Source organism: Streptomyces sp. NPDC039424 (assembly GCF_055639495.1).
This window is the reverse complement of sequence record NZ_JBVKAI010000004.1, coordinates 168,645-224,184: the sequence shown is the minus strand read 5'-3', so window position 1 is coordinate 224,184 and position 55,540 is coordinate 168,645. Positions and strand designations below refer to the sequence as shown.

The 55,540-nt window shown below is 71.2% G+C and carries 54 protein-coding genes and 3 tRNA genes (2 of these 57 only partly in view); 25 read left to right on the top strand and 32 right to left on the bottom strand.

What is annotated here, in order from left to right:
• Positions 1-545, top strand: partial view of a GH1 family beta-glucosidase gene (locus ACZ7L0_RS12380; protein WP_471242387.1) — the 3' portion only. It extends 883 nt beyond the left edge of the window; only the last 545 of its 1,428 coding nucleotides appear in the window; its start codon lies beyond the left edge, outside the window; its stop codon occupies positions 543-545.
• 61 nt (positions 546-606) lie between these two features.
• Here the strand turns inward: ACZ7L0_RS12380 and ACZ7L0_RS12375 are convergent, their stop codons facing one another.
• From ACZ7L0_RS12375 to ACZ7L0_RS12365, 3 genes are all read right to left on the bottom strand, one after another.
• Positions 607-2,073 (bottom strand): glycoside hydrolase family 18 protein, encoded by a 1,467-nt coding sequence (locus ACZ7L0_RS12375; RefSeq protein WP_471242386.1) that lies wholly within the window; start codon positions 2,071-2,073, stop codon positions 607-609.
• A 110-nt stretch (positions 2,074-2,183) separates the two neighbouring features.
• The gene (locus tag ACZ7L0_RS12370) at positions 2,184-3,599 is read right to left on the bottom strand and encodes a sensor histidine kinase (RefSeq protein WP_471242385.1); all 1,416 of its coding nucleotides are present in this window, start codon (positions 3,597-3,599) and stop codon (positions 2,184-2,186) included.
• On the bottom strand, positions 3,596-4,303 hold the full coding sequence (locus ACZ7L0_RS12365; RefSeq protein ID WP_471242384.1) for a response regulator transcription factor: 708 nt from the start codon (positions 4,301-4,303) through the stop codon (positions 3,596-3,598). The genes ACZ7L0_RS12370 and ACZ7L0_RS12365 overlap by 4 nt, the downstream gene beginning before the upstream one ends.
• A gap of 108 nt (positions 4,304-4,411) precedes the next feature.
• On the opposite strand from ACZ7L0_RS12365, the gene ACZ7L0_RS12360 reads away from it, so the two are divergent.
• Positions 4,412-4,936: a hypothetical protein gene (locus ACZ7L0_RS12360; protein ID WP_471242383.1), complete on the top strand. Its 525-nt coding sequence runs from the start codon at positions 4,412-4,414 to the stop codon at positions 4,934-4,936.
• Between the two features lie 97 nt (positions 4,937-5,033).
• Here ACZ7L0_RS12360 and ACZ7L0_RS12355 read toward each other — a convergent pair whose 3' ends face one another.
• Both ACZ7L0_RS12355 and ACZ7L0_RS12350 read right to left on the bottom strand, forming a co-directional pair.
• Positions 5,034-5,903, bottom strand: coding sequence for a spermidine synthase (locus ACZ7L0_RS12355; RefSeq protein ID WP_471242382.1), 870 nt, complete (start codon positions 5,901-5,903; stop codon positions 5,034-5,036).
• Positions 5,904-5,940: 37 nt separating this feature from the next.
• Positions 5,941-6,345 carry a hypothetical protein gene (locus ACZ7L0_RS12350; protein WP_471242381.1) on the bottom strand — a complete coding sequence of 135 codons (405 nt, stop codon included), beginning with the start codon at positions 6,343-6,345 and terminating at the stop codon, positions 5,941-5,943.
• 240 nt (positions 6,346-6,585) lie between these two features.
• On the opposite strand from ACZ7L0_RS12350, the gene ACZ7L0_RS12345 reads away from it, so the two are divergent.
• Complete coding sequence (locus ACZ7L0_RS12345) at positions 6,586-8,034, top strand: hypothetical protein (RefSeq protein ID WP_471242380.1); 1,449 nt, start codon at positions 6,586-6,588, stop codon at positions 8,032-8,034.
• Positions 8,035-8,110: 76 nt separating this feature from the next.
• Here the strand turns inward: ACZ7L0_RS12345 and ACZ7L0_RS12340 are convergent, their stop codons facing one another.
• A complete protein-coding gene (locus ACZ7L0_RS12340; RefSeq protein WP_471242379.1) occupies positions 8,111-8,707 on the bottom strand; it encodes a histidine phosphatase family protein in 597 nt (198 codons plus the stop codon).
• A 188-nt stretch (positions 8,708-8,895) separates the two neighbouring features.
• Here ACZ7L0_RS12340 and ACZ7L0_RS12335 point away from each other — a divergent pair, with 188 nt between their 5' ends.
• The 7 genes from ACZ7L0_RS12335 to ACZ7L0_RS12305 all read left to right on the top strand — a co-directional run bounded on the left by ACZ7L0_RS12335 (position 8,896) and on the right by ACZ7L0_RS12305 (position 15,238).
• A complete protein-coding gene (locus ACZ7L0_RS12335) occupies positions 8,896-9,852 on the top strand; it encodes a phosphatase PAP2 family protein (RefSeq protein WP_471242378.1) in 957 nt (318 codons plus the stop codon).
• Positions 9,749-10,933, top strand: a complete 1,185-nt coding sequence (locus ACZ7L0_RS12330) for a hypothetical protein (RefSeq protein WP_471242377.1) — start codon at positions 9,749-9,751, stop codon at positions 10,931-10,933. The genes ACZ7L0_RS12335 and ACZ7L0_RS12330 overlap by 104 nt, the downstream gene beginning before the upstream one ends.
• Positions 10,924-12,528, top strand: coding sequence for a hypothetical protein (locus ACZ7L0_RS12325; RefSeq protein ID WP_471242376.1), 1,605 nt, complete (start codon positions 10,924-10,926; stop codon positions 12,526-12,528). The genes ACZ7L0_RS12330 and ACZ7L0_RS12325 overlap by 10 nt, the downstream gene beginning before the upstream one ends.
• The gene (locus ACZ7L0_RS12320; RefSeq protein ID WP_471242375.1) at positions 12,525-13,865 is read left to right on the top strand and encodes an AAA domain-containing protein; all 1,341 of its coding nucleotides are present in this window, start codon (positions 12,525-12,527) and stop codon (positions 13,863-13,865) included. Before ACZ7L0_RS12325 ends, ACZ7L0_RS12320 begins: the two co-directional genes overlap by 4 nt.
• A 98-nt stretch (positions 13,866-13,963) precedes the next feature.
• On the top strand, positions 13,964-14,335 hold the full coding sequence (locus tag ACZ7L0_RS12315) for a hypothetical protein (protein WP_471242374.1): 372 nt from the start codon (positions 13,964-13,966) through the stop codon (positions 14,333-14,335).
• A 284-nt stretch (positions 14,336-14,619) separates the two neighbouring features.
• Positions 14,620-15,171: a hypothetical protein gene (locus ACZ7L0_RS12310; protein WP_471242373.1), complete on the top strand. Its 552-nt coding sequence runs from the start codon at positions 14,620-14,622 to the stop codon at positions 15,169-15,171.
• A tRNA-Lys gene (locus tag ACZ7L0_RS12305) sits at positions 15,162-15,238 on the top strand. Before ACZ7L0_RS12310 ends, ACZ7L0_RS12305 begins: the two co-directional genes overlap by 10 nt.
• Before the next feature lie 58 nt (positions 15,239-15,296).
• Here the strand turns inward: ACZ7L0_RS12305 and ACZ7L0_RS12300 are convergent.
• Positions 15,297-16,619, bottom strand: a complete 1,323-nt coding sequence (locus tag ACZ7L0_RS12300; RefSeq protein WP_471242372.1) for a M6 family metalloprotease domain-containing protein — start codon at positions 16,617-16,619, stop codon at positions 15,297-15,299.
• Positions 16,620-16,935: 316 nt separating this feature from the next.
• On the opposite strand from ACZ7L0_RS12300, the gene ACZ7L0_RS12295 reads away from it, so the two are divergent.
• On the top strand, positions 16,936-18,810 hold the full coding sequence (locus tag ACZ7L0_RS12295; RefSeq protein WP_471242371.1) for a putative bifunctional diguanylate cyclase/phosphodiesterase: 1,875 nt from the start codon (positions 16,936-16,938) through the stop codon (positions 18,808-18,810).
• On the opposite strand, the gene ACZ7L0_RS12290 is transcribed toward ACZ7L0_RS12295, so the two are convergent.
• Together ACZ7L0_RS12290 and ACZ7L0_RS12285 are read right to left on the bottom strand one after the other, a co-directional pair.
• Positions 18,789-19,877: an LLM class flavin-dependent oxidoreductase gene (locus ACZ7L0_RS12290; RefSeq protein ID WP_471242370.1), complete on the bottom strand. Its 1,089-nt coding sequence runs from the start codon at positions 19,875-19,877 to the stop codon at positions 18,789-18,791. The genes ACZ7L0_RS12295 and ACZ7L0_RS12290 overlap by 22 nt on opposite strands.
• 183 nt (positions 19,878-20,060) lie before the next feature.
• On the bottom strand, positions 20,061-20,792 hold the full coding sequence (locus ACZ7L0_RS12285; RefSeq protein ID WP_471242369.1) for a maleate cis-trans isomerase family protein: 732 nt from the start codon (positions 20,790-20,792) through the stop codon (positions 20,061-20,063).
• Between the two features lie 121 nt (positions 20,793-20,913).
• On the opposite strand from ACZ7L0_RS12285, the gene ehuB reads away from it, so the two are divergent.
• The 6 genes from ehuB to ACZ7L0_RS12255 all read left to right on the top strand — a co-directional run bounded on the left by ehuB (position 20,914) and on the right by ACZ7L0_RS12255 (position 25,116).
• Positions 20,914-21,831, top strand: a complete 918-nt coding sequence (gene ehuB / locus ACZ7L0_RS12280) for an ectoine/hydroxyectoine ABC transporter substrate-binding protein EhuB (RefSeq protein WP_471242368.1) — start codon at positions 20,914-20,916, stop codon at positions 21,829-21,831.
• On the top strand, positions 21,828-22,556 hold the full coding sequence (ehuC, locus tag ACZ7L0_RS12275; RefSeq protein ID WP_471242367.1) for an ectoine/hydroxyectoine ABC transporter permease subunit EhuC: 729 nt from the start codon (positions 21,828-21,830) through the stop codon (positions 22,554-22,556). The genes ehuB and ehuC overlap by 4 nt, the downstream gene beginning before the upstream one ends.
• Positions 22,553-23,203: an ectoine/hydroxyectoine ABC transporter permease subunit EhuD gene (ehuD, locus tag ACZ7L0_RS12270; RefSeq protein WP_471242366.1), complete on the top strand. Its 651-nt coding sequence runs from the start codon at positions 22,553-22,555 to the stop codon at positions 23,201-23,203. The genes ehuC and ehuD overlap by 4 nt, the downstream gene beginning before the upstream one ends.
• A 10-nt stretch (positions 23,204-23,213) precedes the next feature.
• Positions 23,214-23,990, top strand: coding sequence for an ectoine/hydroxyectoine ABC transporter ATP-binding protein EhuA (gene ehuA / locus ACZ7L0_RS12265; RefSeq protein WP_471242365.1), 777 nt, complete (start codon positions 23,214-23,216; stop codon positions 23,988-23,990).
• Positions 23,991-24,196: 206 nt separating this feature from the next.
• Positions 24,197-24,955, top strand: a complete 759-nt coding sequence (locus ACZ7L0_RS12260) for an IclR family transcriptional regulator (RefSeq protein ID WP_471242364.1) — start codon at positions 24,197-24,199, stop codon at positions 24,953-24,955.
• 87 nt (positions 24,956-25,042) lie between these two features.
• Positions 25,043-25,116: transfer RNA gene (locus ACZ7L0_RS12255), tRNA-Lys, on the top strand.
• A gap of 42 nt (positions 25,117-25,158) precedes the next feature.
• Here the strand turns inward: ACZ7L0_RS12255 and ACZ7L0_RS12250 are convergent.
• The 5 genes from ACZ7L0_RS12250 to ACZ7L0_RS12230 form a co-directional block, all read right to left on the bottom strand.
• Positions 25,159-26,844 (bottom strand): AMP-binding protein, encoded by a 1,686-nt coding sequence (locus tag ACZ7L0_RS12250; protein ID WP_471242363.1) that lies wholly within the window; start codon positions 26,842-26,844, stop codon positions 25,159-25,161.
• Between the two features lie 26 nt (positions 26,845-26,870).
• On the bottom strand, positions 26,871-27,320 hold the full coding sequence (locus ACZ7L0_RS12245) for a DUF3592 domain-containing protein (RefSeq protein WP_471242744.1): 450 nt from the start codon (positions 27,318-27,320) through the stop codon (positions 26,871-26,873).
• 108 nt (positions 27,321-27,428) lie between these two features.
• Entirely contained in the window at positions 27,429-28,034 is a 606-nt protein-coding gene (locus ACZ7L0_RS12240) for a lytic polysaccharide monooxygenase auxiliary activity family 9 protein (RefSeq protein WP_471242362.1), read from the bottom strand.
• Between the two features lie 95 nt (positions 28,035-28,129).
• The gene (locus tag ACZ7L0_RS12235) at positions 28,130-29,248 is read right to left on the bottom strand and encodes an SPFH domain-containing protein (RefSeq protein ID WP_471242361.1); all 1,119 of its coding nucleotides are present in this window, start codon (positions 29,246-29,248) and stop codon (positions 28,130-28,132) included.
• Positions 29,249-29,310: 62 nt separating this feature from the next.
• A complete protein-coding gene (locus ACZ7L0_RS12230; RefSeq protein WP_471242360.1) occupies positions 29,311-30,666 on the bottom strand; it encodes a peptidoglycan-binding protein in 1,356 nt (451 codons plus the stop codon).
• Positions 30,667-30,867: 201 nt separating this feature from the next.
• Here ACZ7L0_RS12230 and ACZ7L0_RS12225 point away from each other — a divergent pair.
• The 4 genes from ACZ7L0_RS12225 to glxA all read left to right on the top strand — a co-directional run bounded on the left by ACZ7L0_RS12225 (position 30,868) and on the right by glxA (position 35,931).
• Positions 30,868-30,941, top strand: a tRNA-Lys gene (locus ACZ7L0_RS12225).
• A 167-nt stretch (positions 30,942-31,108) separates the two neighbouring features.
• Entirely contained in the window at positions 31,109-31,798 is a 690-nt protein-coding gene (locus ACZ7L0_RS12220; protein WP_471242359.1) for a FadR/GntR family transcriptional regulator, read from the top strand.
• 213 nt (positions 31,799-32,011) lie between these two features.
• Positions 32,012-33,997, top strand: coding sequence for a glycosyltransferase family 2 protein (locus ACZ7L0_RS12215; protein ID WP_471242358.1), 1,986 nt, complete (start codon positions 32,012-32,014; stop codon positions 33,995-33,997).
• A complete protein-coding gene (gene glxA / locus ACZ7L0_RS12210) occupies positions 33,994-35,931 on the top strand; it encodes a radical copper oxidase GlxA (protein WP_471242357.1) in 1,938 nt (645 codons plus the stop codon). Before ACZ7L0_RS12215 ends, glxA begins: the two co-directional genes overlap by 4 nt.
• Before the next feature lie 51 nt (positions 35,932-35,982).
• Here glxA and ACZ7L0_RS12205 read toward each other — a convergent pair whose 3' ends face one another.
• From ACZ7L0_RS12205 to ACZ7L0_RS12180, 6 genes are all read right to left on the bottom strand, one after another.
• The gene (locus ACZ7L0_RS12205; protein WP_471242356.1) at positions 35,983-37,014 is read right to left on the bottom strand and encodes a glycoside hydrolase family 6 protein; all 1,032 of its coding nucleotides are present in this window, start codon (positions 37,012-37,014) and stop codon (positions 35,983-35,985) included.
• 105 nt (positions 37,015-37,119) lie between these two features.
• A complete protein-coding gene (locus ACZ7L0_RS12200) occupies positions 37,120-37,785 on the bottom strand; it encodes a class F sortase (protein ID WP_471242355.1) in 666 nt (221 codons plus the stop codon).
• Positions 37,786-37,797: 12 nt separating this feature from the next.
• Positions 37,798-38,331 (bottom strand): hypothetical protein, encoded by a 534-nt coding sequence (locus ACZ7L0_RS12195; RefSeq protein ID WP_471242354.1) that lies wholly within the window; start codon positions 38,329-38,331, stop codon positions 37,798-37,800.
• Between the two features lie 104 nt (positions 38,332-38,435).
• Positions 38,436-39,215, bottom strand: a complete 780-nt coding sequence (locus ACZ7L0_RS12190) for an HAD-IIA family hydrolase (RefSeq protein WP_471242353.1) — start codon at positions 39,213-39,215, stop codon at positions 38,436-38,438.
• A gap of 118 nt (positions 39,216-39,333) precedes the next feature.
• Positions 39,334-40,038 (bottom strand): hypothetical protein, encoded by a 705-nt coding sequence (locus ACZ7L0_RS12185; protein WP_471242352.1) that lies wholly within the window; start codon positions 40,036-40,038, stop codon positions 39,334-39,336.
• A gap of 412 nt (positions 40,039-40,450) precedes the next feature.
• Positions 40,451-41,569, bottom strand: a complete 1,119-nt coding sequence (locus ACZ7L0_RS12180) for an ROK family transcriptional regulator (RefSeq protein WP_471242743.1) — start codon at positions 41,567-41,569, stop codon at positions 40,451-40,453.
• Between the two features lie 48 nt (positions 41,570-41,617).
• On the opposite strand from ACZ7L0_RS12180, the gene ACZ7L0_RS12175 reads away from it, so the two are divergent.
• The 3 genes from ACZ7L0_RS12175 (at position 41,618) to ACZ7L0_RS12165 (ending at position 44,127) form a co-directional block, all read left to right on the top strand.
• Positions 41,618-42,685: a Gfo/Idh/MocA family protein gene (locus tag ACZ7L0_RS12175; protein ID WP_471242351.1), complete on the top strand. Its 1,068-nt coding sequence runs from the start codon at positions 41,618-41,620 to the stop codon at positions 42,683-42,685.
• The gene (locus ACZ7L0_RS12170) at positions 42,682-43,188 is read left to right on the top strand and encodes a heme-degrading domain-containing protein (protein ID WP_471242350.1); all 507 of its coding nucleotides are present in this window, start codon (positions 42,682-42,684) and stop codon (positions 43,186-43,188) included. The genes ACZ7L0_RS12175 and ACZ7L0_RS12170 overlap by 4 nt, the downstream gene beginning before the upstream one ends.
• Positions 43,189-43,260: 72 nt before the next feature.
• Entirely contained in the window at positions 43,261-44,127 is an 867-nt protein-coding gene (locus tag ACZ7L0_RS12165; RefSeq protein WP_471242349.1) for an LLM class F420-dependent oxidoreductase, read from the top strand.
• A 57-nt stretch (positions 44,128-44,184) separates the two neighbouring features.
• On the opposite strand, the gene ACZ7L0_RS12160 is transcribed toward ACZ7L0_RS12165, so the two are convergent.
• The 12 genes from ACZ7L0_RS12160 to ACZ7L0_RS12105 all read right to left on the bottom strand — a co-directional run bounded on the left by ACZ7L0_RS12160 (position 44,185) and on the right by ACZ7L0_RS12105 (position 55,269).
• A complete protein-coding gene (locus ACZ7L0_RS12160) occupies positions 44,185-45,042 on the bottom strand; it encodes a fumarylacetoacetate hydrolase family protein (RefSeq protein ID WP_471242348.1) in 858 nt (285 codons plus the stop codon).
• Between the two features lie 128 nt (positions 45,043-45,170).
• On the bottom strand, positions 45,171-45,905 hold the full coding sequence (locus ACZ7L0_RS12155) for a YidC/Oxa1 family membrane protein insertase (RefSeq protein WP_471242347.1): 735 nt from the start codon (positions 45,903-45,905) through the stop codon (positions 45,171-45,173).
• A gap of 89 nt (positions 45,906-45,994) precedes the next feature.
• Positions 45,995-46,312, bottom strand: coding sequence for a DUF6412 domain-containing protein (locus tag ACZ7L0_RS12150; protein ID WP_471242346.1), 318 nt, complete (start codon positions 46,310-46,312; stop codon positions 45,995-45,997).
• A 297-nt stretch (positions 46,313-46,609) separates the two neighbouring features.
• Positions 46,610-47,014, bottom strand: coding sequence for a contact-dependent growth inhibition system immunity protein (locus tag ACZ7L0_RS12145; protein ID WP_471242345.1), 405 nt, complete (start codon positions 47,012-47,014; stop codon positions 46,610-46,612).
• 10 nt (positions 47,015-47,024) lie between these two features.
• Positions 47,025-47,555 (bottom strand): hypothetical protein, encoded by a 531-nt coding sequence (locus tag ACZ7L0_RS12140; RefSeq protein WP_471242344.1) that lies wholly within the window; start codon positions 47,553-47,555, stop codon positions 47,025-47,027.
• Positions 47,556-47,579: 24 nt separating this feature from the next.
• On the bottom strand, positions 47,580-48,374 hold the full coding sequence (locus tag ACZ7L0_RS12135; protein ID WP_471242343.1) for a colicin immunity domain-containing protein: 795 nt from the start codon (positions 48,372-48,374) through the stop codon (positions 47,580-47,582).
• 29 nt (positions 48,375-48,403) lie between these two features.
• Positions 48,404-48,799 (bottom strand): hypothetical protein, encoded by a 396-nt coding sequence (locus ACZ7L0_RS12130; protein WP_471242342.1) that lies wholly within the window; start codon positions 48,797-48,799, stop codon positions 48,404-48,406.
• The gene (locus ACZ7L0_RS12125) at positions 48,774-49,040 is read right to left on the bottom strand and encodes a DNA-binding protein (RefSeq protein WP_471242341.1); all 267 of its coding nucleotides are present in this window, start codon (positions 49,038-49,040) and stop codon (positions 48,774-48,776) included. The genes ACZ7L0_RS12130 and ACZ7L0_RS12125 overlap by 26 nt, the downstream gene beginning before the upstream one ends.
• A gap of 29 nt (positions 49,041-49,069) precedes the next feature.
• Positions 49,070-49,477 carry a contact-dependent growth inhibition system immunity protein gene (locus tag ACZ7L0_RS12120; RefSeq protein WP_471242340.1) on the bottom strand — a complete coding sequence of 136 codons (408 nt, stop codon included), beginning with the start codon at positions 49,475-49,477 and terminating at the stop codon, positions 49,070-49,072.
• 76 nt (positions 49,478-49,553) lie between these two features.
• Complete coding sequence (locus tag ACZ7L0_RS12115; protein WP_471242339.1) at positions 49,554-53,939, bottom strand: polymorphic toxin type 28 domain-containing protein; 4,386 nt, start codon at positions 53,937-53,939, stop codon at positions 49,554-49,556.
• A gap of 11 nt (positions 53,940-53,950) precedes the next feature.
• Positions 53,951-54,262, bottom strand: a complete 312-nt coding sequence (locus ACZ7L0_RS12110) for a hypothetical protein (protein WP_471242338.1) — start codon at positions 54,260-54,262, stop codon at positions 53,951-53,953.
• 146 nt (positions 54,263-54,408) lie between these two features.
• Positions 54,409-55,269 (bottom strand): class E sortase, encoded by an 861-nt coding sequence (locus ACZ7L0_RS12105; RefSeq protein ID WP_471242337.1) that lies wholly within the window; start codon positions 55,267-55,269, stop codon positions 54,409-54,411.
• Between the two features lie 216 nt (positions 55,270-55,485).
• Here ACZ7L0_RS12105 and ACZ7L0_RS12100 point away from each other — a divergent pair, with 216 nt between their 5' ends.
• A protein-coding gene (locus ACZ7L0_RS12100; RefSeq protein ID WP_471242336.1) for a glycoside hydrolase crosses the window boundary here: on the top strand, positions 55,486-55,540 show its beginning. 1,421 nt of this gene lie beyond the right edge of the window; only the first 55 of its 1,476 coding nucleotides appear in the window; its start codon is at positions 55,486-55,488; its stop codon lies off the right edge, out of view.

Here is a 55,540-nt window from a genome sequence, read left to right as displayed (position 1 = left end):
TGGGCCTGAACTACTACACCCCGGCACTCGTCTCGTCGGCCGGTTCCGAGGTGCGCGGACCGCGCGCGGACGGGCACGGGGCGAGCGACCACTCCCCCTGGCCCGGGGCGGACGACGTGGCCTTCCACCAGACCCCCGGCGACCGTACGGAGATGGGCTGGACGATCGACCCGACGGGCCTGCACGACCTGATCATGCGCTACACGCGGGAGGCACCGGGGCTGCCGCTGTACATCACCGAGAACGGCGCGGCGTACGACGACAAGGTGAACGACGACGGCCGCGTCCACGACCCCGAGCGCATCGCCTATCTGCACGGCCATCTCTCGGCGGTGCGCCGGGCCATCACGGACGGCGCGGACGTGCGCGGCTACTACCTGTGGTCCCTGATGGACAACTTCGAGTGGGCGTACGGCTACGGCAAGCGGTTCGGCGCGGTGTACGTCGACTACGCAACGCTCGCCCGGACACCGAAGTCGAGCGCGCTGTGGTACGCCCGGGCGGCCCGCACGGGGGCGCTGCCGCCGGTGGAGACGGCGCTCTGACGGCCCGAGGCGCGGCACTTGGAGGGGGGTGCCGCGCCCCGTCGTGGGTGTGTGCCGCCGGTCAGTCGAACGCGCGGAAGGCCTTCGAGAACGCGAAGCCGTCCTGGACGATCGAGCTGCAGGTGGCGTCGGCGGAGGGCTTGGCGCCGCCCGCGCACTGCTTGTCGCGGGTCGCGGACCACATCGACAGCCAGCCGAGGCCCTTGGACTTGGCGAAGTTCACCAGCTGGGTGGCGTCGTCGACCTTGAAGACCTCGGCGGAGACGTCGTTGACGCCGATCATCGGGGTGACGGCGATCGTCTTCCAGGCGGCGGAGTCGGAGAGGCCGAGGACGCTCTTCACCTGTGCCTGCGTCGCGGTGGCCGCCTGTTCGGCGTAGGTGCCCATGTCGCCGTTGTACGCGGGGCCGTAGTCCATCGCCATGATGTTGACGGCGCTGATCCTCACGCCGTGGGACTTGGCGTCGGACAGGAGGTTCACCCCGTCCTGGGTGAGGCCCTCGGGCATCACCGGGAGCGTGTAGGAGACGTCCAGGCCGGGGTGCTGGGCCTGGAGCTTGGCGATGGCCTGGGCGCGGCGGGTGTTCGCGGCCGTGTTGGGCAGGGCGCCGCCCTCCACGTCGAAGTCGACCTTGGTGAGCTTGTAGGCGTCCACGGCCTTGCCGTACGCCGTCGCCAGCGCGTCCGCCGACGAGCAGGTGGTGGCCAGTTCGGAGCCGGAGGCGCCGCCGAAGGAGACGCGGACGTCGCCTCCCTTGGCGCGCAGGGCGCCGATCTGGGCGGCCACACCGTCGCTCGCCAGATCCGTCACCCCGCCCCACTTGGGCGTGCAGCCGCCGCCGTCCGTGACGAAGGCGAGGTTGTAGTTCTTCACGCCGGTCGCGTCGGCACTGGCGACCAGGTCGAAGGCCGGGTAGAGGGAGGTGTCGACGTACGGGGCGAACCCGGCGGAGGTGGTCGTGCCGCTGCCGGGGGTCTGGGACGGGGAGGCGGTGGCGGTGGGCGTGGGCGTGGCGCTCTTGGTCGGGGTCGCCGTGGGAGTCGGCTTCGCCGTCGGGGTGGGCGCCTCAGTGGGCCGGCCGCTCGGCTCGGGGGTCGCGCTGCCGTCGGCGGAACAGGCCGCCTTGTCGATGCGACAGCCCGTCGGGGCACCCGTGCCGTCGGCCACGAAGCCGACCGTGACCGACTTGCCGGGTGCCAGGCCGTCGGTGTCCCACTTGGCGGGCTTCACCGTGATGTGCCGGCCGCTCACCTCGGATTCGCCGTTCCAGAGGGAGCTGAGCTTCGTGCCCGCCGGGAGGTCGAACTCCAGGGTCCAGTCCTTCTCCGTCTGACCGGTGTTGTTGGTGACGACGTACTGCGCGGTGTAGCCCGTCGACCAGTCGCTGGTCTTCGTGTACGCGGCGCCGACGCCGGCCGCCTGCGCGGTGCCGGTGAGCAGGACGGCTCCGCCGCCGACCACGGCCGCGGCGACGAGACCGCCTATCGCCTTGTTCCTGCCACTGATCCTGCGCCGGTGCGTGCTCATCGCGTGCCTGCCTTCGCTGTCCACGGGGAGTGAGGTGCGGCAGCACGCTAGCGATCCGGAATCGGGCAAAAGGCCTGATACGGATCGGTGTTGAGGATCTTAGGGTGCGCTTAAGGAAGGGATCGGGGACGGTTAAAGGTAGAGACCAATTTGCCGGGGCGGCGACGGCGCACCGCGCCCCGGTGCCCCCTGCGGACCGGCTCCCGCCCGTCCACCTGGATCCAGATCCGCACCTCCGTGCCGCCCAGCACCGAGGAGCCGATCCGTACGTCCCCGCCGGTCGACTCGGCGAGCCGGCGCACGATGTCCAGGCCGAGGCCGGTGGAGCCGTCTGTTCCGGAGCCCCGGCCACGGGCCATGGCCGCCTCGGGGTCGGATATGCCGGGGCCCGCGTCGGAGACCAGGACGATCACCGCGTCCTCGCCGTTGTGCACGTCGACCGCGAAGGCCGTGCCCTCGGCGGTGTGCCGGAAGACGTTGCCGAGCAGCGCGTCGAGCGCGGCGGCCAGGTCGGGGCGGGCCACGGGTATGCGCACGGGCCGGTCGACCCCCGCCACCCGCCACTTGCGGCCCTCGTCCTCGGCGAGCGCGGACCAGAACTCCATCCGCTGCCGGACGACTTCGGCCGCGTCGCACCCGGCGCCCGGTCCGGCGGCCGCGGTCTGCGGCTTGGCCTCGCGGGCGGTGCGGATGATGGTGTCGACCTCGCGTTCGAGCTGGGCGACGGCGGTCCGGGTCTGCTCGGCGGCGGGTCCCTCACCGAGCGAGGCCGCGTTCAGCCGGAGCACGGTCAGCGGGGTGCGCAGCCGGTGGGAGAGGTCGGCGGCCAGCTCGCGCTCGTTCGCCAGGAGCTGGACGACCTGGTCGGCCATGGAGTTGAACGCGACCGCCGCCAGCCGGAGTTCGTTCGGCCCCTCCTCCGGCACCCGTGCGCCCAGCTTGCCCTCCCCCAGTTCGTGCGCGCCCTCGACCAGCCGTCGCGCGGGCCGCACCATCCGCACCCCGAGCCGGTCGGCGACCGCGACCGAGCCGACGACCAGCGCGGCGCCGACGGCGGCCAGCACCGCCCAGGCCGTGCCGACGCCGTTGCTGACCTCGGCCTCCGGGACGTACACCTCGACGACCGCGATGGCGCCGGAGCTCAGCGCCACAGGCTGGAGCAGGGTGGAGCCGCCGGGGACCTCGGTGGTGGAGGCGCGGCCGAGTTTCCGCACGGTCGCGATGTCCCGGTCGGCCGCGCGCCGCCGGCCGATGTCGACGGCGGCCCCGCCCGCCCCCGCCTCGTCGGACGCCGGTATGTGCACCGCCATGTCGGTGTCCGAGCCGGCCGAGGCCACCACGCGCTCCAGCTTGTCGCGGTCGGTGGTGATGGACAGGGCGGGCGCGATCGCCGCGGCCTCCCGCTCGGCGTTGGAGAAGGCGCGGTCGCGGGCCATCTCCTTGACGACCAGCCCGAGCGGCACCGCGAAGGCGACCACGACCATCGTGGTGACCGCGAGGCAGACCTTGACCAGCGCCCACCTCATCGCACCGGCTCCGCTTCCCCGGGCGGTTCCAGCTTCACGCCGACCCCGCGCAGGGTGTGCAGATAGCGCGGCCGGGCCGCCGTCTCCCCCAACTTCCGCCGCAGCCAGGACAGATGGACGTCGATGGTCTGGTCGTCGCCGTACGACTGCTGCCACACCTCGGCCAGCAGCTCCTTGCGGGGGACGACGACCCCGGGCCGGCCGGCCAGGAAGGCGAGCAGGTCGAACTCGCGGCGGGTGAGGTCGAGGCGCGCCCCGTCCAACTCGGCCTGCCGGCGCAGCGGGTCGACGCTCAGGCCGCCCACCCGCAGGACGCTGGACGGTGGAGCTTCCCCGGTGGCGGCCCGGGAGCGTCTGAGGACGGCGGCGATGCGCGCGGAGAGGTGCTCGACGGAGAACGGCTTGGTCAGGTAGTCGTCCGCCCCTGCGTTGAGCAGTCGGACGACCTCCGTCTCGTCGTCCCGCGCGGTGGCGATGATCACGGGCACGTCCGTGATGCCGCGCAGCATCTTCAGCGCCTCGGACCCGTCCAGGTCGGGCAGGCCGAGGTCCAGGATGACCACGTCGAAGCGGAGATGGGCGACCTCGCGCAGCGCCTCCAGCGCCGTACCGACGCTGCGCACGGTGTGCGAGGCGTCGGTGAGGTGCCGGATGAGCGCGGAGCGTACGAACTGGTCGTCCTCGACCACGAGCACACTTGCCATGCGCCGCACCGTACGCCATGCGGGAGGGCCGGGTGCGGGCCTGTGGACAACTCCGAGCATGTACCGACCAAGTGCAACTCCTGGGACCGGTGAGGCAGTATGGCCGCGATGCGCAGAGGACTCGTACACGTACTGGCGTGGTCGCTCGCCACGGGCGCGGCGGTCACGCTGTCGTGGTGGGGCGTGCACACGGTGATGGCGGGCACGGCCTACGACCCGCCGCGCGCCCTGCCGATCACGGCTGCGGACGCGACCGAACAGGGCTCCAAGCCGCTGGCGTCGTCGACCTCCCGGCCCCCGTCCCCGTCCCTCTCCCCGTCCAGGACACCACGGAACACCTCGTCGGCGTCCGGCACTCCGACTCCCTCGCGGACCCCGGCGACCACGCGGCCCCCGTCGCGGACCGCGTCCGGACAGGTCAAGAGCTACGACACCGACGGCGGGCGGGTGGTCTTCGACATCAGGAAGGCGGACGCGACGCTCGTATCGGCGACCCCGGGCGCGGGCTGGTCGATGCAGGTGTGGAAGACGGAGTCGTGGATCCGGGTGGAGTTCGGCTCGGGCGCGGATCGGGTCTCGGTGTTCTGCACGTGGCACGACGGGCCGCCGCGCGTGGAGGTGGGCACGTACTGAGACGGCCATCGAGCGGCGGAAAGTGAAAGACGACCAGATATGGACAGACGCCATCCGCCCCTGCTGTCGCGGTGGTTGGTTTTCTGAACCCGGCAGGTCAGCGGAAGACCGACGGTGGCGGAGCCGGTGAGGCCACCGCTGCCGCGTCCGTGACCGGGACGGCTCCTCCGGTGAAGGCGAGCAGCGCCTTGCCGTGCTCGACCCGGGCGGGGTGCGGGTCGGAGGCGGCCCGGCGGGTCAGCTCGGCGACCGGGAGCGGGCGGGCGGCGGCGACCAGGACGGCGTTGCCGAACCGCTTGCCGCGCAGCACGGCCGGGTCGGCGAGCAGCGCCAGCTCGGGGAAACGGGCGGCGGCGGTGGCGATCTGGCCGCGCAGATGGGCGAGTGGGGGGCCGTCGGCGAGGTTGGCGGCGAAGACACCGTCGGCGCCGAGGGCCCGGCGGACCTCGTCGAGGAACTCGGTGGAGGTGAGGTGGGCGGGGGTGCGGGCGCCGCTGAACACATCGGCGATGACCAGGTCGGCCCAGCCGTCCGGCACCTTGGCCAGGCCCTCGCGGGCGTCCAGTGACCGCACCCGGATCCGGGCGGCGGGGTCCAACGGCAGCTCGCGCCGTACCAGTTCGACGAGCTTCGCGTCCCGCTCGACGACCTGCTGGGTGGAGCGGGGACGGGTGGCGGCCACATAGCGGGCCAGGGTGAGCGCCCCGCCCCCGAGGTGCACGGCGTGCACCGGCCGGCCGGGCGGTGCGACGAGGTCGATGACGTGCCCGAGCCGCCGCTGGTACTCGAAGGAGAGGTACGCCGGGTCGTCGAGGTCGACGTGCGACTGCGGGGCCCCGTCGATCAGCAGGGTCCAGGCCCGGTGGCGGTCCCGGTCGGGTATCAGCTCGGCGAGGCCGCCGTCGACGTCCGCGACGACGGCTTCGGCGCCCGCTTGTCTGCGCCGGGGGTTCCTGGACTTGCCCATGGGGCCATTTTCGCAGGGCCCCGGGGGGTGGTGCCGCTCAGCTGCAGCCGTCGGCCGCCCTGATCAGCCGTGCCGCCTCTCCCAGGGCGCGTCTGAGGACGGCGGGATCCGTCGCGGGATCCGCCTCCCCGGGCGGCACCAGCCAGTCCGAGCCCTCGACCGGCGGCTCGGGGTTCAGGCTCAGGCCGCGCCCGATGGTCTGCGTACAGGTGCTCCCGGGGACGTCCCATGCGGCGGCGGTCCCCGGCGGCACCAGGAAGCCGAGCGTGTCGCACCCGTCGTCGTGCAGCACGGGCCCCACGGCGTCCCCGTCCGCACGCCGGCGCAGGATGTCGACCGCCTCCAGGCCCTGCCGCGTCGGCACGGTCACCACATCGCAGGCCGTCGCCGACGGCGCACAAGGATCGTTGCTCCGGCTGGTCTCCATCCCGGCCTCCACCACGCAGCCCTCATTGCAGTCCACAGGGTCCAACGCGAAACGGCGTCAACGGCTACGGCACAAGTCAGCCGCAAAGGATGGCACTTCATGGCAGATCCTGTATGAGATATCCGGTTTGTAGCCAAACACAGCGTGGCGAGTCCGGCACAACCGGTACGTTCTTGCCCGCCGGAACCGGGGCGTCACGCGACAACTCGTACCCGACCCGGCATGGTTCGACGGTTCGCACGAGAGGACCCGGCCATGGCGTCGTCAATGGTGACCTCGTCGCAGCCCGACCGGCCAGCACGGCCGAACCTCGCCTTCCGGCAGCTGCGCGGCCGGCGCTCACCGGCCGAGTTCGCCGCGCTGGTACGGCGGGCCGCCCGTGAGATCGGTGAGCGGGTGAGCTGTGACGCGCGCTACGTCGGCCGGGTCGAGGCGGGTGAGATCCGCTGCCCGAACTACGCGTACGAACGGGTGTTCCTGCACATGTTCCCCGGCCGCACGCTCGCCGACCTGGGCTTCGCGCCCCGCTCGTCCGTCCGCGGACGCGGGGCGCGCCCGGCGGGGGAGGCACCTCCCCCGCGCCCCACCCGTGCGACGTATGTCACGGGTGAGACGCGGGGGGCCTCGGAGCCGTATGACACGCAGGACCCGTACGACACGCACGAGTACCACGAGGAGAGCGACGTGCTGCGTCGCGCATTCATGACGGGCGGAGGCGCCACCGTGGCCGCCGCCACGCTGGGCCCCCTGGGGCTCACCATCGACGCCGCGGCGGCGGACCGGCCGGTGCGCCGCGCCGGGTCCTCGGAGGCCGCCGCCCTGGAGGAGGCCGTCCGCCGGATCCGGCTGCTCGACGACCGGCACGGCGCGGACGGCCTCTACCGGCGCGCGGCGGCCCCACTGCGCGCCGCGTACGAGCTGCTGGACGCCGGCGCGACCCGGCAGACGACCGCCGACCGGCTGCACTCCGGCGCCGGTGAACTCGCCATCTCGGTGGGCTGGCTGGCGCACGACTCCGGCCGCTTCGACGACGCGCGCTCGCACTACGCGGAGGCGCTGGCGACCGCCAGGATGACCGGGGACCCGGCCCTGGAGGCGCACGCCTTCTGCAACACGGCCTTCCTCGCGCGGGACGCCGGACGGCCGCGGGAGGCGGTACGGGCGGCGCAGGCCGCACAGCGGGTCGGACGGTCGCTGGGGTCCGACCGCCTGATGTCGCTGCTGGCGCTGCGCGAGGCGGGCGGCTGGGCGGGGCTCGCCGACCGCACCGGCTGCGAACAGGCGCTCGTACGGGCGCAGGCCCTGTACGAACGGGGCCGCTCGGACGCCGACCCCGAGTGGATGAGCTTCTACGGAGAGGCCGAACTGGAGGGGCTGGAGGCGCAGTGCTGGTCGACGCTGGGTGACTGGACGCGGGCGGCACGGCACGCGCGGCGGGCCGCGCAGCTCCAGGATCCCCACTTCACGCGGAACATCGCGCTGTACACGGCGGAGCTCGCGGACGACCTCGCGCGCGGGGGGCGGCCGGACGAGGCGGCGGTGGCCGGGTGCCGGGTGCTGGAACTGCTGGACCAGGTCCAGTCCTCCCGGATCCAGACGATACTGGCGGGCACCGCGCGGGTACTGCTTCCGCACCGGCGGGCCTCGGGGGTGGCGGAGTTCCTGGAGCGGCACGCCTCCCTGCCGCGTTCGGTACGTACGTAGCCCTTCGGTACGTACGTACCTGTTCGGCGTGTACGTGACTGTTCGGTGCGTAAGGGACGTGCGGCCGGGCGCGGCGCTATCCGGCCAGGTGCCCCAGATCGTTCCAGCTCTCGATCGCCGGTTCCCCGTAAGCCCAGCCCAGCACGGACAGTGAGGTCGGGTTGAGGCGGATCCGGGCGGCGAAGTCCAGGGGCAGGCCCAGCCACCTCGCGCCGATGGACCGCAGGATGTGCCCGTGGGCGAAGACCAGGACGTCACGGTCGGCGGAACGGGCCCAGGACACCACCTCGTCCGCGCGGGCCGTCACCTCGGCGAGGGTCTCCCCCTCGGGGACGCCGTCCCGCCAGATCAGCCAGCCGGGGCGAACGGCCTGGATCTCCTCGGGGGTCATGCCCTCGTAGGCGCCGTAGTCCCACTCCAGCAGCGCGTCCCAGGAGGCCGCCCGCTCGCCGAACCCGGCGAGTTCGCACGTGTCACGCGCGCGTGCCAGCGGGCTGGTGCGCACCTCGGCCTCGGGAAGGCCCTCGAAGGGCGCGCGGTGCAGCCGCTCGCCGAGCAGTTTGGCGCCGCGCCGGCCCTCCTCCAGGAGGGGCACGTCGGTCCTGCCGGTGTGCTTGCCGGACAGCGACCAGGCCGTCTGTCCGTGCCGGGCCAGCAGGATGCGCGGTGCCATGGGGAACCCTTCCGGGAGAAACCTGAGGTGGAGCCCCTCCATCATCGCGCACGCCATGCCCGCGCAACCCGGTGGGCGATCTCAGCGTCTCTCAGGGCTGAAGCGGCGCTCAAGGGCGAAGCGGTAAGCCGTAAAGTGGCACGGCCGGCCCAGCAGGTGCCGTGGACGAGAAGGGGGAGGGCGATCGGATGCCGCAGACCGAGACACCGGGCACCGAGGTGTCCCCACGGACAACCCGGCTGCGCTGGTGGACCGAACTGCCGCTGATCGTGCTGGTGTACGCCTGCTACTCGGCCGGCCGCCTGCTCGCGCGGGGGAACGTCTCCAGCGCCGTCGACCACGGCCTGACGATCCTGCGCGTCGAGAAGGCCCTGCACCTCAACGCCGAGAATCCGCTCAACCGCCTGTTCACACGCGAGGCGTGGCTCGGCGTACCGGCCGACTTCTGGTACGCGTCGCTGCACTACCTCGTCACGCCCGCGATCCTCGTCTGGCTGTTCCGGTCCCGCAGCCGGTACTACCGAGCGGCCCGCACCTGGCTGATGACGTCCACCTTCATAGGTCTGATCGGCTTCACCCTGCTGCCCACCTGCCCGCCCCGCCTCCTCTCGGCGGGCCACGGCTTCGTGGACACGATGGCCCGGTACAGCTCGTACGGCTGGTGGGGCGGTGAGGCCAGCGCCCCACGGGGCATGGGCGGGATGACCAACCAGTACGCGGCGATGCCGAGCCTGCACGTGGGCTGGGCGCTGTGGTGCGGAGTGATGCTGTGGCGGTACGGCGGCACCCGCCTCGCCAAGGCCGCCGGCGTCGCCTACCCGCTGCTGACCGCGATCGTCGTCATGGGCACCGCCAACCACTACTTCCTGGACGCGGCGGCGGGCGTGGCCGTGATGGGCGTCGGGCTGCTGCTGGCGCCCTACGTGACGCGCGGCGTGGACCGGCTGCGGGCCCGGCTGGTGCCGGGCGCCTCGGTGGTCACGGCGGGCTCCGAGGGCACAGGCGCCCCGATTGTCAGTGGCGGATGCCAGACTTCCCCGGGTGAGCGAATTCCACGGCAGCGCGAGTCGCGGCTCGAACCCGGAGCCGAGCCGGACGCCGCCCCCACCGACGCGGGGGACGGCGCTGCGGCACCGGCTCGCTGAGCTGCGCGGCCCCGAGGTACCGGCCAAGGCACTGGACGCGCGCGCCCTCGCGGCACTCGCCGCGAACCCGGGGTGCAGACGGCGCGCGATCCTGGACGGCGCGGGCGTCGACAAGGCGGCCCTGGCGAGCGCGCTGGGGGCGCCGTCCGCGTTCGGGCAGTCGCAGTTCGCCCTGACCCGGGGCAACGCGTTCGAGGCACGGGTGAAGGCCGACGGCGGCGCGGAGCTGCTGCGCCTGGTGCACGCCCGGCTGGACCCGGGCGCCGAACCGCCGCGGGAGGCCCACGTCCCCGACCTGTCCGCGGCCGGCCCCTCGGGGCGTACGGCGCGTACGGCGCTGGCGCTGCGCGAGGCCGCCGAGGCGGGCGGCTGGACGCTGCTCGACCATCCGATGCTGGCGCTGGAGGTGGCCGGCTCCCCGGCGTTCCTGGAACCGGACGCGGTGGTGGTGCACCCGGACGGCAGCTGGACGGTCGTGGAGATCAAGTCCTTCCCGATGCTGGACGGTTCGGCGGACCCCGCGAAGGTGGGCGCGGCGGCCCGGCAGGCCGCGGTGTACGTGCTCGCCCTGGAGGACGTCGCGGGACGCCTCGACCCCGCCCCGCGCGTGCGGCACCGGATCCTGCTGGTCTGCCCGAAGGACTTCTCCAACCTGGCCACCGCCTCCGCCGTCGACGTCCGCAAGCAGCGTGCGGTCACCGCCCGCCAGTTGGCGCGGCTCACCCGTATCGAGGACATCGCCGGCAGCCTCCCCGAGGGCACCTGCTTCGCCCCCGGTCTGCCCGCCGAGGAGCTGACCGCGGCGGTCCAGTCGGTCCCGGCGACCTACGCGCCCGAGTGCCTGGCCGCCTGCGAGCTGGCCTTCCACTGCCGGGAACGCTCCCGTACGGCCGGCGCGGTGACCACGCTGGGCCGTCCGGTCCGCGCCGAACTGGGCGGGCTGACGACAGTGGAGGAGGTCCTGGCGGCGGCCCGCGGCGACCTCGGCGACCCGGACGATCCGGCGGTGGCCGCGCTGCGCAGGGCGGCGGCCCTGCGGGCCGAGGCGCTGTCCGGCCGGGAGGTGGCCGCGTGTCCCTGATCGCCACGCTCGCCCGGCTGGAGGCCGTCAGCACCGGCCGCGCCCGGCCCACCGCCACCGTCCGGCACCGGCATCTGTCCGACCGGCCGCTGGTGTTCGTGCCGCTCACCACCGCCGGTGAGGCCGGTGCCCCGCTCGGGGCGCTGGTCGGCACCGACCGGGACGCGCCGCGCCTGCTCGTCGTACCGCAGCCGCGCGACCGCGACCTGCGCTTCGCGTTCCTCGCCGAACTGGCCGACATCGTCCTGCCGTACGTCGACTCCTTCGCCGACGACGTGGAGGCGGCCGAGCGCACCGAGACCGACCCGGAGACCGGAAAACGGGTCAAGGTGGAGGTCGACCTGTGCGCCGACGCCCCGCAGCTGATCGTGCCCAGCCGGGCGGGCGTGGAGTTCGTACGGCTGCTCGGGCGCTCCATGCGGTTCAGGCGCACGGCGGAGCAGGAACCGGAGGCGCCCTATCCGGCGCCGCCGAGGGTGCCGTTGCTCGGGCGGTGGCTGACCCACTTCGGGGAGCGGGCCCGGGTGCCCGGTTCCTCCCTGCTGCCGGCCCTGACGGATGTGCTGGCGAGACACTGGGCGACCGGGCAGTCCAGCCTGGAGGACCAGCACCTGGGGGCGCTGCTCGCCTGGATCGACCCTCCGGAGGGTGCGACGGGCGCCGAGGCGGCGCTGCGGGCCGAGCTGGCGCGGGACCCGGACGGCCAGTTGCTGTGCCCGCCCGCGGGCCCGGCGACCGACCCGGCGTTCGACAACAAGCTGCTCGCCCCCGCCCTGGAGCGCTACGACCGGGCCCGCACCGCCCTCGCCGCCGCCGAGGACGGCCTGGAGGCGGACGCCCGGCTGGGCGCGCTCACCGCGGCCGAGCAGCAGATCCGCGCCTTGGTGGAGAGCCGCACGCGGCCCACCTGGGACGCGGTGTGGCGCGGGATCGACCTGCTGCGGGCCCTGCCGGAGGGGGGGCACGTCGAGGAGCGGTGGACCCGCGACCGCTGGTCGTTCACCGGCCACCGCGACCGCGTACGCGCCGGGGAGCCCCCGCAGCCGCGCCGCGACGACGCGGTGACGGCCGCCAACAAGCTGGCCACGCGGGAGCGGGAGCAGGCCCGGCTGGAGGCACAGGAGGCGCTCGACGACCCGCTGGAGATGGCCGGGCGACGGCTGGCCGGGGAGGCGTTCGCGGGCGAGGTCACGGACGTCGTGATGGCGTACAGCGAGGGCAAGCGGCCCAGTCCGCGCCCGCTGGTGACCGTGCGCACGGACGACCGGCCGCACCTCGGGGAGCGGGTCAAGGTGTACCGGTCGCTGGGCGGGAAGCCGCAGGCGGCCGAGTTCGTCGGGTTCGCCGGGGCCGAGGGCGAGGGACTCGTGGTGCTGCGGATCGTCGACAAGATGGGCCGCGGCAAGGAGCCCGAGCCCGGGTCCGTGCCGGAGAAGGGCGACCGGATCTGCTTCACCCTGTTCGAGCACGAGCAGCGCGGCGGGGCGAAGCTGCCCGACACGGAGGAGACGCCGTGGACGCACGGCGGGCCGCCGGGCGAGACGGCGACCGTGCCGGAGTCCGCCGATCCCGTCACCGAGGAGGACGTGCTGTGACCACCGAGGCCGTGTTCGACCCCGGGGCCGCGGCCACGCGGGCCACCGACGCGATCCTCCACGACACCCTGCACGGCACCCACCGGGGTGTGGTCGTGGACTCCCCGCCGGGCGCCGGCAAGTCCACCCTCGTCGTCCGCGCGGCGCTGGAACTCGCCGACGCGGGACGCCCGCTGATGGTGGTCGCGCAGACCAACGCCCAGGTCGACGACCTGGTGCTGCGGCTCGCCGAGAAGAACCCCGACCTGCCCGTCGGCCGTCTACACAGCAGCGACACCGACCCCTACGACAAGGCGCTGGACGACCTGCCGAACGTACGGAAGTCGGCGAAGGCGGGCGATCTGGCCGGGATCCCGGTCGTGCTGTCCACCGCCGCGAAGTGGGCGCACGTCAAGGCGGACGAGCCGTGGCGGCACGCCATCGTCGACGAGGCGTACCAGATGCGCTCGGATTCGCTGCTCGCCGTGGCCGGGCTGTTCGACCGGGCGCTGTTCGTGGGCGACCCCGGCCAGCTGGACCCGTTCGCGATCGTGGGCAGCGAGCAGTGGGCGGGCCTGTCGTACGACCCGTCCGCCTCGGCCGTGACCACCCTCCTCGCGCACAACCCCGAGCTGCCCCAGCACCGCCTGCCGGTGTCCTGGCGGCTCCCGGCATCCGCCGCACCCCTGGTCTCCGACGCCTTCTACCCGTACACCCCCTTCCGCAGCGGCACGGACCACGGCGACCGCCGCCTCACCTTCGCCGTCCCCTCCGACGGCTCCGGCCCCGACCGGGTGATCGACGAGGCGGTGGCCTCCGGCTGGGGGCTGCTGGAGCTGCCCGCGCGGCACACCCCGCGCACGGATCCGGAGGCGGTACGGGCCGTGGCCACGGTGGTACGACGGCTGCTGGACCGGGGTGGCGCGGCGACCTCGGAACGCTCACCCGACCCGGCCCCCCTCACCGCCGACCGGATCGCCGTCGGCACGGCCCACCGGGACCAGGCGGCGGCGGTGCGGGCGGCGCTGGCCGAGCTGGGCGTGGCCGATGTGACCGTGGACACGGCGAACCGGCTGCAGGGGCGGGAGTTCGACGTCACGGTCGTCCTGCACCCGCTCTCCGGCCGCCCCGACGCCACCGCCTTCCACCTGGAGACGGGCCGCCTGTGCGTCCTCACCTCCCGGCACCGCCAGGCCTGCATCGTGGTCTGCCGCGCCGGAGTGAGCGAACTACTGGACGACTATCCGTCGACCGAGCCGGTCCAGCTGGGGACGGTGGTGAAGTTCCCTGATGGCTGGGAGGCCAACCACGCGGTGCTGGCGCGGCTGGCGGAACACCGGGTGGTCTGGCGGCGTTGAGCCGTTGTTCAGCGGAGCCTTGTGCCGGCGCGGGACAATGGAAGGTGGTCCCACCGAGAAGGCGGCGCCCCATCGAACCGTACGAGGAGGACACAGACATGGCGGAGCCCACGCCGCGTCGGAACGAACCGCGGCTACGCCCCGCGCCCCTGCTCTTCGAGCCCGCGGAGGCGGTCGCCGATCCCGAGCACTTCTTCGACCTGGAGTCGATCGAGGATCCGCGGGCGCTGCTGGCGCGGGCTACGGAGCTGACCCAGGCGTTCCGAGCGGCGACCGATCGGGCGATGGAGTTCCAGGCCATCGCGGCGGCGCAGCTTGCCGACCCGCGGCGGTTCGACCGGCTGACGTCGGCGGACATCGCGGAGCGGGCCGAGTGGACCGAGGACTATGCCAAGAAGATGGTGGAGTTCGGGCGGGATCTGATGCGGGGGGCTACCACCGAGGGGCAGGGAACCGCCGATCCGGTGTGACCCCCCGGGGGCCGCTGGTCCGGCGTTGCGGGGTGCCCGGCGCTGGTGCCAGGGGGCGGGTCGCGCGGCCCGGCGCTGACGGGGTGCCGCTGCGCCCACCCGTGCCGCCCCGAGCGGCACGACTGCCCGCAGCTGCGCCGGGCGGGCGCCGCGTCAACGCGCAGGCCCGGGTCACCCTCAGGTGGCATATGCCGGGTGGGCAAGATACCCCGTGACGCCCGTCCCTGTCCGGGTTTTGCGCAACCCACGGCGACGGGGTGCTCACCAACGGTAGATCTTGCGGCATGGGGAGTGCGCGCGACGACTTCGTCGAGGTCACCGGTGTCACCGTGGACGGTGCGGAATGGCTGGCCTCGGCAGGGGCGTATCCGGTCGGCGGACCCGCGTCGGTGGTGTTGCCGTGCGGGAGCGTCTTCGACGTGGTGAACGTACCGGCGATCTTCGGGCGCCGGATGCTGGACCGGCTGTGGGAAGAGGGGCCGGGGTCGGGTCCGGTGGCGGTGTTCCGGGGCCGTGTGCTGCTGTTCGCCGCGCCGGGCACGGCACAGCGGCTGCCCTCGCTGCTGGCCTGGGAGGAGTGGGGCTGGGCCATTCCGCCGCTGCTGTGTCACGGCAGGGGGGACGCGGTGACCGTACCGTCGCTCACGGAGGGTGAGCGATCCGCTCCCGGAGGTGCCCGCTGGCTCGTCGCCCCCGACACCCGGAAACCCTGGCTGCCCGGCCCGGAGGTCGTGCTCTGGGCGGCCGTACGGGCGGCCCGCGCGGCGGTGCGGATATCGATTTTTCCTCCCGCCGATCAGGATGCTAAGGTCTACGACGTCAGCAGGCGCCGCTAGCTCAGTTGGTTAGAGCAGCTGACTCTTAATCAGCGGGTCCGGGGTTCGAGTCCCTGGCGGCGCACCATGACGACAGAGGGTCACGTTCGCGAGAACGTGACCCTCTGTCGTTGTGTGCCCGACACTCAGCCGGTACCGCCCGGTGTGATCCTCACCGTCCAGGCCCCCGAGGGGGTCCGCCCCTCCACCTCCACCTTGACCCCCTCGCCCGGCACCGTGAAGCTCTCGCCGAGGGCGACCGGCGCGTCGGCGAGGGGCGGGTACACCGAGTCCTCCCAGCAGGCCTCGGTGCGCGGGTGCGCGTCGACGACCTGGATCGGCCCGTCCCCGGACTGCGATCCGCTGCGCACCCGGTACACCAGCACGCCCGGCCGGCAGGCCGCGTCGTCGTTCCCGGCCGCCCCACGCGCCTCGAAGGCCAGCACGGAGTCGGGCCCGGTCCGCACGACGGCCAGTTTCACGCCGTCGCCGAGCCCGAAGGCCGGGGCGCCGGAGAGGCTCGCGACCGTGGTGCCCGGGCCGGCGGCCAGCGGCTCCAGCGTCAGGCGGACGGTCCCGGCGCCCGCCACGCACACCACCTGGCGCGAATCCAGCCAGCCCAGCTTCCACTTGTGCCAGGCGAACAGGTCAGGAGCGAGCCCGAACTGGCTGCCCATCAGGTCCCAGTCCCCCACGTACGTGTCCCAGTCGCCCTTGCCGTCCACCGGGCGGTGGTACAGGTCGGGCAGGTCGAAGACGTGCCCCGTCTCGTGCGCGAGCACCAGGCGGTCCGGCGGATGCCTCTCGAAGACCGTGACGACCCGCCGTACGTCCTTGCCGTCGACGTGCACCGGCGTGTCCAGATTGACCACCTTCGTCGCGTCGGAGTCCACACCGGGCGCGTCCGGGTCGGCGACGAGGTACACGACGTCGTAGCGCGAGAAGTCCACCTCACGGTCGGCCGTGGCCAGCGCGTCGCGCAGGTAGGCGGACCGCCGGGCGGGATCCCAGTCACGCCGTATGGCGTACGACGTGGACGGTCGCGGCATGCGCAGCCAGTGCCGCACCGGATGCGGGCGCAGGGCGAACCGTCCGTAGGAGGCGCGTTCGAAGAAGCGGTTGGTGGCCGGGAAGTGGTCGGCGGCCAGCTCGTCGGGCCGGGTGCGGGGGGTCGAGTCGGGGAAAGACAGGAACACCAGGACGGCGTCGAGCGGGCGGCTCGGACGGACATATGCGGCGTTCCAGGTGTCCACGCCCTCCGAGTGGTGCGCATCGGTCCGCTTCAGGGCGCACGGCGCGGTGGAGAACGGCTCGGCGACCGACGGACCGGTGAGGATCGAGGTGGCGGCGAGTGCCGACATGGTGGTGAACACGGCGGCGGTGCTGCGCAGCCGGGGCCGGGCTCCGGCTGCGCCGAGCCTCGCAAGGGCCTCACGGGAGAGCCGCTTGAGGGGCAGCTGACGCGGCACGGGGACCTCCGGATGCGCGGTACACGGGACACCGCATCCAGCCTGTGTGACTTTGTCGTACTACGCCCTGTTTGCCTGCACCAGAAGGGTGAGGAGCCCCGGAGGGACACGAATGGCCGACACCCCGAAACATTCACGGAACGTCACAACCGGTCAGGGGCCTGAAGAACGCGCCCAGAGACGGGCAGAAACGATCTGTCAGAACTGCCGGGCCGTCCTGGACACTGGAGAGCGGCTGGAAGGCCCCGGAGCCAGCCTCTATGATCGGCACACTTTCCTGCACGGACAGAGATCGAGTGCACTGCGGGAGCGAGCGGTGAGCGGAACGTCCGAAGGGCCGACGCCCGCGGCAGACCTCGACCGGTCAGCCGTCACAGAGAGTGACAATGCAACGCCTCCTCGTGCGGAGGCCCGTGCCGGGACCGGCACCCGTACGCCCGATCCCCCGGCGCACGCCTACCGTTCCGTCTTCGCGACGGCCCCGATCGCCCTGGCCGTGGTCGACGCCGAGGGCCTGGTCGCCGACGCCAACGCGGCCTTCGGTGCCCTGCTCGGCACCGACGCCGCCACGCTGACCGGGCAGGTCGCCGCCGATCTGGTCGACCTGACCTCCGACGCCCGCACCTGGCACGCCTACCGCGAGGTGCTGCGCGGCCGGCAGACGAAGCTGCGCTGCTCCCGCCGTCTGAAGCACCCCGACGGGCACTCGGTGTGGGTGCGGGTCACGGTCGCCCCGCTCGTGGACGCCGAAGCGGGCGTCCTGGTCTCCGTCACCGACATCAGCGCCCACCGTGAACTGCAGGCGCGCCTCAGGCACTTGCAGATGCACGACCCGGTGACCCGGCTGCCCAACCGGACGCTGTTCTTCGAGCGTCTGTCGGCCGCGCTGGAGGCGGAGTCGTACGAGCAGAGCGGAACCGGACGGATCGGCCTGTGCTTTCTGGACCTGGACGGCTTCAAGGCGGTCAACGACACTCTCGGCCACCGTGTCGGCGACCGTCTGCTGACCGCCGTCGCCGAACGCCTGACCCGGGTCGCGGACGAGGCCGGGTACGCCCGGTCGGGCACCCCGCTGGTCGCGCGTCTGGGCGGCGACGAGTTCGCGCTGCTGGTGGAGGACTCCACGGGCACGGACCAGCTCGCCGACCTGGCCGAGTCGGTGCTGAAGGCCCTTCAGGACCCCTTCGACCTGGCGGGCCAGCGTCTGTCGCTGTCCGCCTCGATCGGCGTCGTCGAACGCCACGCGGCCGGCACCACCGCCACCGGCCTGATGCAGGCCGCCGACACGACCCTGTACTGGGCGAAGGCCGACGGCAAGTCCCGCTGGACCCTGTTCGACCCCGAACGCAACGCGCACCGCATGACCCGCCAGGCCCTGTCCTCCACGCTCCGGCATGCCATCGACCGGGGTGAGTTCATCCTGGAGTACCAGCCGTTGGTGGCCATGGAGGACGGCGGTCTGCGGGGCGTCGAGGCGCTGATCCGCTGGAACCACCCGCAGTTCGGCACGTTGACGCCGAATCGGTTCATCGCACTGGCCGAGGAGGACGGCTCGATCGTCCCGCTGGGCCGCTGGGCGCTGGCGACCGCCTGCCGCCAGGCGCGCCGCTGGCAGCTGGACCACCCCGGGGAGCCGCCGATCTTCGTGAGCGTCAACGTGGCCGTCCGCCAGGTGTGGGACTCCGACCTGGTGGCGGACGTGGCGGAGGTCCTCGCGGAGACGGGCCTGGTCCCGCACCTGCTCCAGCTGGAGCTCACCGAGTCGGCGGTGATGGGTTCGGCGGGCCGCCCGCTCCAGGCCCTCCAGGCCCTCAGCGACATGGGCGTGCGCATCGCCATCGACGACTTCGGCACCGGCTACTCGAACCTGGCGTACCTCAGCCGGCTGCCCGTGTCGGTCCTCAAACTGGACGGCTCCTTCGTACGCGGCTTCCAGTACGAGGAGGCCAAGGACGCGAGCGCCGTCCCGCCGAACCCCGCCGACGAGGTGATCGTCGAGGCGATGATCCAGCTCGCCCACCGGCTGGGCCTCACGGTCACCGCCGAGTGCGTGGAGACCTCCGCCCAGGCCTCCCGGCTGCGGCGCATCGGCTGCGACACCGGTCAGGGCTGGCTGTACTCCCGGCCGGTGTCCCCGGACCGTATCTCCGAGCTGCTGGGCACCCAGACCTACGCGGTCGGCAACCCGTAAGCGTCCGCGATGAGTTCGTACGAGCGCAGCCGCAGCTCACCGCGGTGCGCGTGCGAGGTCAGCATCAACTCGTCGGCCCCCGTACGCTTCTGCAGCTCGTCCAGCCCGGCCCGCACCTCATCAGCCGTACCGTGCACGATGTTGCCGGCCCAGGAGGCGACGAACTCCTCCTCCAGCGGGCTGAACCGATGCCCCTCGGCCTCTTCCGGACTGGGGAAGAGGCCGGGCCGCCCGGTCCGCAGCCGCACCATGTTCAAAGCGGTGGCCCGCACCTGCCGCCGCGCCTCCCGCTCCTCGTCCGCGGCGAGGGCGGAGACGCCGATGAGGGCGTACGGCTGGTCCAGCACCTCCGAGGGCCGGAAGGACTCCCGGTAGAGGTCGAGCGCCGGGACAGTGTTCTGCGCCGAGAAATGGTGCGCGAAGGCGAAGGGCAGCCCGAGCAGACCGGCGAGGCGGGCGCTGAATCCGGAGGAGCCGAGGAGCCAGAGCGGCGGCCGGTGCGGTGACTGCACGCCGCCCGGGGAGGTCGCCTGCACCGGCCCGGGCACGGCGTGGATCCGCCGGTACGGATGCCCGTCGGGAAAGTCGTCGTCCAGGAACCGGGTCAGCTCGGCGAGCTGCTGCGGAAAGTCGTCGGCCCCCTCGTTCAGCGTGTCCGTCCGCCGCAGCGCCGCCGCGGTGGCACCGTCCGTCCCCGGCGCCCGCCCCAGCCCGAGGTCGATCCGCCCCGGCGCCATGGCCTCCAGCGTCCCGAACTGCTCGGCGATGACCAGCGGCGCGTGGTTCGGCAGCATCACCCCACCCGACCCGAGCCGGATCCGCTCCGTGTGAGCCGCGAGATGCGCCAGGATCACCGCCGGCGAGGAGGACGCCACCCCCGGCATCGAGTGATGCTCAGCCACCCAGTACCGGTGAAACCCCCGCGACTCGGCGAGCCGCGCCAGCGCGACGCTGGTCCGCAACGCGTCGGTAGCGGTACTCCCCGCCCCGACCGTCACCAGATCCAGCACGGAGAGGGGAACGGGAGCGTTCCCCCGCACGCTCCCCCGAATCTCATCTGCCGACACGGTGTGCGCCTCCTGTTTGTTTCGGCGGTGGCCTGTGGAGAGACTTAACAGGAGGGTGGCTCCGGTTTATTCCCGGGGTCGGCCGGGGGGGCAAAACCCCGCCGGGGTCTGGGGCGGAGCCCCAGGGGGCTCACCTCTTGTCCCACCGAGTCGGGTGGGCGGGTGGGCAAGGCCCCCGCCGAATCAGACCTGCACGATCGGCTCCCGTGTGAACAACGCCCCGAGCGCCGGCGCATTCACCCGGCGATCGGTCAGCCGCAGCGCCTCCCACACCGTGACCTGGTTCGCCGTGAGCACAGGCTTGCCCAGGGCCTGCTCCAGCACCGGCACATAGGCGGCCGTGTGCAACGCGGTGTCCGGCAGCACGATCGCCTCCGCGTCCGGGACGTCCGCCGCCCGGGCCAGGGCCAGCGTCTCCGTCTCGCCCCACCCCGCGACCTCCTGCGCGGTCACGGCCCCCGCCGCCCGCACTCCGGCCACCTCCACACCCCCCGCCCGCAGGAAGTCCGCGAACAGCCCGGACACGTCGTCCGGATAGGGCGCCCCGACGGCCACCCGCCGCGCCCCGACCTCCCGCACCGCGTGCACGAAGGCGAAGGACGTCGAGGAGGCCGGCATGCCCGCCACCCGGGCCAGGGCGCGCACCTGTTCGTGGGCGCCCTCCCAGCCGTACACGAAGCTGCCGCTGGTGGACGCCCAGATCACCGCCTCCGCCCCGGACAGCCGGAGTCCCTCCACGCCCGTCGCGAGCCGCTCGGGCGAGCCCATCTCGCGCAGGGTGTCCACCCGGTGGGTGTCCTCACCGATTTCGGTGTGGACCAGGTCCACCCGGATGTCGCTGCCGAGGAGTTGCTCGATGCGCGGATAGTCGTCCTCGGCGAAGTGACCCGGGTAGAGGATTCCGACTGCGGTCATGTCCTGCCCTCCTGCGGTTGGTCCGGCAAACGCTACGAGTACCCAGCCGGCCCGAGGCACCGCCGTACGCCGAGGAAAACCGTGGCGCATAACTGGCTTGCGTCCGGGTAGCCGCGCCGCCATGGCTCCACCACTCGGGTACGACGGTCACACAACCGGATACGAACACAGACACACCCGCCGGTCGGTGCTCGCGGGCTTCGCGGCCGTCGGCGCGCTGGCCGCCGCGGGCTGCTCGCGCGTGGCCGGCGCCTCCACCACGAACGGCGGCGAGCTCCTCGACCGGCTCCGGGCCCAGGGCGTCGTACGCCTCGGCATCGCGGGCGAGATCCCCTTCGGATACATCGACAAGAACGGGCGGCTGACCGGCGAGGCACCGGAGTTGGCGCGGGTCGTCTTCAAGCGGCTCGGGGTGGACCGGGTGCAGCCGGTGCCGACGGAGTTCGGCTCGCTCATCCCCGGCCTGAACTCCCAGCAGTTCGACGTCGTGGCCGCCGGGATGTACGTCACCCCGGACCGCTGCGAACAGGTCATCTTCGCCGACCCGGACTACCAGATGCTGGATTCGTTCATCGTCCGGAAGGGGAACCCGAAGGGGTTGCACACCTTCAAGGACGCCGTGGCGAAGAAGGCCAAGTGCGCCACCGGCACCGGGTACGCGCAGATCCAGCACGCCGTCGAGGCGGGCTACAAGGAGAGCGACATCCTGATCGTCCCCGACCAGGTGGCCGGGCTGAACGCCGTCGAGGCCGGGCGGGTCGACTTCTTCGCCGGCACCGCGGTCACCGTCCGCCAGGTGGTCGCGAAGTCGGCCAAGGCGGAGGCCGTCAAGCCCTTCGTCCCGATCGTGGACGGCAAACCGCACATCGACGGCGGCGCGTTCGCGTTCCGGCCGACGGAGACGAAGCTCCGGGACGCCTTCAACGCCGAGCTGAGGAAGCTGCGGAAGAGCGGCGAGCTGCTGCGCATCCTGCGGCCGTTCGGCTTCACCAAGGCCGAGATGACCGATCTCACCGCGAAGGAGCTGTGCGGCGGATGACCACGGGGCTCTGGAAACTCGTACTCGAAGGAGTCTGGACCACGGTCCAGCTGCTGGTGTTCAGCGCGCTGCTGGCCGCGGCCGTCTCCTTCGCCGTGGGGGTCGCGCGCACCCACCGGCTGTGGATCGTCCGCTTCCTCGCCGGCTTCTACACCGAGGTGTTCCGCGGTACCTCGGCGCTGGTGATGATCTTCTGGGTGTTCTTCGTGCTGCCGATCGCCTTCGGCTGGCAGCTGGTGCCCATGTGGGCTGGCACGCTGGCGCTCGGACTCACCTACGGCGCGTACGGCTCGGAGATCGTGCGCGGTGCGCTGAACGCGGTCGACCCGGCGCAGATGGAGGGCGGGATCGCGCTCAGCTTCACGCCCTGGCAGCGTCTCAGGCTGATCCTGCTGCCGCAGGCGGTGCCGGAGACGATCCCGTCCTTCTGCAACCTGCTGATCGAGCTGCTCAAGGGCACCGCGCTGGTCTCCGTCATGGGCATGGGCGATCTGACCTTCAGCGCCAACCTGGTGCGCCTCGCGCTCCAGCAGAGCGCGGAGATCTACACGTACGTCCTGCTGATCTACTTCGTGATCGCCTTCGTCCTCACCCGGCTGATGCGGGGGCTGGAGAAGCGGCTGAAGGCCGGGATCGGCAAGGACCCCGGCACAGAGACGACGGCGCGTGAACTCAAGCGCGCGCAGACGACCGGCGTGGGTGCCGCGGGCGGAGGTGCCGCATGAAGTGGGACTGGAGCGCCGTGAGCGGATTCATGCCGTACTTCTGGGACGGCCTGGAGATCACACTGCAGGCGCTGGCCCTCGGCTCGCTGCTCTCGTTCGCCCTGGGTCTGGTGTGGGCGCTGCTGATGCGGACGCCGACGCGCTGGGTGCGCTGGCCGGTGGGGGTCGTCACCGAGTTCGTCCGCAACACCCCGCTGCTGGTGCAGCTGTTCTTCCTCTTCTATGTGCTGCCCGAGTGGGGCCTGACCTTCTCGGCGATGGCCACCGGCGTCTTCGCGATCGGCCTGCACTACTCGACGTACACGATGCAGGTCTACCGGGCCGGTATCGAGGCGGTGCCCGTCGGCCAGTGGGAGGCCGCGACGGCGCTGAACCTGCCCCGGCGGCGGACCTGGACGGCGGTGATCCTGCCGCAGGCGATCCGCCGCGTCGTCCCCGCCCTCGGCAACTACGTGATCTCCATGCTCAAGGACACGCCGATGCTGATGGTGATCACCGTGCTGGAGATGCTCGGGCAGGCGCGGCTCTACTCCCAGCAGCACTTCCAGTTCACCGAGCCCCTCACCGTGATCGGCGTGGCCTTCATCCTCATCTCCTACCTGGCCTCCCTTCTCCTGCGAGCCCTGGAGCGACGTCTTGTCCGCTGACACCCCTCTGATGAAAGAACCCGGCACCAGTGCCGGCCCCTCCGCGGACGGCGGCGAGCTGATCCGCCTGGAACAGATCACCAAGCGGTTCGGGACGAACACCGTGCTCGACCGGCTGAACTTCTCCGTCGACGCCGGCAAGCACGTCACCCTGATCGGCCCGTCCGGCTCCGGCAAGACCACGATCCTGCGGCTGCTGATGACCCTGACCAAGCCGGACGAGGGCACGATCACGGTCGACGGGGAGCAGCTCTTCCCGGCGTCCGAGAAGCAGGTGCGGGAGGTCCGCAAGAAGATCGGGATGGTGTTCCAGCAGTTCAACCTGTTCCCGAACATGAGCGTGCTGCGCAATGTCACGGAGGCTCCGGTGACCGTGCTCGGCCTGTCCAAGGACGAGGCGGAGGCACGGGCCCGGGACCTGCTGGAGCTGGTGGGCCTGGCCGACAAGTGCGACGCCCGGCCGACGCAGCTGTCCGGCGGCCAGCAGCAGCGGGTGGCGATCGCCCGGGCGCTGGCGATGCGGCCGAAGGTGCTGCTGCTGGACGAGGTGACCTCCGCGCTCGACCCGGAGCTGGTCGCGGGCGTCCTCGACGTGCTCAGGGACATCGCGCACACCACCGACATCACCATGCTCTGCGTCACCCACGAGATGGGTTTCGCCCGGGACATCTCCGACCAGGTACTGATGTTCGACGGCGGGCGGGTCATCGAGGCGGGCTCACCGGAGAAGATGTTCAACGACCCGGAGCGGGAGCGGACCCGGGAATTTCTCAGCGCGGTCCTGTGATTACGGGAAGTGAACACGGCAATACACAAGGTCGCGACACCGGGACATGACGCTGGCATATGCCAGTGAGCCTGCGCCGCAGTTGAGAGGCCACAAGCGGGGCACATTCTCGCCAACAACCCCTCCACTGACGGCGCTTGCCGGTTATCGTGATAGGGATCCGCCATCCGGATCGCGGCCCACAGAGCGAGCGCAGGGGGAACACCGTGGCGCTGAAGCACGAGCCGACCGCCCCGTACCACTCCGCCCAGGACGCCCTGCGCGTCCTGGAGACCGTGGCACATCACGCCACCGGGGTCACCGACACCGAACTGGCCCGACGCACCGGCCTGCGCCGCGAGCGCCTGACCGGCCTGCTGCGCATGCTGCGCCGCGAGGGGTACGTCACACAGGACACCGACGGGGTGTACGTCACCGGTGCCGCCCTCACCCGCCTCAGCTCGGCCCGCAACCGTGAGCAGGCCCTGCGCGAGAAGCTCCAGCACACCCTCGACCGGCTGCGCGACTCGGTCGGCGCGGCCGTCTACATCAGCCGGTACGTCGACGGAGAGGTCAAGGTCACCCAGTACGCGGACAGCCCGGCCACGCCCGCGGTCAACGAGTGGGTCGACTTCCGCTACTCCGCGCACGCCACCGCGGTCGGCAAGAGCCTGCTGACCCAGCTCGACCACAACGCCCGGCGCGACCACCTCTCCCGCCACAAGATGGCCCGCCTCACCTCGCGCACCATCACCAGCGACAAGCTCCTGCTCTCCCGCCTGGAGTCCCAGCCGCCGACGGTGCCCGTCCTGGACCTCCAGGAGTACGCGGTCGGCACGGTCTGCGCTGCGGTCCCGATCACGGCGGGCGCCTCGGTGGGCTGCCTGGCGCTCTCGCTCCCCGTGGAGCACGCGCACCGGCTGCGCCAGGCGGCGGACGCCCTCAACCGGAACGCGGCTCCGGTGCTGCTGTCGCTGGCGATCTAGCCCCGCCGAACCTGGTCACGAGCACCCCTCGGGACCAGGTAGTATTTTCTTCGTCGCCAACCGCGGAAAGCGGACGGCGGGAGTCATGCGCCGCTAGCTCAGTTGGTTAGAGCAGCTGACTCTTAATCAGCGGGTCCGGGGTTCGAGTCCCTGGCGGCGCACGTATGGGAGGCCCCTCGCTTCGAGCGAGGGGCCTCTTCTCGTCATCGGCCGAGCAGCTCCTCCCGCCCCCGTGCCCGGTACTCCTCGACCAGCGCGGACCTGTCCTCGGCGGTCAGCCTTCGGTAAGCGCTCTCCCCCGGTGCGCGCCACCACACCGGGTCGGCGCACCGGAAGCCCTCCCGTCTGAGCTCCGCCCGCCGGATCTTGTTCGTGGCCGTGACCGGCATCCGCTCCACCACCCGCACGAACCGGGGCGCCATCTTCGTCCCCAGGTCCGGCTGGGCGAGCAGGAACTCGGTGAAGTCCAGCGGGGCGAAGTCCCCGGCGAGGGTCGCCATCACCTGGTCCCCGGCCACCGGATCCGGCACCGCGTACACGGCGACGGCGCGCGCGCCCTCGTACCGGGCGAGGATGTTCTCGATCACGGCGGCGGCCAGGTTCTCGCTGTCGACGCGGAGGCGGTCGTCGGCCCGCCCGGCGAAGTAGAGGTAGCCGTCGGCGTCCCGGTAGAAGAGGTCGCCGGTCCAGTAGCAGCCTCCCCCACTCTCGGCTTCGCTCGAGCGGGGGGACCCCCATCTGCGCCGCTCGGTCTCCGCCTGCGGGTTGCGCCAGTAGCCCTCGAAGGGGTTCGGGGCCCGGTTGACCAGCTCGCCTATGGCCGCGTCCCCGTTCAGCAGCCGCCCGGAGCCGTCGAAGACGGCGGGCGGGCACTCCTCGCGGGTCTCCGGATCGAGCACCACCAGGCCCGGTGCCGCCCGCCCCACCGCGCCGGTCGGTGTGCCCGGCGACCACTGGATCGCGGCCCCGCCCTCGGAGGAGCCGTACCCCTCCACCAGCCGCACCCCGAACCGCCGCTCGAAGGCCGCCGCGTCCACCGCCCCCGCCTCCGTGCCGAAGCCCAGGCGCAGCGGGTTGTCCCGGTCGTCGGGGCGCGGCTCGGTGGCCAGGAGGTACTGCACCGCCCGTCCGACGTAGGTGAAGTACGTCGCCCGGTACCGGCGCACGTCCGCCAGGAACCCGGACGCCGAGAACCGCCGCCGGAGCGCCACCCCGGCCCCGGCCGCCAGCGCGGGCGCCCAGTCGGCGATCACCGCGTTGCCGTGGAACATCGGCATGCAGATGTAGTGCACGTCGTCCGGGCGCACCCCGAACTGTCCGGCGAGGGAGTCCCCGGCGGCGGCCAGCCGGCCCTGGGAGCAGATCGCGGCCTTGGGGGCGCCGGTGGAGCCGGAGGTGAAGTAGAGCAGCAGCCGGTGGGCCGGGGTGGCGCGGGCCGGGTCCGGTACGGCGTCGGTGTACGGGGCGAGCAGGGCCTCGTACGCCGGGGTACCGGTGATCAGGAGGCGTACCCCGGGCAGGTCCAGGCCGTCGAGGAGTGGCAGGTGGGCCCGCTCGGTGACGAGGACCGGGCACTCGGTGTGCAGGATGTCGCGGGCCAGCTCGGGGCCCCGACGGGTGGGGTTGATCCCGGCGACCGCCGCGCCGGCCAGGGCTGCGGCGCCCAGCCACAGCGGGAACTCGGGGGTGTTGTCGAGCAGCACCCCGATGTGCGGTTCGGCGCGCGGTGGCAGCAGGTCGGCCAGGAGGGCCGCACGGGCGGCGGCCCCGGCCGCGACCGCGTGGTGGGTGAGCGTCCGCTCCTCGCACCACAGTCCCGGCCGGTGGTCGCCCCACCGCGCCGCCACCAGCTCGGCGACCGTGCGCTTGCCGGAGTCCCTGGACTTCATGGGTGCGCACGGTAGTTGACGTCTCGTCAGATGTGGAGGTCCATGCTGTGGTACGTCACCATGAAGCCGACGCAGAACACCACGACCACGCCGAGCAGGGCCACCATGGCCAGCGCGCCGGCCGCGTTGCTGACCGGGCTCGGCCTGCGGGCGGTGGCGGCGACCTCCTGGCCCTGCGTGTAGTACACGGTCACGATGTCGCCCTCGACGATCGTCGCCGGTCCGTCCTCCTCCTCGAACCGTACGGAGCGGCCGTCGCGCGCCGTGAACTCGTAGACGTGGTGCAGCGTGGTGCGCACCGATGTGTCGTTCCCGCCGCCGTGTGTCGTCGTGAACATCCGCAGGCACCGCGCCTCGGCCGTGAGGCCGCTGTTCCAGGCACTCCTGAGCTGCAGCGACCGGCGCACGACCCGGTACCCCATGAAGAGGGCCAGGGCCAGGATGAGGCCGGGAACCAGATAGAAGATCACGTCCATCGCGCTACCCCCGAGGTGCATGCGCCGACCCGTTTGATCGGCGTGGCCGGAACCTATCCCGCCGGCCGGCGCACGCGCCTCAAGGGAAGCTCTGAAACCCGGCGGCGGTCAGAACGTGACGTCCGAGCAGGCGTAGAACGCGTTGCCCGTGTCGGCGATCGTCCAGACCGCGAGGATGACGTGATGGCCGCTCAACCCGGTCGGCAGGGTGCCGCTGTGGCTGAGCGTGGCCGGCGGGCGCTGGCCGTTGTAGGGGACCGTCAGGAACGGGGTCGTGTTGAGGTCCGAACGGGACAGGGCGTGGTTCTGGTTCCAGCCCGGCCTGGTGACGTAGTACTTGAAGTCGGTCGTGGCGTGCATGGCGGTGAACTGCCAGCGGAAGGTGTAGCTCTGACCGCCGGTCACCCTGGTAGTCGGCCAGGCGGCGCCGGACGGCGTCTTCGGTGAGCTGAGCTGGGCGAACCGGCTGAGGCCGCCGTTGCATATCTGGCCGTCGGCAGGACCGGCCGCGGGGAAGCCCTTGGGGCCCTCGACGCTCTGCGGCTCCCACTGGATGTCGCCGCAGTTGGTCACGGTGCCGTTCTGGCAGAGCTTCTGCCTGCTGATGGGGAGGTCGGTGTAGCCGTGCCCGCTCGCGCCGCCGGTGGAGAGCACGAAGGCTCCGGCGGTCGCGAGGCCCAGCACGGCCGCGGACACCTTGGTCTGTGTGCGCATGCTGCCGCTCCTGGAGAACGTGGGGAGTTCAGTGAGCTGTGCAGGTCTAGACCAAGTGCCAGATTATTGCCGTTCGATGAACATGTCCATACCAATCAGAGCGCGGGTTCGCGTCCCGCGCAGAACGCCACCGTCAGGTCCCGCACCAGCACCTTGCGCTCGTAGTCGTCGAGTTCGACCAGCCCGCGCACGGTCAGCCGGGTCACCGTGTCCTCCACCGAGTCCACGACCGAGTTGAGCATGCCGGCCCGCCGGCGCGCGTCCAGCGCGGCGATCCGCCGGCGGTGCATGGCGGGGGCGACCTCGGGCGCGTACTCCACCCGGACCGGCTGCACCGAGAACACCTCAAGACCCACCGGCGCGGCCTCCGCCGCCACCAGCCGGGTCAGCGCGTCCCCGGCCGCGTCCGCCGCGCCCTTCGGCCCGCCCGGCGGCTCCACCGGCACCCGGGCCAGCGCCGCCTCCACGCACTCGCGCAGGTACGTCTCGTGGTCGTCGATCCCGAGCAGCGCCCGCGCGGTGTCCCGCACCCGCCACACCACCAGGACCACCACCCGCAGCGCGACCCCGTCGCCGTCGGCCGCGGGCATCGCCCCGCTGCGCCAGTGCCGCAGCCGTACGTCGACCCGGCGGCGCGGCACCAGCGGGTTGAGCCAGAGCAGTCCGGTGCGGCGCACCGTCCCCCGGTAGCGGCCGAACAGGCCGAGCACGAGGGCCCGCCCGGTGCGGCCCCGGGCCAGCCCGCCGAAGCCGAACAGGCCGAGCGCCCCGGCTCCCGCGTACGCAGCCCACTGGGCCGGACCCAGACCGGCGCCCGCGTACGCCGGCAGGTACAGCGCGTGCGAGGCGAACGGGGGCAGCACCCCCGCCCACCATGACGCGGCCACGCATCCGGCCGCCCCGGCGGTCCCGGCGAGCACCCCGGCCGCGCCGGGCAGCACCCGGGCCCGGCGCTCCGTCAGTTCGGGGTCGGCCACCGGCACCGGGCGCGGCTTCGCCAGGGCCGGGCGCCTGAGGCGCGGCTGCTCGCCCGTGCCCTGTCTGCGTCCCACCACGGCCGGCCGCAGCGGCATCGGCGCCGGGTCGGGGTCGTCGCGGAACAGCAGGTGGACGGGGATCTCGGTGGTGATCTCGTTCTGGATCAGGCGGGCCGGCCTGGGCGGCTCCCCCGCGGGCCCCTCGGAATCGGACGTGTGTGCAGTAGTGGTACTCATGCGTGCCTCCAGCCTCCGCGCCAGACGCTTCACGAACGGATGGTTACGTCACGAACGGACGGTCACGCGAACAGCCGCCGCCAGGTCTCCGGCCCGGGATAGCCGTCCGCCGCGCCGCCCCGCCAGCCCTGGGTGCGCTGGAAGGCCTCGACGGCCCGCCGGTCCGCCTCGCTCCAGCGCGGGCCGGGCCCCTCGGGGTAGAACCTGCCGAACCCCTTCTTCACCAGCTGCCGCCCCAGTTGGGTGACGTACGGGTTGTCCGCGCCCGGACGGAACAGGTTCCGGCCGGGATAGCCGGCGACGCCGTGCGAGGCGGGCGCGCCCGCCGCCCCGGGTGCGATGTCCTTGCCCTTGCCGGTCGCCAGCAGCTCCCAGGTGCGCGGCCCGGGCAGCCCGGTCGCGTCCGCGCCCGTCCACCCCTGGGCCAGCTGGAACGCCCGGGTCGCCCGCCGGTCCGCCTCCGACCAGCGCGGGCCGGGTTCCCGCGGGTAGTAGGCCCCGGCGCCCCGGGCGATCAGCATCCGGGCGAACTGGGCGACGTACGTGTTCTGGGCGCCGGGGCCGAAGTACGCCGCTCCCGGGAACGGGGCCGGCGTGACCGTGGCGGGCAGGGTGGTCGCGGTGCCCGGGGCGCTCGCGCCGGTCGCGTCGTCCGCCTTCGACCCCGCCGCGTCCGCGACCACTCCCTTGTAGCGGTAGGGGACGTACTTGGCGGAGTGGGTCCAGTAGGCGTACGGGGTGGCCTGGCGGCGGGTGTGCGGGGGCGTCTGCTCGTAGGCGGTGTAGTAGGTGTGGGTGTGGTCCGTCCAGCCGCCGAACAGGACCACGTGCGAGCCGCGCTCCGGGTCGTCGGGGTTGTGGAAGAGCAGCATGTCGCCGGGTTCGAGTTCCTCCTTGGTGATCTTCACGCCGTACTGGCCGAGGCTGCCGGTCCATTCGTTGCTGAGCAGGCCCCAGGCCATCGAGACATAGCCCGAGCAGTCCTGCCGGTACCCGTCGGACCAGTAGTCGTCCATGCTGTACGGCACCTGCGCGGCGACCCAGGTCTTGGCCCGGTTGATGATCGCGGCGCGGGTGGTGGTGGGCGCCTTGGCCGGGTCGGCGGGGTCGACCGGCCTGCCGCCGGGGCCGTGCAGCGGGGCCTTGGCGCCCTGCGGGGTGACGGAGTCGCCGTCGTCCGCGGGAACGCCGGGGGCGCCGGGCCGGTGCGGGGCGTGCGCCGCGGCGAGGGCGGCGGCCGGGTGGCCCGCGCCGACGGCGGCGGACGCCGCGGCGGTCACCACGAGGGCCCGCCGGGCGGCCGGGTGACCGCCGAACCGGTCGGGCGGGGAGTAGGGGCTCACGCGCCGCCAGTGGACGCAACCGGGGCAGTCGCAGTCGCTCGCGGGTTCGACGTCCTCGAATACCGGAGCCGCCATGCGATTCCCCTCACATTCCGGGTCACTGTTCGATGGGAAATGTCCGCGTCTGTGCACGGTGATCAGTTTCCCAACTGTCTTCGCGACGCGCATGCTGACGGTCCGAATGATGTACGCGCCCCTCACCCGGCCGGGGCCGTCCGGCACCCCGGGCGGTCCGGAGCACCCTCCGAGGTCCGGTAGAGTTGTCGACGTCAGCAGGCGCCGCTAGCTCAGTTGGTTAGAGCAGCTGACTCTTAATCAGCGGGTCCGGGGTTCGAGTCCCTGGCGGCGCACGATGACGATGGCGAGCCACGTCCGCGGAAAGCGCGGACCTGGCTCGCCATCGTCGTATCTGCGCGGCTCCGCCGCGCGCGGTGGGGGCTCCGCCACCCACACCCCCAGGCCGACCTCCCCAGCGGAACAGGGTCCCCTCGGCTGTTTGGCCGGATACCCTCTGGCCATGGCAGCCCGTGACCTCCAGGAGCGGATCAAGAAGCTCATCATCGACCGCAGGCTGCCCTCCGGGGCCCCGCTGCCGACCGAGCCCGAGCTGATGGGGTTCCTCGGCGCCAGCCGGAACTCGGTGCGGGAGGCGCTGAAGGCGCTCCAGGCGATGGGCATCGTGGAGATCCGGCACGGCTTCGGCACCTATGTCGGTCCCATGTCCTTCGCCCCCATGATCGAGGGCCTCGCCTTCCGCACGGTCGCCGGGCACTACCGGGGCGAGGACTCCCTGCTCCAGTTGCTCGAACTGCGCGAGGCGGTGGAGACCGGCCTGGTCTCCCGGCTGGCCGGACGGCTGCCCGAGGCCGACCTGGCGGAACTGGACCGGGTCGTCGACCGTATGGAACGGCAGGCCGCGCAGGGTGCCGGCCTCGCCGAGACCGACCGCGCGTTTCACGCCACCCTCTACCGGGGCCTGGACAACGGCCTGCTGAGCGAGGTCCTCGAGGCGTTCTGGGACGCCTTCCACCGCGTCCAGCGGGACCTCGTGGAGGTGCCGCAGGATCCGCGGGTCACCTGCCGGCAGCACCGGGAGATCCTCGACGCGGTCCGCTCGGGTGACTCCATACGAGCGGAGAAGGCCATAAGGGATCACTTCGGCAACATCCGTGCCCGACTGTCCCCCGTAGCCGTGTTTGACCGGTAAACAGGGCGTTTCCCGACTTGCGATCATGCTGAACGGCGTAGAACCCTGGTTGCTCAACATGCCGCGCATTCGCGGCAGTTGGGGGGATTGTACCGGTTGAGGGCTTACGGGACGAGGGGTCCCGTCATGAACGGATGCCGAGGGGGGCATCGTCAACCGGAAGGTCGAGGGAACCGACAGACACGCGCTGCCCTGCGTGTGGGGGGATGACTGATGACGTCGACGCCGACGGGCGCCCGGCACAACCATGGTTCGTCACAGAATGCACATGAGCAATCACGAAACGCACAACCGAGAACGCCTTCGCAGCAGACCGGCAACACGGGAGCCTTCCGCCGGATAAAGAAGAACCTGCCCAGATACGACTACGAGCACTACAGCCGGCTCGCGGGCCCCCTCACCCAGCCCGACCCGGACAAGCCCTACAAGGTGCGGTACCGGTCGCTGCTCTCGCAGGAGCCGCACCGCGTACGAGCGGCGCTGATGCTGGGTGCGGCACCACTGCTCTCCCTGGTCCTGCTGGGCTGGCTGCTCCAACCCGAGCACTGGACCGAGCGCGACTACCCGGCCCACGACTTCCTGCCGGTGCTCGACGCCGTGATGCTGGTCTCGATCGGCCTGATCGAGTTCTTCCGCTGCATGAACGTACTGTCGAACGCGCATGCCACCCTGGTCGCCCGCGACCCCGTCCCGGTGGTGCCCGAGACCGGCACCCGGGTCGCCTTCCTCACCTCCTTCGTGCCCGGCAAGGAGCCGCTGGAGATGGTGACGAAGACCCTGGAGGCGGCCGTACGGCTGCGCCACCGGGGCCTGATGCACGTGTGGCTGCTCGACGAGGGCGACGACCCGGAGGTGAAGGCGGTCTGCGCGCGCCTGGGCGTGCACCACTTCTCCCGCAAGGGCATCGAGAAGTGGAACCAGCCCAAGGGACCGCACCGCGCCAAGACCAAGCACGGCAACTACAACGCCTGGCTGGAGGCGCACGGCGACGCCTACGACTTCTTCGCCTCCGTCGACACCGACCACGTACCGCTGCCCAACTACCTGGAGCGGATGCTGGGTTACTTCCGCGACCCGGACGTCGGCTTCGTCATCGGCCCGCAGGTCTACGGCAACTACGACACGTTCGTCACCAAGGCCGCCGAGTCGCAGCAGTTCCTCTTCCACGCGCTGATCCAGCGGGCGGGCAACCGGTACGGCGCCCCGATGTTCGTCGGCACCTCCAACGCCGTACGGATCAAGGCGATCAAGCAGATCGGCGGGCTGTACGACTCGATCACCGAGGACATGGCCACCGGCTTCGAGATGCACCGCGCCAAGAACCCCGCCACGGGCCGCAGGTGGAGATCGGTCTACACCCCGGACGTGCTCGCGGTCGGCGAGGGCCCGAACGCCTGGACGGACTTCTTCACCCAGCAGCTGCGCTGGTCGCGGGGGACGTACGAGACGATCCTCAAGCAGTACTGGAAGGGCTTCTTCTCGCTGCCGCCCGGCAAGCTCTTCAACTACACGATGATGATCATCTTCTACCCGATGTCCGCCCTCAACTGGATCCTGGCGGCGCTGAGCTGCGCCCTGTTCCTGGGCCTGGGCGCCTCGGGCGTGAACATCGACCCGACCGTGTGGCTGATGCTCTACGGCAACGCCTCCGCGCTGCAGATCGGCCTGTACGTCTGGAACCGGCGGCACAACGTCTCCCCGCACGAGCCGGAGGGGTCCGGCGGTGTGGCGGGCATGGTGATGTCGGCGCTGTCGGCACCGATCTACGCCCGCTCCCTGATGGACGCCGCGCTGCGCCGCAAGAGCAAGTTCGTGGTGACCCCGAAGGGCGACTCGGCCAGCCCCGACACGCTGTTCGGGACCTTCCGGATCCACTGGTTCTTCATCCTGGTCTTCGGCGGTTCACTCACCGCGGGCTTCGTCTTCGGGCACTCCCACCCCGCGATGATCACCTGGGCCTTCTTCGCCCTGCTGATCACCGCCTCGCCGGTCTTCGCCTGGCGGTACACGCTGCGGCAGGAGCGGAAGCGGGCCGCCGCTCCCCCGGCCGCGGAGCCGCAGGACGCGGTGCCCGCGGGACACGCGCCGCACCCCCCGCAGCAGCGGCCCACCCCGGCCGCCTCGGACGGGGGCCCGGCCGGGGGGAACGACCCGACCATGCAGATCGCGCTCGGTGGACTCGGAGGACGTAAGGAATGAACGACAGTGCCGGCCGCCGCCGCACCCGTCGACTCGCGATAGGCACGGTGGTGGTACTCGCGCTGGCCGCGACGAACGGGCCGTGGCTGTACCGCTTCGGAACCGAGCAGTACCACCAGTACAAGATCAACAGACCCGGGTACAAGGCCGCGAACGGCCACTGGGACATCGTCGAGTTCCCCGAGGAGTACCGCCAGGACACCATCCACGCGGCACTCCTGCACACCGGCAAGGTGCTGCTGGTCGCGGGCTCCGGCAACGACCAGGACAACTTCGACGCCAAGAAGTTCGACACCCGGATCTGGGACCCGGTCAAGGGCACGATCAAGAAGGTCCCCACGCCCAAGGACCTGTTCTGCACCGGCCACACCCAGCTGGCCAACGGCAACCTGCTGATCGCGGGCGGGACGAAGCGGTACGAGAAGCTCAAGGGTGACGTCACCAAGGCCGGCGGCCTGATGATCGTCCACAACGAGAACCCGGACAAGCCGATCACCCTGCCCGCGGGCACCCGGTTCACCGGCAGGGAGAACGGCAGGACCTTCGTGTCGAAGGACCCCGTGCTCGTCCCGCGCGCCAAGAAGGTCTTCGACAAGAAGACCGGGAAGTTCCTGCGCAACGACCCCGGTCTCGGCCGGATCTACGTCGAGGCGCAGCACCGCGGCGCCAGGTACCAGACGGGTACGCAGGACAACTACCGCATCCGGGGCCTCACCGGACCGGACGCGCGCAACACCTACGGCATCGCGCAGAAGCTGGCCCTCGACAAGAAGGACTTCCAGGGGATCCGGGACGCCTTCGAGTTCGATCCGGTGGCCGAGAAGTACATCAAGGTCGACCCGATGAACGAGGCCCGCTGGTACCCGACGCTCACCACCCTCAGCGACGGCAAGGTCCTCAGCGTCTCCGGCCTCGACGACATCGGCCAGCTGGTCCCGGGGAAGAACGAGATCTTCGACCCCAAGACCCGGAAGTGGACGTACACCAAGAGGATCCGGCAGTTCCCGACGTACCCGGCGCTGTTCCTGATGGAGAACGGCAAGGTCTTCTACTCGGGTTCCAACGCGGGCTACGGGCCGGACGACGTCGGCCGGGAACCGGGCGTCTGGGACGTGGCCACCAACCGGTTCACCAGGCTGCCGGGGCTGAGCGACCCCGACCGGATGGAGACCTCCGGGACCGTGCTGCTGCCGCCAGCGCAGGACGAGAAGTACCTGGTGATCGGCGGCGGCGGGGTCGGCGAGTCCAAGCTGTCCAGCAGGAGGACGCGGCTGATCGACCTGAAGGCGGCGCACCCGAGGTTCGTGGACGGGCCGTCGCTGGAGAAGGGCACGCGGTATCCGCAGTCCTCGATCCTGCCCGACGACACCGTGCTGGTCTCGGGCGGCTCGCAGGACTACCGGGGCCGCGGCGACTCCAACATCCACCAGGCCCGGATCTACCACCCGGGCAGCCGCGGCTTCACCCGGGTCGCCGACCCGCTGGTGGGCCGCAACTACCACTCCGGGTCGATCCTGCTGCCCGACGGCCGCGTGATGTTCTTCGGCTCCGACTCGCTGTACGGGGACCGGGCCAACACCAAGCCGGGCGAGTTCGAGCAGCGGATCGAGATCTACACGCCGCCGTATCTCTACCGGGGGTCGCGGCCGGCGCTCAGTGGTGGTCCGCGGACGATCGCGCGGGGCGGGTCGGGGACGTTCACCTCGCGGAACGCGTCGGCGATCAGGAAGGTGCGGCTGATCCGGCCGAGCGCGTCGACGCATGTGACGGATGTGGACCAGCGGTCCATCGCCCTGGACTTCACCACGTCCGGCGACCGGGTCACCGTGACCGTGCCGAAGAGCCGGAACCTGGTGCAGTCGGGGTGGTACATGCTGTTCGTGGACGACGGGCGGGGCACGCCCAGCAAGGCGCAGTGGGTGAAGGTGCCGTAGCGGCGGCGCACTAGGGGCGCCCTCCGGCTCGGAGGGCGCCCCTCGGGTCGGTCAGTTACCGGCCCCCGCGAGCTTCAGTGCGTACGAGGGCCACCAGTCCCCCGCCTTCGGGCCGCCCTTGCACGTGCCGTCCGACTCGCCCGGGCGCTTGACCCAGAGGTAGGCGTCCACCAGCGTGTCCGCCGTCTTCGTCGTCGGGGTCTCCCCCAGCGCCCGCCCCGGCGGGTTGCACCACCGCTCCTGCGGACTGCCTCCCGTGTAGGGGCCGTTGCCGTTGCGGCTGGTGTCGATGACGAAGTGTTTGCCGCCCACCTTGGCGGAGAGCTGCTTGCCGTAGGCGATGGAGTCCTGGGTGGAGTAGAAGTTGGCGACGTTGACGGCGAAGCCGTCGGCCTGGTCGATGCCCGCCCGCCGCAACGGCTGGAATATCTGGTCGGGCCGGCCCCAGCCGGCGTTTCCGGCGTCCAGGTACACCTTGGTGTTCTTCTGGGACTTGAGCCTGGTGACGGCGTCCTTGAGGAGGTCGTAGCGCTCCTCGTGGAACCGGTCCGGGGTGCAGCCGTCCACCATGTGCAGGACGGCGTCGGGTTCCACGATCACCGTCGCGGGCCGGTCGCCGATGCCCCTGGCCACACCGTCGACCCAGGCGCGGTAGGCGTCGCCGTCGGCGGCGCCTCCCCGCGAGTACTGGCCGCAGTCGCGGTGCGGGATGTCGTAGAGGACGAGCAGGGCCGTGCGGTCGGACTTCTCGGCGGCCTCGGTGAAGCCGCGGGCCTCCCGCTCGGGGTTCTCCGGGCCGATCCACTCACCGGTCGGCTGCTCGGCGATCCTCCTGATCCGCTCGGCGTCGGTCTTCCTGCCGTTCTTCTCGTAGGCGGCGACCTGCCGGGCCGCGTTCCCGTCCGGGTTCACCCAGAACGGGTCGGCGGCCTTGGGCCGTTGGGTGATCCCGGCGCCCGGTTCCGGCTCCTCCGCCTCGTCCCCTCCCCCCGGCGAGCACCCGGCGACCAGCAGTGCCGCCCCCAGCACCACCACGGAGGCCCGGGCCCGTAACGAAGACAGTGCCCCCCAGCTGTCGTACATCCAACTCCCCCCAGCATGTGCGGTTTTAGGCGGCCAATCGTGACATACCCGCCGTGCCGGTCACGAGGTCGCCGGAGCCTTGTCGGGGAGCTGTTACACGGCCGTTCAGAGCACGGTCGCGGTCAGGTAGGCCGAGACCACCACGTTCGCCGTGTAGCTGCCGCTCGCCCGGTCGAAGGTGCCGCCGCAGGTGATCAGCCGCAGTTCGGCGCGGCCCGACTGGCGTGGGCCGTACGCCTGTTGGGCGTCGAAGCCGTCGCGGGGCAGGACCCGGACGTCGTCCACGGTGAACTCGGCGACCCGGCCGTCGCTGCGGACCACGCGGACGGTCTCACCGGGCCGCAGCGCGCTGATCCGGTAGAAGACGGCGGGCCGGGTGTCGGTGTCCACGTGCCCCACCATCAGCGCGGTCCCGGCCGCGCCCGGCTTCACCCCGCCCGCGTACCAGCCCACCACCCCGGGCTGGTCGAAGGGCGGCGGATCGATGGCGCCCTGCGCGTCCAGGCCGCGGGCCACCACCGGCGCCTGCACGCCCAGGTCGGGGATGTCGACGCGCTGCGGCAGCGCCTCGCCCAGCGGCCGGGCGGCAGGCGGCAGCCCGGACCCGGCGGGCCGGCCCACGGCGGCCACGTCACCGGTGGTGGGCCCGGATCCCCCGGCCGGTACGTCGGTCACCTCGCGGCCCCACAGCCACAGCCCGAGCAGCAGCAGCGCCCAGGCCACACCGGCCGGCAGCCGCCCGCTGCCCAGGGACCTCTCGTGGTCGGACATGGCGGGCCGCCCTCACCGGGTGCCGGTGCTCCGGTGGGCACCGCGCATCCCGACGGCGACCGCGGCGGCACCGGCGAGGAGCAGACCGGTCACCGCTTGGGCGGTACCCGGTTCGGCAGTGTGGGCCTCGACCGAGGCTAGAGGGGCGGTACCGCCGCCGCCCGCGGGGACGGGAGCGGTGGGCGAGGCCTCGGCGGTGGGGTTCCCGGACGGCTTCCGTACGACGGTGATCCGGCCGCTCACCACGGAGCCGGCGCAGGTGACCCGCACGTCGTACGAGGCGGGTTCGAGCGAGGTGCGGACCCGGGTCTCGCCGATGAGCGTGCCGTCGGTGCCGGTCAGCCGGGCGTCCGTGACGAAGGCGGCGGACGCCGCGGTGGCCGTCGTCCCGGCGCAGCCGCGGACCCGCAGCGTCACGTCGGCGCCGGGCGCGGGGGTGGACGGGGCCACGGAGACGGCTCCCGCGCCGTCCGCCGCGTGCGCCGCCGGGGCGACCGCGGCGGCGGCCAGGAGACCTGTGCAGAGAGTGAGGCGTAGCGAGCCCATCGTGAACCTCCAGATGTCTGGAGGCTCCCCCGTCCGGAGCGCTTCCGCATCCTCGGAGGGCGCTGGATTGCTCCGTACGGGTTACGTCCGGTCCCCGGCGGGTTTCAGATCCGGTCGACGAGGTCCGCGATGGAGTCGACCACCTGGGACGGCCGGTACGGGAAGTCCTCCACCTGCTCGGGCCTGGTCAGGCCGGTGAGCACCAGGAACGTCTGCATCCCGGCCTCCATGCCGGCCAGCACGTCGGTGTCCATGCGGTCGCCGATCATCGCGCTGGTCTCGGAGTGGGCGCCGATCGTGTTCAGGCCCGTGCGCATCATCAGGGGGTTCGGCTTGCCCGCGAAGTACGGCCTCCTGCCGGTCGCCTTGGTGATCAGCGCGGCCACCGCGCCGGTCGCCGGGAGCGGGCCCTCGGTGGAGGGGCCGGTCTCGTCCGGGTTGGTGCAGATGAAGCGGGCGCCGCCGAGGATCAGCCGGACCGCCTTGGTCATCGCTGTGAAGGAGTAGGTGCGGGTCTCGCCGAGGACCACGTAGTCGGGCTCGTGGTCGGTGAGGATGTAGCCGATGTCGTGCAGCGCGGTGGTCAGCCCGGCCTCGCCTATCACGTACGCCGACCCGCCGGGCCGCTGGTCGTCCAGGAACTTGGCGGTGGCCAGCGCCGAGGTCCAGATGCTCTCGATCGGCACGTCCAGGCCCATGCGGACGAGCCGGGCGTGCAGGTCGCGCGGGGTGTAGATGGAGTTGTTGGTCAGGACCAGGAAGGGCTTCCCGGACTCGCGCAGCTTCTTGAGGAAGGCGTCGGCGCCGGGGATGGGCACGCCCTCGTGAATGAGCACACCGTCCATGTCGGTGAGCCAGGACTCGATGGGCTTGCGGTCTGCCATGTGCCGTCTCCTGCCCTACGGGGTACTGCGTGGCCTTACGGGGTGCTGCGTGCGCCCCAGCCTAGACACACGCCCGATCTTGCGGGAACGCCTGTTCACTGTGTGGTCAGCGGGGGCCTCAGCGCCTGCGCCGCGCGAGCAGCAGCGCGGTGCCCCCGGCGAGCAGCAGCGCGGTGGCCACGAGCGCGCCGCGGGCGCCGCCGAGGCCGGTGCGGGCGAGTTCATCGGCGAGGGTGAGGCCGTCGGGGGAGGCGGTGGGGGAGGCGGTGGGGGAGGGAGAGGCCGGCGGGGGCGAGGGCGACGGCGAGGGCGGGGGAGGGAGGGAGGGGGGCGGAGAGGCGGCGGGGGAAGCGGAGGCGGACGCGGCGGTGTCGGGGGCGGGGGGCGAGGGATCGGCGTTCGGCTGGGGTTCGGGGGCCGGTTCGGTGTCGATGCCGAACCGGTAGTCGGCGGACTCCCCGACCCACTCCCCGTCGTCCCCCCGGCGCTCCACGACGGCGGCCTTGGCGGTGACCTCGTTCGGTACGGCGTCGGAGGTGACCGTGAGCCTGACCTTCACGGACACCGTCCTGCCCGGTGCCACGGCGAACCCCGGGAACCCGTCGTCGAAGGCCCCCACCAGCTCGTCCTCGTCGGTGGGCTCGAAGTGGACCGGGTGGGTGCGAGAGCCGTCGTAGAACTCCATCTGGGCCTGCTCGGGCTTCAGGGCCCGCTTCTCGTCGACGAGCACGACGACCGGGTGGACGGCGGTGCAGGCCTGGTCGGTGGTGTTGACGAGGTCGATGTACCAGGTGCCGTATCCCCCACCGGCCTCGTACGACACCGGCCCCCCGTGAATCCGGGTACTCAGCGGGAAGTCCCGCCCCTCGGGCCCGGCACAGTCGGGGCCGGACTCCCCGTGTGCCGGCCCCACGGGGACGAGAACGACGGCGGCTGCGGCGAGGCAGAGGGACAGGGGTGTGCACAGTCGCATAAGCACATGACCCTGCCGGGTGGGGGGCGGGTTCTACGGCACCGCGCCGGTCATGCCGCCGAACGGCCGGTCATGTTCGCCCCGATCGGCCGACCCACCGGGTGCTCCGCCCACCCGCTCAGCTGCGGGCAGTCGTGCCGCTGGGGTGGCACGGGTGGGCGATGGGGGTCCCCCCGTAGCGCCGGGCTGCGCACCCCTCCCCGCACCAACCCCGGGTGCCTCAGCGACACCGGGCCGGGAAAGCCCCCGCAACCACCAACCGTCACCCGTCCACCCGCCCGAACAACGGCCCCAGCAACAACTGCGCCGCCCCCTCGGCCACCCCCCACCCGCCCTCGCCGAAGGCAACCCGTACGGGCACCCCCGCCCCACTCCCCTCCCGCCGAGCCCGCTCCCCCAGCACCGCCCCGACGCCCCGCACGAAGACCTCCGGCGCCCGCTCGACCGTACGCCCGCCCAGGAGCACCGCGTCGATGTCGAGCAGCCCCACGAGATTCCCGGCCCCCGCCCCGAGCACCCGCGCGGCCTCCTCCGTCTCCCCCCGCGCCACGGCCCCGAGGCACAGCACCTCCACGCACCCCCGGTTCCCGCACCCGCACACGGGCCCGTCGAGCTGGATGACCTGGTGCCCGAACTCCCCGGCCCCGGTCCGCGCCCCCCGGTGGACCCTCCCCCCGATCACCAGACCGGCCCCCAGCCCCGTACCGAGGTGCAGATAGGCGAAGGATCCGCTCGCGCCCCCCACCGCCAGCCCCAGCGCGGCGGCGTTGGTGTCCTTGTCGACGACCACGGGCACCCCGAGCCGCCCGGCCAGGGCGTCCCGCAGCGGGAACCCGTCCCACTCCGGAAACCCGGTGACCCGGCGCAGCACGCCCCGGGCGTGGTCCAGCGGCCCGGGCAGCGCGACGCCCACGCCCAGCACGGACGCCCCCGACTCGGCCAGCACCGCCTCCACCTGCCCGGTCACGGCGTCGACGACCACCTCGGCGGGGTCCCCGGCCCGGAGACGGAGCGGCATCCTCCGCTCACCCACCACGGCCCCCGTCAGATCGCACAGCACCACCCGCACCTCGTCCCGGTCGAGATGCACCCCCACGGCATGCCCGGCCCCGGGCACCAGCCGCAGCACGGTCCGCGGCTTGCCCCCGGTGGACGCCCGCCGCCCGGCCTCCACCGCGAGCCCTTCCTCCCGCAACCGCGCGGTGATCTTGCTGACGGCCTGCGGGGTCAGCCCGGTCCGCTCGGCCAGCTCCAGCCGGCTGATCCCCTCGGCTCCGGCGGTGCGCAGCAGGTCCAGCACCAGCGCGGTGTTGTGGCTGCGTACCGCGAGCAGGTTCGCCCCCGCCGGCCCGCCGCTCCTCGTCCTGTTCACGGGACCCATTCTCCCCATCGCTTGCACTTTGGCAACAGCGTTGCCAAAGTAGGACGCATGACTGGTACCCCCCTCCGCGTCGGCCTCGTCGGCTACGGCCTCGCGGGCTCCGTCTTCCACGCCCCGCTGATCGCCGCCACCGAGGGCCTCGCCCTCGACACGGTGGTCACCTCGAACCCCGAGCGGCAGGAGCAGGCGAGGGCCGAGTTCCCGGACGTCCGCCTCGCCGCCTCCCCCGACGAACTGTTCGACCGCGCCGGCGAGCTGGACCTGATCGTCATCGCCTCCCCGAACCGGACGCACGTCCCGCTGGCCACCGCCGCCCTGAAGGCGGGCCTGCCGGTCGTGGTGGACAAGCCGGTCGCCGGCACCGCCGCCGAGGCGCGCGGCCTCGCCGCCCTCGCCGAGGAGCGCGGCCTGCTGCTGTCGGTCTTCCAGAACCGCCGCTGGGACAACGACTTCCTGACCGTCCGCAAGCTGCTGGAGGAGGGCGAGCTGGGCGACGCCTGGCGGTTCGAGTCCCGCTTCGAGCGCTGGCGCCCGCAGCCGAAGGGCGGCTGGCGCGAGTCCGGCGACCCGGCAGAGATCGGAGGTCTGCTGTACGACCTCGGGAGCCACGTGGTCGACCAGGCCCTGGTCCTGTTCGGCCCGGTCACCCGGGTGTACGCCGAGACGGACATCCGCCGCCCCGGCGCCGAAACGGACGACGACACCTTCATCGCGCTGACGCACGCGAGCGGTGTCCGCTCCCACCTCCACGTCTCCGCCACGGCGGCCCAGCTCGGCCCCCGCTTCCGGGTGCTGGGCTCCCGCGCGGGCTACGTGAAGTACGGCCTCGACCCCCAGGAGGCGGCCCTGCGGGAGGGACTGCGCCCCGGACCCGGCTGGGGTACGGAACCCGAGTCCCTGTGGGGCCGGACCGGCGCCGGCGAGTCCCCGCTGACCGGCGGCGGTCACCCCGTACCGACCCTGCCCGGCGACTACCCCGCCTACTACGCGGCCGTGGCCGAGGCCCTGGCCGGCGCCGGCCCCAACCCGGTGACCGCGCTGGAGGCCGCCGCCGCCCTCGACGTACTGGAGGCGGCCCGGCGCTCGGCCCGCGACGGTGTGGCGGTGGCGCTGTGACCGACCACCCCCGCATCACGCCGCGGTTCGCCCCCGAGCTCACCCCGTCGGTCGAGGAACTGGAGGCGCAGGAACGCCGGCTGGTCTTCCGCCGGTTCACCCACGAGGACGCCTGGGCCCTCGGCTGCCTCCTGGTCGAACTGGCCCGGGAGCGCCAGGCCCCGGTCGCCATCGACATCCACCGCGCCGGACAGCAGCTCTTCCACGCCGCCCTGCCCGGCTCCACCCCCGACAACGACGCCTGGATCGCCCGCAAGCGCCGTGTCGTGGAGCGCTACGGCGCCTCGTCGTACCTGGTCGGCGCCCGCTTCCGGGCCAAGGGCTCGACGTTCGAGGAGTCCTCCCGCCTCGACCCCGACACCTACGCGGCCCACGGCGGCTCGTTCCCGATCCATGTCGAGGACGTGGGCGTGGTCGGCACCGTGACCGTGTCCGGCCTGCCGCAGTTGCAGGATCACCGGTTCGTGGTGGAGGCGCTGGAGCAGTTCCTGGCGCGGGATTAACTGGAGGTTCCCTCCGGTTGGCACCGGTGCACGGCCACCACGGCACAGCACACGACGGAGGGACACGAACCGATGAGTGAGGCGCTGAAGGAAACCGTCGGACGGTACGGCGTCTGGAGCGTTGCCCTGCGCTCGGAGGACCCCGCCCGGCGCGGTGAACTGGCCGAAGCAGCAGCAGAGTTGGAGGAACTCGGCTACGGAGCCGCCTGGCTGGGCGGCAGCAGCGCCGCCCAGCACGCCGTACCGCTCCTCTCGGCCACCGACAGGCTCGTCGTCGGCACCAGCATCCAGAGCATCTGGCAGTACGAGGCCGAGGCGAGCGCGGCGGCCTTCGCCGAGGTGGAGGCGGCCCACCCCGGCCGCTTCCTCCTGGGCCTGGGCGTGAGCCACGCCAAGCTCGCCGACCAGTACCGCCGCCCGTACTCGGCCCTGGTCGCCTACCTCGACGCCCTCGACAAGGCCGGGGTCCCCGCCGGGCGCCGCGTGCTGGCCGCCCTCGGCCCGAAGACGCTGGAGCTCTCCCGCGACCGGGCGGCGGGCTCGGTGCCGTACCTGGTCACCCCCGAGCACACCGCCCAGGCCCGCGAGATCCTCGGCGGGGCCCCGCTCCTGGCCCCGGAGCTCAAGGTCGTCCTGGAGACCGACCCCACCCGTGCTCGCGCCCTCGCCCGCGAGAGCCTCGCCATGTACCTCGCCCTGCCGAACTACACCAACAACTTCCTGCGCCTCGGCTTCACCGAGGACGACCTGGCCTCGGGCGGCAGCGACCGGCTGATCGACGCGGTGTTCGCCTGGGGCGACGAGGACCGCGTACGGGAGCGGATCGACGCCTTCCACCAGGCGGGCGCGGACCATGTGGCCCTGCAGGTGGTGCACGACGGCCCGGGGGACGCCCTGCCGCGGGAGGAGTGGCGGAAGCTGGCTTCGCTCCTGGCGTGACCGGATCGGCCTACGGGCGCGGGGCACACGCGGTGCCCCGCCCCTCCCGGGGAGCGCCTACGCGTCCTTCAGCTCCTGCCGCTGCCGCCCCAGCCCCTCGATCTCCAGCTCGACCACGTCCCCGGCCCGCAGGAACGGCTTCGGCTCGGGCCGCCCGAGCGCGACGCCCGCCGGCGTACCGGTGTTGATGACGTCACCGGGGTAGAGGGTCATGAACCGGCTCACATACCGCACGACTTCCGCGACCGGGAAGATCTGCTCGGCCGTGGTGCCGTCCTGCTTGAGCTCTCCGTTCACCCACAGCTTCAGCGAGAGCGCCTGCGGGTCCGGCACCTCGTCCGCCGTCACCAGCCACGGCCCCAGCGGGTTGAACGTCTCGCAGTTCTTGCCCTTGTCCCAGGTCCCGCCCCGCTCGATCTGGAACTCCCGCTCGGACACGTCGTGCGCCACCGCGTACCCGGCGACATGCGCGAGCGCCTCCTCGTGCGACCCCAGATAGCGGGCCGTACGCCCGATGACGACCGCCAGCTCCACCTCCCAGTCGGTCTTGGCGGACCCGCGGGGCACGAGCACGGTGTCGTACGGCCCGACCACCGTGTCCGCCGCCTTGAAGAAGATGACCGGCTCGGCGGGCGGCTCGGCCCCCGTCTCGCGGGCGTGGTCGTGGTAGTTGAGCCCGATGCACACGATCTTGCCGATCCGCGCGAGGGGCGGTCCCACCCGCAGCCCGGTCGCGTCCAGCACGGGCAGTTCCCCGCCGTCGGCGGCGGCCCGGATCCGGCCGAGCGCCGCGTCGTCGGAGAGAAGGGCCCCGTCGATGTCCGGGACGATCCCCGACAGGTCCCGCAGGGTTCCCTCGGCGTCCAGCAACGCGGGTCGCTCCGCCCCCGCCGTACCGACTCGCAGCAGCTTCATGGTCACCATCTCCCTCGATCGCGGGCGCCCCGCCGATATGTGCAGCCATCGGAGGACTGGTCGATCGTCCAAGGCAAAGGTGCAGTCCGCAAGACCTGGTTCACGTACTGGACCGTCATCATCGGCCGTCACCGGTAGAGCGCCGCCCGCTCCACGGCACTCCACGTCGTGCTGGTGACGACGTACAGCGCGGCGGCCAGCGGCATCACCGCCACGGAGACGAGGGTGAAGAAGGACATGAACGGCATGACCTTGCCGAGCGCCGCGAACCCCGGCACCTCCCCGGCGTCACCGGCCTTGCCGGCGTTCCCGATGGGCAGCGGACTGCCCTCGGCGGCGGCCATCCGCTTCGTACGGCGGTAGGTGAAGGTCGCGACGGCGGCGACGACGGCGAACAGCCCCAGGTAGACCAGCCCCGCGGCCCCGAAGACCCCGCCGTCGGCCAGGGCGTCGGCCCAGCGTCCGCCGAGGGGCGCGGCGAACAGCTGGTGCCCCAGCAGCCCGTTGCTCTCCCCGCCGACGGTCGAGCTGGAGAACAGGTGGTAGAGCAGGAAGAACGCGGGCATCTGGCACAGGCTCGGCAGGCACCCGGCCAGCGGGGAGACCTTCTCCTTCGCGTGCAGCTCCAGCACCGCCTTCTGCAACCGCTCCGGGTTCTTCGCGTACTTCTTCCGCAGCTCGGCGACCTTCGGCCGGAGCGCCGCCTGTGCACGCTGCCCGCGCGCGGCGGCCCGGGAGAGGGGGTGGACGAGGAGCCGTACGAGCGCGGTGAACAGGACGATCGCGGCGGCGGCCGAAGAGGCGTGGAACAAGGGCTGGAGCAGATCGGCGAGCCGCTCTACGAGATGCGCGAAGACGGACATGGGTGAGCCCTCCGTGGGTCACGTCGTGCCGGGACAAGAACATGGCGGCATGACGACCCGCGCGGGGTCACGGACAGGAGGTGTTCGCCCTACGCGGTGGTCGTCGCGAGGGCGTGCCCGGGTGCCCGGGGCCGGCGGCGCCCCGAGGCGTCGGGGTCCCGCTGCGGCAGGAACGCCGTACGGCGGGCCCGGTCGCGGATGGCCGTACGAATACGCGTGGGCGGCACGGCGGGCACGCAGCGCGCGGCCATCAGGCAGCACACGGCGAGCGCGGCCCCGACCGCGGCGGTGGCGGTCGCGGCGAGGGCGACGGTGGTGGAGAGGCTGCCGGTGTCGAGCAGCGCGACGGAGAGCAGGAAGACCAGCAGGGCGACGGCGGGGCGTGCGGTGGCCCAGTTGCGCACCATCGAACGTCCCCTCCTCACCATGTCAACTGCTATGCCGTTCCTACCACTTACCGCAATCCATCGTACCGGATGGATCGAACTCACCAAGCCCGATCGGTCGCCCCCGATCCTGAACGTACTCACATGCCGCACGGCCACGAACCGACCGCACTCGAACCGCAACGCCCCCCATCCACCGCTGTCCTGGTAGAGAGCCTGGAGCGGCTCCGGATTCACGAGCAGCCCTGCGAGGTCTGCCATCTCGCCTTCACACCCCAGTCAGAACGGCAGAGAGGAACACTGCCATCGGCCGCGAATTCAGCGGGCCAGGAATGCGTCGACTGCCGGTTTCACGTACGACGACAAGTCGGTCAGCAGAGTCAGACCCGCTTCGAGTTCACGAGCAAGCTCCGGATCCGCCGCCCACACGTCCGGGCTCCTGGTGACCACCGCAGTCAGCAGCTCGTCATCGTAAAAGCCACCCGCCGCCTGGGCCGGTGCCGTGTCCCGCAGGATCTCCACAGCCAGGGGGAGCAACCACGTCAGGCCCACGTCCTGGCCGATCAAGCGCGCCAGTTCATGGGATTCCAGCGTTCCAACAGGGCGCCGGCGCCACTCGTAGACAGTCCTGACCAGCGACGTCGTCTCCGTCGGCGGGTCACCCCAGCGTTCGCCGTCCAGTTGTTCAAGCGACCGGTTGCGGTCGATCGGTGTGAGCATCATCAGGTCCTTGTCAGCGAGCGGAGGTGATTACGGCGACCCATTCGTCGGCCCTGGCGAGCACGGGACCGGTCACTTCCTCGCCGCCGGCGACGTGGGCGAGCCATCGCAACTCGTCGCAGGCGAAGAAGGACTCACCCCACGAGTCCACCCAGATGCGGGCCTCCCGGTCGCCCGACTGCGTCAGATCCCACCAGGCCCAGCCCCGGAACTCGGAATCGGGGTCGAGCTGGTAGAGCCATTCCTGGATCTCCCAGCCCTCTGCCCCCTGCCCCGCACCGACGAACCAACCGGGCAGCGTCTCGGTCGGCAGATCCCCGCCGTCGAACGACTGCGACACCGCCAGCCGGAGGGCGGGGCCCAAAACGGACCGTAGCCGTGCGTCGAACTCCGCGACCGGACAGTTCGTCCGCACATCGAAGGCCGTCAGAACGGGAGGTGCGTCCGCCGGTGACGGCCGACGCGAGAGCCGGATCCGCTCCTGCTCGATGTCCTCGATTTCATGAAACATGTCTGAGGTTCTCCGCCAGCCTTCCTGCAACACCCACAGAGCGCCCCTTCAGCGCCCTCAATGTAGCGAGTTGACTGCATCGAGGTGTTCGCAGACGATCGCCCGCAACTGCTCGTTCGTCATGTCGTCCGCGTCCCGGAGGTCCGGGTCGATGACGTAGTCGTCGAGCGCGTAGAACACCTGGTCAAGGATGCCGGAGAACGGCTCCCGCAGCCGTTCGCGGCGTTCAAGGGACCTTCGACGGGCGGTCAGCCATGACTCGGCGAAGGCCTCCGCGCTGATTGCACCGGCTGCGAAAGATTCCATGAGCGACACTTGCTCCGCAGTGGCGGATTCCGGAGCAACGTCGCGCTTCGACGCCCATGCCGTCTGGCGCGGCTGGAATCTCTTTGAGACCTCGGCGAGAGCAGGGCGGTTATGACCGACTCCCTTCGCATACCGCTTGAAGTCGATGATGGCCTGGTCGACGCCCTCGGGGACGCTGCGCCGGATGAACTCACCACTTCCGGCGATCAAGGAGTACCCCGCGTCTGTCATCAGCAGCGCACCGGCAAGGTCAGGCAGCACGACCAGGAACTTCTCGTCGCTCCACGGGAGTCGGTCGAGCAGGGATTCCCGGGTCGCGGGGATGACGAACTCGCGGTGGTCGTCGTCGACGTCCTTCAGGCGGCAGGCGATGACGTGGGTATGCCCCGTCTGCCTGGCGCCGACGCTCACACGGTCGACCGGATGACCACCGATGCGCCTGTGAAACCTCAACGGAACGACCTGCTTGTCACCATTGCGGAGCCACTCGTCACTGAAGGAGTTCGACGACGTGAGGACGGTGTTCACGAGTCGGTTGCCGGCCATGGGACCTTGCTCGACATCCCATACGCGCCTCATTGCACGGAACGTTGGGCAGAAACGATCACTACGCCCTTCTCGAGCAGGGTGACACCCTCCCCGGTCAAGCGGACCTTCGCGTTGTGGGGTGGGTCGACGAACTCCACCCGGCGCCCGTAGCGGTCAATCCAGTCGACCGCTACACGAGAACACGCGACCGACGGATCCGACGCCGACTCGACACCAAGCTCCTCGCCAGGGCGCACAACTCCGCCCACGCACCGCACGACGCACGTCGCCGAGGAGAGCTCTCTCTCCTCGACTGCGTACACCTGGAGTTTTCCTGGCACGCGATCACCCCTGCTCGTAAGCTCCACATTGAACGACTGGAACACAGCCAGCCGGAGAGAGGGCACAGTCGCCAGATCACGACTTCTCACCACTGGCGCCATGCGCGGCAAGCCACGACGCGAAGTCTTCCGGCCCGTGCAGGTACTGCCCAGGCCCCACCATGAGGTCAGCACCGGCCAAGCGGTCAAGGGCGGCCCAGATCCTGTCGTCACGCAGTTCAGGCGCGTCCGACTCCATGAGGCTCATTGCCCAATCGGCAACCTCGTCACGGCCGGCTTCTCCTCCGGCGAGGCGGCGCAAGCGCCAACCGATCTCCGCACGGTGAGAGGCGCGGGTCGTCACTTCAGCTCCGAATCACGTCGAATTAGTGTTCAGAGACCCTTGGGCAGCGACGCAAGGAATGACTCGATTTGCGGTTTCACGTATTTCGACACGTCGGTAAGCATGGTCACAGTAGTTTTCAACTCACGGGCGAGATCAGGGTTCGCCTCCCAGACCTCCGAGCTCCTGGTAACCAACGCATACAGCAGGTCGCCGTCATAAAAGCCACCCGCAGCCACCTTCTCCCGAAGCATCTCCACACCGAGCGGAAGCAGCCACGGCAAGCCGACATCCTGGCCGATCAGACGGCGCAACTCATGAGGCTCCAACGTTCCAATAGGACGCCGACGCCACTCGTAGACAGTCCTGACCAGCGACGTCGCATCCGCCGGCGGGTCACCCCAGCGTTCACCGTCCAGTTGCTCGAGCGTCTTTGTGCGGTCGGCTGACCGGGGCATCGTTCGGTCCTCTCGTGGCGCACCATCATGGCCGCCGGGATGGTTGTGCCGTACTGCGATCATGTTAGCGCTACGGTCATCGATGACCTATGGAGTGCAGGAAGCCGTTCAGGCGGTCGAGTTCCTGAATGGTTTCCTTTCGCTTCCTCAACAAGACCTCCATGCCTCGTTCAGTAATCGACTCCGGGGGCCTCTGTATTTCCTTTTCGAGGGCTATTCGAACGTTGTCCAAGCCGCTGCGCGCCTCCTGCAACTCCTGAATATGATTGAATGGCGTGCCGTTCGCCTTCCGTGCCACAACTTCACCCTGAGACTCACGACGTGCGGCATTGTAGTGGTTGTGGTTCCGTTGCGCATTGATCTCCCCGAGCGGGTCTTTCTTTATGTTTTCAAGTTTCCTTATCGCATCCATCGCCTCCGTACGCAACCCCAGCTCACGGCATTTCGGAGCGAGTCCTAGGGGGTCGGCCCATGTCAGAGGGTTATGGACGTATGTGCTGGGGTTCGGCGCAGGAATCAGCCCGAGCGGGTCTTGTGTCAGATAACGGGCGTTCTCAGGGTCGTAATATCGAAAGTAGTTGTAATGGAGACCCGTCTCGGGATCGTAGTACTGACCCGGAAACCGCAAAGGGGTGTAAGCCGTATTGTTCGTCGGCCACGCGGTCTTCCCCCACAGCGTGGACCGGGCACGCCATGCGAGGGTGCCGTCTTCGTCGAGGAGCTCTGCGGGGGATCCGACAAGATCGGTGACGATCGCGAAGAAGCGGGAGTCGATCTCCTCCTGGGGAACGTCGGCCAAGGTGAGGCGTTCGCTCTGGACGAGTGGGTGCAGACCATCGTAATTCCAGGTGAGGGTCACCTGCTGGGATGAATCCGCCACGCTGGTCGTCTGCTCGCACAGGGTGCTGGCATCCCAGACGAAGTCAATCCGTTCCATCACAGACCTACCGTCATCCGCCAGCCGGTGCTTCGCAATGCGGCGCCCCAGAGGATCGTAGAGGTAACGCCATCTCGTGCCGTCCGGCGTGACGACAGACGTGAGTCGGTCTTCGGCATCCCAGGTGTAGCGCCAGGTATCGGGCTTGCGGGAAAGCCTGGTCTTTTGGCGCAGGGTAATACGGCCCTGGGCGTCATGTTCGTAGCGGACGGATCCGGCCCATGAGATTCGGTTGCCTTCGTAACTGCGTGGTCCGGTAGCCTCGTGCCCTGGGTAGTTGGCTGGCCATTCCGCGCTGGTCTGGTTACCAACCTCGTCGTATGCGTAGCGCTCGGTCCAGTTTCGGGCCTCCACGGCCGTGACCCGCCCTGCGGCGTCAAGGGTGAATCGGCGGCTGCCGTTCAAGTCATCGTCCAGGCGGACGAGGTAGCCGTCCGGACCGTAGGTGTAACTCCGCTGCTGAACGGTCTGGCCGTCCCGCCGGGTCGCTGACTGGTGTGTGAGACGTCCGACCGCGTCGAAAACGCTGGTCACGGCAAGCGAGTCACCGATGCGTCGGACCAGTTCCCTGCCGGCTCCATCGTGCTCACGGTTGATGGTTCGACCTGCGGCGACCAGCTCGACGAGATTGTCTGCGGCGTCGTAGGCAAAGGTGCTGACCGCTCCGCTGGGCGTGACGCGGCCGGTCTGGCGCCCCGCGGCGTCATACGTGTAGGTGGTGCTGCGTCCGTTGACCGTCTCCACGGTCAGGTTTCCGCACTGATCGAACTGCCGGATCAGCGTCGCGTCCGGGCCCGACGCGTGCGACAGCCGACCGTCGGGCCCGTATGCGTACGTCGTGACCTGGCCGGCGGCATCTTTGCGGACGACCTGGCCGAGTATGTCGCGCTCGAAGCGGATGGTCTGCCCAAGGGCGTTGGTCCGGCTGGCGACTCGACCCGCCTCGTCATGGGTGTAGCTGAGTGTTCGACCGTCGAAGTCCCTCTCGGCGACCAGTCGGCCTCCCGCATCGAACTCGTAGTGCCAGGCGCGGCCCGCCGGATTGGTGACCTGAGTCAGGCGCAGCTCAGTGTCATGGGTGTACTCGTACCGCATACCGCTGGGGTCGGTGCGGGCGATGAGCACGTCGAAGTCGCCGTACTCGAAGCGGGTCACCGCACCCTTGGGGTTGGTGTGGGCAGTGCAGTTGCCCTCACCGTCGTAGCTCCAGGATTCTGTGTTGCCGTCGGGAGGAGTGCGCCGTGCGAGCAGTCCTTCCGTCGTCCACTCGAGACGCGTTGTGGCACCCAAGGGGTCCGTGATCGCAACGGTGCGCCCAAAAGCATCACGCTCGTACACCGTCACGCTGCCGAGCGGATCCTGGATCTGCAGAGGGATTCCGGCCCCGTTGCATCGTACGGAGGTGGTGTGTCCAAGTGCGTCGGTGACCGAAACGAGCTGACCGGCCCGGCCGTAACGGAAGCGGGTGATGGCTTCGCCTGGTTCACTGACGGCTACGCGATTGCCGCGTTCGTCGTAAGTCTGTCGCAGGACGGTGCCGCTCGAGTCCGACACCGTCTCGATCAGTCCTAGAGCGTTGTACGCGGCCGTTGTTTCGTGGCCATCCGGTCGCACCACTGAGACCACGTTTCCGAGATCGTCGTAATGCAGCCGTGTTACGTGGCCCAAGGCATCAGCGACAGCAGTGAGTTGACAATGGTCGTCCCATTCCTGCGCTGTGATGTTCCCGAGCGGGTCGATCTCACGAGTGAGGCGCAGCGCTTCATTATGTTCGTAGACGCGCGTGTGGCCGAAGGAGTCGGTGACGCGGGTGGTCCGGGTAGCGGTGTCGTAAGTGAGGATGGAGGCGAGGGCGTCGCCGGTGCCGCCAGTGGCGATCACGCGCCCCTCGTCGTCGTAGGTGTACCAGTACGTGGTGCCATTTCGGTCGGTCCAGGACGTGATGCGCCCCTCGGCGTCATAGGTGTAACGCATCGGCAGACCGGAGGAGTTGATCTCCTCGGTCAGGTGCCCGTCTTCGTCGTAGCCGAAGGTGAGCAGCGTGGTGCCGGGCCGATCCGGGGCGCCCGGGTCGAGCAGCCGCAGCCCGGTGATCCGAGAGCGGGCATGGTCGTGGTCGAGGGCGATGCGGTAGCCGCCCGAGTGGACCACCGCGCCGGGAACGTCGCCTTCCTCGTACTCGATGGTGATGCGGTTGCCGTTGCGGTCCTGGATGTGCTGCAGGGGCAGGTCGACGGCGGTGTGGCCGACCGCCGGGACGGGGCTGTGGAACACGTACGTCAGTCCGGTGTCGGGGTCGGCGACCCGGACGGCTCCGTCGGTCTCGGTGTCCCAGGAGAGGGTCAGGCGGGAGCCGGGGGTGTCCGGGCGGACGGGTTCGTCGGTCTCGGCGTCCGGGAACGGGAAGCAGAGGCGGGCGCCGTCCGGGGCCGCGTACACCAGGCCCTCGTCGTGGGCCTGGACGCGCTGGTCGAGGGTGGAGGCCCAGGAGGGACCGAACCAGCCGCCCCACCGGTACGACGATATGTGCGTGCGCTCCAGGATCAGCGGGAGCACGCCGGGAAGCCGCACGTCCACGCGGGGCAGGGACATGTCCCCGGTGGCCACGTCGATCGGGTCCCGCACGAACTTCTTGACCATGTTGCGGATCGAGGCGGGCAGCTTGTTGAAGCCCGGGTTGAGGCTGAGCCGCTCGAACGCGGCGCAGTTCAGCTTCAGGCCCTTGGCCAGTTCCGCGAGTTGGGCGGGCTTGAGGGCTTTGAGGCCCTTGCCGAGGGCTTTGCCCAGCACCCCGAAGCCGACTCCCAGCAAGGCGCCCTCGGTGAGGATGCCGGCCAGTTTGTCCGGATCGGTGAACGCGCCCGGGTCCTTCAGCAGCGTCTCGAACGCGGAGAACTTCGCCCCCTCCGCCGCCATCCTGCCGACCTCGGCGACCCCCCGGATCTCCTTCAGCGCCTTCAGCGCCCGCTCCACCCCCCGGATGACCTCCATCACCCCACGGACGACGGAGCCGAGGGCCGTCCCCTCCTCCTCGATCCGCCCGACCAGCGCCAGGACCTTCAGCGCCCGCTCACCGGCCATCAGCGTGGAGGCGACCTCCGACGCACCGGCGGTGAGAATCGACAGCGCGAGACCCGCGATCTCGAACTCCACGATCTCGGCGAGGATCACACCGATCTCGGACAGCAGCTCATGCGCCTTGTCCGCGAAGTCGTCCAGCGCCTTGGCGCCCTCCCGCAGCGAGTGCGCCATCTCATTGGCGGACTTCTGGGCGTTCTTCGACCGCTTGTGGAAGGCCTTGGCCGCCTTCCCCTCCCACTCCACCCCGGACAGCGCCCGCTCGGCCGCCGACGACGCGTCCTCCAGCCCCTTCGCGAGATGCCGCCACTTCTTCGCGATCTCCCGCACCCCGTCCGGATCCACCGCCGGATCGGAGATGCCCAGGAACTCCAGACCACTGGCGACCGAGTCGCCGAACATGTGGTTGAACTTGTTGATGTAGTGCAGCGGGTTGAGATCCACCATGACGCGCCCGCTCAGCCCTTCTTCGCCCGGGCCTGGGCCGCGAGCAGCAGGTCCAGCAGATCGAAGGCGTCGGACACCTCACCGATCAGCTTGGCCTCCGCCTCCCACTCCTCCTCCAGCTGCTTGGTCAGCTTGGAGAGGGTGGTCATGCCCTTCTCTATCTCGTCCTTCGCGCCCAGCAACGACCCCAGCGCGCCGAGCGCCTTCAGGTCGTGCTGCTGCTCCTTGAACTCCGCGAGCGGCTTCGCCGTGTGATGCCCCACGGTCCGCAGCCCGGAGGCCGCCTTGTGCATCGACGCGGCTTCCTTCTTCAGATCGGACATGCGAACCGCCCCCGTACTTCCCGGTACTTCCCGTGCTTCGCTCTGTGCACATGCCAACCCGACGACACTAGGGAGAGGGGTTATGGGGGAGGTATGGGCGACTTCAAGAGCGGGCAAAGATCCCGGCGCCGGCCCTCGCGAGTCGCCTACGCCCGAGGCCGCATCGACACCAACTTCCCCCAGACCACCATCCGGTACCGCGAAGTGAACTCCGGGGTGCACGTGGTCAGGGTGATGTAGTAGCCGGGAGCGCCGTACCCGTACGCGGGCTTGACGACAGACCGCGGTACGGCCCGTATGACCCCCGAGTCCCGGGACGACGTCTGCGGAAGGATCCGGTCGACGACGTACGTGTAGGTAGCCGTACGAGTCTCCACGCGCACCGTGTCCTCACGGCGCAGCCGCGGCAGGTGGCGGAAGGGCTCCCCGTGGGTGTTCCGATGCCCGGCGACCGCGAAGTTGCCCGCCTGGCCCGGCTGTTGGGTACCGGGGTAGTGGCCGACGTACCCCTGGTTGAGGACGTCCGGCTTGCTCACGCCCTCGGCGACCGGGACGCGCAGGCCGAGGCGCGGGATGGTGAGGATGGCGTAGGCCTGGGAGCGGCGGGGCCGTGTCGGGTCGGCGGTGAGGGCGTACGAGTGCTGCCCGGCGGAGGCCCCCGTACGCGACCCGGGTGACGGCGGCGTGGACGACATGGACGGCGTGGACGACGTACCGGCGTCGGAGGACGACGACCCCCCGGAGGAGAGGGAGCCGCTCCCGCCCGCTCCCCACTCCCACTCCCTCTCCAGCGCCTCCACCTTCCGCTCGGCCCCCCGCCGCGCCTCCCGATTGGTCCACCACAGCTGATGGGCGACGAGGAGCAGGAGCACCACCCCGACGGTCACCAGGACCTCGCCCCCGCCCCAGAGCACGCGCCGGCGCCGCGCACGCCGCCGCCGGGTGCTGTGCTGCACGACGGGAACCGGGACGGGGACGAGTACGGCTCGAACGACGGAAAGCCGCATACGCAATACGCCTCCTCAGCCGGGGCCGCCCGCACGATAAGGGCAGCGCCGCCAAGTCACCAGAGCCCGCTTCCTCCACTGGTTTTAAAAAGGGCTGTCGCAACTCTCGACAACCTCGCACACCACACCTGATGCTTCCTGTTGGCATGCGGGGGGACGAGTGAACGCCGTTCGGGACGACCGGCGTTCGAGCCGCACGGAGAGGCAGTACGAGCCATGATCCGACGCAGAACACTGCTGGCCGCCGCGGGAGGCGGCCTGCTGGGCAGCG

Coding starts and splice junctions, on each gene's coding strand:
- ACZ7L0_RS12375 (WP_471242386.1), bottom strand. CDS start 2,073: ATGAGCACGCACCGGCGCAGGATCAGTGGCAGGAACAAGGCGATAGGC.
- ACZ7L0_RS12370 (WP_471242385.1), bottom strand. CDS start 3,599: ATGAGGTGGGCGCTGGTCAAGGTCTGCCTCGCGGTCACCACGATGGTC.
- ACZ7L0_RS12365 (WP_471242384.1), bottom strand. CDS start 4,303: ATGGCAAGTGTGCTCGTGGTCGAGGACGACCAGTTCGTACGCTCCGCG.
- ACZ7L0_RS12360 (WP_471242383.1), top strand. CDS start 4,412: ATGCGCAGAGGACTCGTACACGTACTGGCGTGGTCGCTCGCCACGGGC.
- ACZ7L0_RS12355 (WP_471242382.1), bottom strand. CDS start 5,903: ATGGGCAAGTCCAGGAACCCCCGGCGCAGACAAGCGGGCGCCGAAGCC.
- ACZ7L0_RS12345 (WP_471242380.1), top strand. CDS start 6,586: ATGGCGTCGTCAATGGTGACCTCGTCGCAGCCCGACCGGCCAGCACGG.
- ACZ7L0_RS12340 (WP_471242379.1), bottom strand. CDS start 8,707: ATGGCACCGCGCATCCTGCTGGCCCGGCACGGACAGACGGCCTGGTCG.
- ACZ7L0_RS12335 (WP_471242378.1), top strand. CDS start 8,896: ATGCCGCAGACCGAGACACCGGGCACCGAGGTGTCCCCACGGACAACC.
- ACZ7L0_RS12315 (WP_471242374.1), top strand. CDS start 13,964: ATGGCGGAGCCCACGCCGCGTCGGAACGAACCGCGGCTACGCCCCGCG.
- ACZ7L0_RS12310 (WP_471242373.1), top strand. CDS start 14,620: ATGGGGAGTGCGCGCGACGACTTCGTCGAGGTCACCGGTGTCACCGTG.
- ACZ7L0_RS12285 (WP_471242369.1), bottom strand. CDS start 20,792: ATGACCGCAGTCGGAATCCTCTACCCGGGTCACTTCGCCGAGGACGAC.
- ehuB (WP_471242368.1), top strand. CDS start 20,914: ATGGCTCCACCACTCGGGTACGACGGTCACACAACCGGATACGAACAC.
- ehuC (WP_471242367.1), top strand. CDS start 21,828: ATGACCACGGGGCTCTGGAAACTCGTACTCGAAGGAGTCTGGACCACG.
- ehuD (WP_471242366.1), top strand. CDS start 22,553: ATGAAGTGGGACTGGAGCGCCGTGAGCGGATTCATGCCGTACTTCTGG.
- ehuA (WP_471242365.1), top strand. CDS start 23,214: ATGAAAGAACCCGGCACCAGTGCCGGCCCCTCCGCGGACGGCGGCGAG.
- ACZ7L0_RS12250 (WP_471242363.1), bottom strand. CDS start 26,844: ATGAAGTCCAGGGACTCCGGCAAGCGCACGGTCGCCGAGCTGGTGGCG.
- ACZ7L0_RS12245 (WP_471242744.1), bottom strand. CDS start 27,320: ATGGACGTGATCTTCTATCTGGTTCCCGGCCTCATCCTGGCCCTGGCC.
- ACZ7L0_RS12240 (WP_471242362.1), bottom strand. CDS start 28,034: ATGCGCACACAGACCAAGGTGTCCGCGGCCGTGCTGGGCCTCGCGACC.
- ACZ7L0_RS12235 (WP_471242361.1), bottom strand. CDS start 29,248: ATGAGTACCACTACTGCACACACGTCCGATTCCGAGGGGCCCGCGGGG.
- ACZ7L0_RS12230 (WP_471242360.1), bottom strand. CDS start 30,666: ATGGCGGCTCCGGTATTCGAGGACGTCGAACCCGCGAGCGACTGCGAC.
- ACZ7L0_RS12220 (WP_471242359.1), top strand. CDS start 31,109: ATGGCAGCCCGTGACCTCCAGGAGCGGATCAAGAAGCTCATCATCGAC.
- ACZ7L0_RS12215 (WP_471242358.1), top strand. CDS start 32,012: ATGACGTCGACGCCGACGGGCGCCCGGCACAACCATGGTTCGTCACAG.
- glxA (WP_471242357.1), top strand. CDS start 33,994: ATGAACGACAGTGCCGGCCGCCGCCGCACCCGTCGACTCGCGATAGGC.
- ACZ7L0_RS12205 (WP_471242356.1), bottom strand. CDS start 37,014: ATGTACGACAGCTGGGGGGCACTGTCTTCGTTACGGGCCCGGGCCTCC.
- ACZ7L0_RS12200 (WP_471242355.1), bottom strand. CDS start 37,785: ATGTCCGACCACGAGAGGTCCCTGGGCAGCGGGCGGCTGCCGGCCGGT.
- ACZ7L0_RS12195 (WP_471242354.1), bottom strand. CDS start 38,331: ATGGGCTCGCTACGCCTCACTCTCTGCACAGGTCTCCTGGCCGCCGCC.
- ACZ7L0_RS12190 (WP_471242353.1), bottom strand. CDS start 39,215: ATGGCAGACCGCAAGCCCATCGAGTCCTGGCTCACCGACATGGACGGT.
- ACZ7L0_RS12180 (WP_471242743.1), bottom strand. CDS start 41,569: ATGGGTCCCGTGAACAGGACGAGGAGCGGCGGGCCGGCGGGGGCGAAC.
- ACZ7L0_RS12175 (WP_471242351.1), top strand. CDS start 41,618: ATGACTGGTACCCCCCTCCGCGTCGGCCTCGTCGGCTACGGCCTCGCG.
- ACZ7L0_RS12165 (WP_471242349.1), top strand. CDS start 43,261: ATGAGTGAGGCGCTGAAGGAAACCGTCGGACGGTACGGCGTCTGGAGC.
- ACZ7L0_RS12160 (WP_471242348.1), bottom strand. CDS start 45,042: ATGAAGCTGCTGCGAGTCGGTACGGCGGGGGCGGAGCGACCCGCGTTG.
- ACZ7L0_RS12155 (WP_471242347.1), bottom strand. CDS start 45,905: ATGTCCGTCTTCGCGCATCTCGTAGAGCGGCTCGCCGATCTGCTCCAG.
- ACZ7L0_RS12150 (WP_471242346.1), bottom strand. CDS start 46,312: ATGGTGCGCAACTGGGCCACCGCACGCCCCGCCGTCGCCCTGCTGGTC.
- ACZ7L0_RS12145 (WP_471242345.1), bottom strand. CDS start 47,014: ATGATGCTCACACCGATCGACCGCAACCGGTCGCTTGAACAACTGGAC.
- ACZ7L0_RS12135 (WP_471242343.1), bottom strand. CDS start 48,374: ATGGCCGGCAACCGACTCGTGAACACCGTCCTCACGTCGTCGAACTCC.
- ACZ7L0_RS12130 (WP_471242342.1), bottom strand. CDS start 48,799: ATGGCGCCAGTGGTGAGAAGTCGTGATCTGGCGACTGTGCCCTCTCTC.
- ACZ7L0_RS12120 (WP_471242340.1), bottom strand. CDS start 49,477: ATGCCCCGGTCAGCCGACCGCACAAAGACGCTCGAGCAACTGGACGGT.
- ACZ7L0_RS12115 (WP_471242339.1), bottom strand. CDS start 53,939: ATGGTGGATCTCAACCCGCTGCACTACATCAACAAGTTCAACCACATG.
- ACZ7L0_RS12110 (WP_471242338.1), bottom strand. CDS start 54,262: ATGTCCGATCTGAAGAAGGAAGCCGCGTCGATGCACAAGGCGGCCTCC.
- ACZ7L0_RS12105 (WP_471242337.1), bottom strand. CDS start 55,269: ATGCGGCTTTCCGTCGTTCGAGCCGTACTCGTCCCCGTCCCGGTTCCC.